Here is a 43,741-nt window from a genome sequence, read left to right as displayed (position 1 = left end):
CGACCGCGACGTGAACGCGGCCAAGAACGTGCTCGCCGCCGGGCTGGCGGAGAGCTGAAACGCCTGTGGAGCTGGTGTAAGACCTCAAGGGCGCAAGCCCGGCGGGCGACTGGCGGTGAAGCAGGAAGACCAACCGGCGACGGTTGGAATCCCCCGGCTTCAGCCGTGGGGAGGAAGTCAACACTTACCTCCGTGGATCGCGCGCTGGTAGTTCTCGACGGCCGCCGCCGCCCTCGTCAGGTCGCAGGGGGCGCTCCACAGCAGCGTGTGGGCGCGCGCGAACGACTCGGACACCGTCGGGTCCTCCGCCAGGCCCTTGCGGGCGGCCATCGCCTCGCAGGCGCCGAGGCGCCCGCGCAGCTCGTCGCGCCTGCCGATCAGGCCGTAGAGCGCCTTGGCCGTGGTCCGCGCCTGCTCGGCGGCCTTACGGGCGTCGTCTTCGAGGCGGGCGAGGCGCTTGGCCCGCACCACCCAGGGGTCGGCGGAGACGTCGAGCGCGTCGAGCTCGCCGGCCAGCGCCGCGACCCGGCTGCGCGGCCGGGCCTGCGGCGGCAGGGCGATCTTGACCACGACCGCGCCGTGGGCCAGCCGGGCCTCGCTCTCGGCCGCCCGTACCAGGTCGAGGGCGGCCACCAGGTTCTCGCGCCGCGCGGCGAACTCCCGTTTCACGGTGATCGCCAGGTCGAGCTCCGCGCGGGAGGAGGCGAGCAGGCGCGTCAGCCGGTCGAGGTGCGGCTCGACGGTGGTGCCGAGCGGGTCCTCCAGCGCCGCGGTCCTCAACCGCGCCAGCTCGCTCTCCTCGCCGGCCAGTCCGGCGGTCTCGCCCAGCTCGTTCTCGAGGTCGTGGATCGTGCGCAGGTCGGCGTCGGCGGCGTCGAGTCGCGGCAGCACGCAGTTCCACACGGCGTCGATGTCGTTGAGCGCGGAGGTGACCTCGCGGAAGGCGGCGTCCATCCGGGTCACGGCCTCGTCGAGGGTCAGCCGCAGGTCCGCCTGGCGGATCAGTGAACGCTGCTCGACCGGCCTGGCGGCGGCCCGCAGCACGACGGAGGAGCCGGCGAGCAGCTCGGTGAGCGCCGCGAGCTGCTCGGCGCCGGGCCGGGCGCGCGACGCCCTGATCTGCTCGGCGCGGCGCAGCACGGCGCGGTAGGCGTCGTTGAGCCGCCACAGGGTGACCAGGGACTCCTGCGTCGCCGCCCATCGCCGTTCGGTGGTCCCGCGTAAGGAGGCGCCTTTGAGTACCTGGTAGGTGGTGTGAGATTCGAGGTCGAGCAGGTCACCGGAGATCCGGTCGCGTTCGTCCGCGCGGGCACGCAGCGCGTATTCCGCGGCTTCCCTGCTCATGGGCGGTCCCAGGCTCATCACGCTCCCCGTGAAGCGGGCCCCCGATGCCCCGGTGCTCCTTACCGACTCAACGCGAAGGTTGTGCCGGTTGGTTCCGGGGTGGGGGGAACCCCTGACTTGTCCCTGATTCAACCCTGTGTCACCTGCAAACGACTTAAATGATCTCGTACCGTTTCGAACATGGGACGTATTCTTCTGATCATCGCAGCGGTCGTCGCCGCGCTCGTGCTCCTCGGCCCCCTCGTGGGCTTCGCCCTCACGCTGCTCAAGTGGGGCCTGATCATCGGCGGCGTGGCGCTGGGCGTCATGTTCCTCGCGAAGTGGGCGAAGAGGGCCTGACGAGCTGCGGGTTCCCGCGCAGTAGCTTCCCGCGGCATCCGCAGGCATAGTTGGGTGATGGAGGCGCGGCCGGCGGTCGACGACGCCGCGCTCGGGCGCGAGGCGCTGGCCGTGCTCGAGGCGAACTGGACAGGCACGGGCACCGTGCCCGCGCCGGGCCTCTACCCGCACCAATGGAGCTGGGACTCCGCGTTCGTCGTCATCGGGCTGGCCAGGCACCGGCCCGACCGGGCCCGCGAAGAGCTGCTCAGCCTGCTGCGCGGGCAGTGGGCGACCGGGATGGTGCCGCACATCGTCTTCCACACGCGGGAGGCGTACTTCCCAGGACCCTCCGTATGGCGCTCCCAGGAGCACGACGCCGCGCCGCGCGTGCTCACCTCGGGGCTCACCTCGCCGCCACTGCAGGGACTCGCCCTGTGGTGGCTCTACCGGCACACCGGCGACGTCGCTTTCGTCAGGAAGGCGTTCCCCGCGCTGGTGGCCCAGCACGCCTACCTCGCCTCGGCCCGCGACCTGGGCGGGGCCGGGCTGGCCGCGATCGTGCATCCGTGGGAGTCGGGCATGGACGACAGCCCCGCCTGGGACGACGCGCTCGCCGCGCTCCCCGTGATCAGGTACGGCTACCGCAACGTCGACATGGAGGAGCGCCACCCCGACAGCGCCCACGACCGCTACGTCTGGCTGGCCATGCGCTACCGCGACGGCGGATACGGCGCCGGCTACCTGCGCGACGAGCATCCGTTCGCGATCGAGGACCCGATGTTCAACGGGATCTGGCTGGCCTCCTGCCAGGCGCTGGCGGAGCTGGCGCCGCTGGTTCGCGCCGATCCCGCGCCCCACGTCGAGCAGGCCGAGCGCATCCGGCTGGCCATGATCGAGCGCCTCTGGGACGGCTGCTTCTACGCCAGGGACCTGCGTACCGACCGGCTGATCAAGGTGTGCACGGTGGGCGGGTTCGGGCCGCTGCTCGACCCGTGGCTGCCCGGCGACCACGTGCGCGCCACCGTCGAGGTGCTGGAGTCGGCCAGGTTCATGGGGGCCACCGGCTACCCGGTGCCGAGCTGCGAGATCCGCGCCGCCCAGTTCGACCGCACCCGCTACTGGCGCGGCCCCTCCTGGGTGAACACCAACTGGCTGCTGCGCAGGGCCGCCGCCGTGCACTCGCTCGGCCCGCTCGCCCGGCAGCTCACCCACGGCACCCTGCGCCTGGTGCGGCAGGCCGGCTTCCGCGAGTGCTTCGACCCCTTCGACGGCAGCGGGCGCGGGTGCCGGGACTTCTCCTGGAGTGCGGCGCTCACCCTGGATCTGCTCGCCGATACCGTTGAGGAATGAGCATTCTCCGCCGGTTGCCCGCCGACGTGCGCAGGTCCCTGACGATGGAGCGGGGAGAGCGGGTGCTGACGTTCACCCCCACCGAGGACGGCCACGTGGTGGCCACCAACCTCGCCCTGCACCTGGCCGACGGCACGCGCCTGCCGTACGAGGAGATCGACAGGGCGTCGTGGGACGACGAAGGGGTGCGGGTGCTCACCACCGACGGCAGGTGGCACGCCGGGCGGATCGCCGAGCCGCGCATGCTGCCCGAGACGCTGCGCGAGCGCGTCAACGCGACGATCGTGGTCAACAAGCACGTCAACCTGCCGGGCAGGGGCGGCGTGCGGCTGGTGGCGCGGCGCCGGCCGGGAGGTGAGGTGCTGGGCTGGACCTTCGTCTTCGACGACGGCCTCGACCCCGAGGACCCCGGCCTGCGCGCGCAGGCCGAGCAGGCCCTGGAGGGGATGCGGCGCAGCATGGGCGTGTGAGCCGCGGGCCCCACGCCCACGCGCCGCTCAGTAGGGGATGCCGGTCTCCTTCGCGTTCCTGCCCTCGACGCCGTCGTCCGGCCAGCCGGTGCCCGTGTCGGGCTTGTGGTCGTTGTGCAGGAACGGGATCCGCTGCTGCAGCGTGTCACCCATCCTCGTCCTGGCCATCCCGGCGAACTTCGACGCCTGCGCGCCGACCACCCCGGCCGCCTCCTGGAACCTGGGGTTGTCCGCGACGCGCTGCGCCGTCCGCTTGATCTGCTCGTACCGCTCGCGTCCTGCCCGGCTGCCCAGCACGTAGCCGACCGCCAGTCCAACAGCGAATGTCATCCGATAACGCATTTCACACCTCCGCTGCCTCCGGGCCTACCCTGCTTATGATGCGACACGCACTCCCAGAGTGCGCTAATCTATTCATGCGCACGGCGGAGGGGCCCGAAAGCCCCGATGACATGCGCCGACGCCCGATCCCGCGTAGCTCAACGGCAGAGCAGCCGGCTGTTAACCGGCAGGTTATAGGTTCGAGTCCTATCGCGGGAGCTTCGGTGCCCAGGCCCCCTTCCTTGATCAAGGACTGGGGGCCTGAGTCGTTCCGGGAGCCGGTGAGGGAGCCACTGCCCAGGGTCAGGGCCAGGGTCATCGGCGGCCGGCATCTCCTCAGGGCGATCTCAAGGTCGTGAGCTCGTCGCCCTGAGGTGGCTGTGGGCGGTCGTGCTACAAGCTGTCAGGGGTCCCGTCGGGATGCCAGGCCTGGCTCGAGATCATCTTGCCGTGATCGTAGATCTGATCCTCGGCGAGCTGCCCGTTCGGGTGCCACCGCAGACGTGAGCCGTGCCGGCGGCCGTGGTCGTGCCGCCACTCCGACTCGATGCCGCCGTCGGGGTAGAAGGCTCGCGCAGTGCCATGCGGTATTCCCTGGTCGAACGTCAGCTCGGTCATGACCGTGCCGTCGGCATAGAACTCACACGCGGTGCCGCTGTAGAGCGTGCCTTGATAGCGGACCCGCTGGTCCAGGTCATATTCCAGATCGTTCATCGCGATGCGCATGTTGTTCCCGACCATCAGATCGCCCAGGGTGGCGTGAACTCGGCCAGCGGGGTATCACCCAGGGAGGGATATCTGGTGAAATAGCCGACAGAGTTCGGCGTGTCGTACAGGAAGTGCGTGCAGTTGGCGCAGCACGGTATTCGTTGCCGGGCGACAATTCCTTGATAATGGTTGGACAGCAACCGATTGTCAAAATAGAAGTCGCGCAACGTCTCGGGCGTCACCGTCTCGCCGTTGCGCGTGCGATCCCAGAGGGCCTTGCTGGTCGCGGTGACCTCGGAATGTGTGCCCGGCTCGCTCCAGTGCGGGAATCCGCCCGCCGGCCAGCCCTCGTCGTGCTTGAAAGGGCCGTTGCCGCGAGCCCAGCGGGCGAACTTCTCGTAGCGCTCGCGGAGGAGAGGGTGCAGGTCATCGGGCACGTGCCGCAACATGTCGTTCAGGCCTTCATACAACTTTCCGGTGCGCCGATCCATGAGCAGCGTGTATACCGGACCGGCCTTGGCGCTGGAGTAGGCGAGGTCGCTCGCCTCCTCGCGACGAGCCAGATATTCCGCGGATCTGCTCGACGTCATGTCCTGCACGAACGTCCGTGTCGGTTTGCCGTTCACGGCGACGATGAGTCCTTCGTCATCGCGTACGAAACGCAGGTCTGCGGGCCTGGGCAGCGGCATGTCCCGCTCGAGTGGCCCGGACGGCTGCAGGCGGAGGACGGCCTGACGTTCTCGAGCGGATACAGCCGCCGCACGTCCGGCTCCGGCTCGAACCACCCCGGTGTTCGTGCCACCGGTCGCCCGGCTCGTTCTCGCCGCTATTCTGGCGACGAGCTTGCGGTATATGTCTCCGAATTTGGCCAGGACGCCGCGGAACTGTTGGTACAGGCGGAGGGCTCTGGCTCTAACCCAGGCACGGACCTGGGGGAAGGCCAGGGCGAGCGCGGCGGCCGCGGCCGCGTATGCCGCGATCCTGCTCTTCCCGTGCTGGACGAACTGCGCGGCGCTTTTGTGCATGCCGGCGGCGAGGCTGAAGTGGTCGGCGAGGCTGCCGGCCTGGAGGAGGGTGCCGCCGGGGCCGCTGATGTGCTGGTCCACGGCGTTCGCGGCGGGGCCCTGGTTGAGGGCGGCGCGGCGGGAGGCCGAAGCGCCGTCGCCGGCGAGCCGGGTGTGGTGGTCGGCGAAGGCCTGCAGGGTGTCGGCCTGCAGGTAGGCCGCGGAGGGATCGGGGATGGAAGGGAGGCCCAGGATGCCGAAGTCGGCGGCGATCGCGGGGTCGCCGGTGACGGTGGTCACATCCGCCTCTGGACGGCGGCGCTGTTGAGCTGCTCGACGGCGACATTCCGGTCGGCCATGACGACCTGCCCGTCGCCGGCGACGCGCAGGCCGTCGCCGGTTGCGATGTGGTGGTGCAGCAGGTGTTCGGCCAGCTGGTTGAACGGGCCGTCGATCTCCTCGAAGGGCAGGCCGCTGCCGGCCTCCAGGCTGCCGCGCAGTGCGGCCGTCAGCTGCTCGTGCTGATCGGCCAGTGCCTGGAAATCCCGTCCGGAGGCGCGTCGTCCGTCGGCGTCGATGACCAAGCCGTCAGGGTCGGGTGCGGTCACGTCCGCTCCAGTCGCCGCAGCATGGGCGCGAGCGGCAGAGCCGGTCGACCACGGCGCTGGCCTGCCCCGCCGCTGCTCCGAGCTCGCAGGTCGTCTGGGGCACTGCGGGGAGTCACCCATCACCTCCCAAATCAGGAAGACACTGTACTACCAGAAAGATCCAGTCTCCGAAGCGCTGGAAACCAGGCGCTCCGCCGGGTTGCGGCGATCCGCCGACGACCGGGACGGGTCCGGGACCCACCGATCCCGGCATCGCGAGCGTCGCGTGGCGGAAGCTGTGCTGCTGTTTCACGCTTTGTAGCGGGATCATCACGTATTTTCAGGTTGGCCGGACAAAGCAGGGCTCGGCGGGGAAAGATGGTGCATCCGGTCCGGTGGATCGGAGCCGCGGACATCATGCCGGGGCGCGGAGAGGGCGCCCGCCACCAGGACGTGCCGCCGACCCGGAATCGGCGGGGCGATCCGACGACGGAGGAACGGGTTGCCGCGTGCCCACCTGGATCAAGTCCTTGCGCCCCTTCGACACGCCGGCCGTGCAGGCCATGAACGCCGTGCTCGCGCGAACCGCCGACCTGCGCGAGGCGGAGCGTTTCCTCAGGCTCTTCCACGCCGAGAACCCCGCCGCGGGAGGACTCACCGCGCGGCTGCGGGACGTCACCAGGGAGGTGGGCCGCACCGGGACCTACACGCACACGTTCGAGGAGCTCGAGTTCGGCGCCCGGGTGGCCTGGCGCAACAGCAACCGGTGCATCGGCCGGCTCTACTGGCGGTCCTTGCGGGTACGCGACCGCAGGCAGGTGACCACGGCCGAGGGGGTGGCCCTCGAATGCGTCGCCCACCTGCGCGAGGCGACCGGCGACGGCAGGATCAGGCCCACGATCACCGTCCTGCCCCCCGACACTCCGGCCATGCGCGGGCCGCGCGTGCTCAACGACCAGCTCATCCGGTACGCCGGCTACCGCACGCCCGGGGGCGTCGTCGGCGACCCGCGCAACGCCGGCCTGACCGAGCGGGCCCGGGCCATGGGGTGGCGCGGCGGCTCCGGCCGGTTCGACGTGCTCCCGCTGATCGTCCAGCCGGGCCTGGGCGAGGCGCTGCTGTGCAACCTGCCCGGGGACGCCGTCCTGGAGGTGCCGCTGACGCACCCCGAATATCCATGGTTCGCCGACCTCGGCCTGCGCTGGCACGCCGTTCCGGCTATTTCGGATATGTGCCTGGAGATCGGCGGAATCTGCTACCCGTGCGCCCCCTTCAACGGCTGGTACATGGGCACCGAGATCGGCGCCCGCAACCTGGCCGACGAGGACAGGTACGACCTGCTCGGGGTGACCGCCGAGCGGCTCGGCCTGGACACCTCCACCGAACGCTCACTGTGGCGCGACCACGCGCTGGTGGAGCTGAACGTGGCGGTGCTGCACTCGTTCGAGCGGGCCGGAGTCACGATGACCGACCACCACACGGAGTCGCGCCGCTTCCTGACGCACCTGTCGAAGGAGGAGAAGGCCGGGCGCGCCTGCCCGGCCGACTGGTCGTGGATCGTGCCACCGCTCTCGGGCGGCGCCACCCCCGTCTTCCACCGCTACTACGACACCCGCGTCCTCACCCCGGCCTTCGTGCACCACCGTTAGCCTTGCCACCCAGGGCTAGAACATGGTTCGGTTGGGGTCATGGCGGAACTCGTGCTCTCAACGGTCGACCAGGGCGTGCTCACGCTCACCTTCAACCGTCCCGACACCCTCAACGCGTGGACGGACGCCATGGGGCGGCGCTACTTCGACCTGCTGGCGGAGGCGGAGAAGGACCCCGCGGTCCGGGCCGTCGTGGTCACCGGCGCGGGCAAGGGCTTCTGCTCGGGCGCCGACTTCAAGACGCTCGACGCCGTCCGGACCGGCACCTACGACGAGCGGCCGGACCCCCGGCCCCACACCTTCCCCACGACCATCGGCAAGCCGATCATCGCCGCGGTCAACGGGGCGTGCGCGGGGCTGGGCATGGTCCACGCGCTCGTCTGCGACCTCGTCTTTACGGCCGAGGAGGCCAAGTGGACGACGGCCTTCGCGCGGCGCGGGCTCATCGCCGAGTACGGGCTCTCCTGGGTGCTGCCGCGCCTGGTGGGGCAGCAGCGGGCCATGGACCTCCTGCTGTCGGGCCGGGTGTTCACGGGGCGCGAGGCGTACGAGCTGGGGCTGGTCAACCGGGCGGTGCCGGGGGAGCAGCTGGTGGCGCAGGCACGGGCGTACGCGCTCGAACTGGCGACGCACAGCTCGCCCGCGTCGATGGCGGTGATCAAACGGCAGGTCTGGCACGACTGGGAGACGACGCTGGAGGAGTCCGCGCGGACGGCCACCCGGGAGATGCTCGCCTCCTTCGAGCGGCCGGACTTCGCGGAGGGCGTCGCCAGCTTCCTCGAACGCCGCCCGCCGGACTTCCCGGCCCTCTGACCCCTGCCACCCGGCACGCGCGGGTCAGCGGGCGAACCCCACGGGCAGGTCAGCGGGCGGACCGCACGGGCAGGTCGAAGGGCGGAACGGCACGCGGGGGTCAGTGGGCGCTTCAGAGGCGGTGGGCGCCGCGGGCCGGGGTGGAGGGCAGGAAGCGGGGTGCCTGGAAGCCGCGCTCGGCGTACGCGGCGGCCACCGACTCCTGGACGCGGTCGAGCCGGTCGACCGGCACCAGGGCGATGGCCGAGCCGCCGAAGCCCCCGCCCGTCATGCGCGCTCCCCTGGCCCCGCCCTTGACCGCCGCCTCCACGGCGAGGTCCAGTTCGGGCGACGACACCTCGTACTGATCCCGGAGGGAGAGGTGCGAGGCGTTGAGCAGCGCGCCGATCTCCGTGACCGCGCCCGCGCGCAGCAGCCCGATGAGGGCCTCCACGCGGTGGTTCTCCGTGATGACGTGCATGGTGCGCTTGCGCTCGTCGCCCTTGAGGAGATCGAGCGCCGCGGGCAGGTCGGTGACGTCGCGCAGCGCGGGGACGCCGAGCTTGCGCGCCGCCGACTCGCACTCGGCGCGGCGCTTGGCGTACTCGCCGCCCGCGTGCTCGTGGTGCACCTGGGTGTCGATGATGAGCACGGCGAGGCCGTGGGAGTCGAGGTCGAGCGGGATGTTCCGGGAGGCGAGGGAGCGGCAGTCGAGGAACAGCGCGTGCCCTTCCTCGCACAGCGCCGAGGCCGCCTGGTCCATGATGCCGCAGGGCATGCCGACGAAGTCGTTCTCGGCCTTCTGGCCGAGCAGGGCGATCTCCATGGGGGTCATGCCGAGGTCGTGCAGGTCGTTGAGCGCCGAGGCGACGGCCACCTCGAGGGCGGCGCTGGAGCTGAGGCCCGCGCCCCGGGGGACGTCGCCGTCGATCGCGATGTCCGCGCCGGAGACGCGGTCACCGAGCATGGCCAGGACGCCCACGACGTAGCGGGTCCAGCCGGTCGACTCGTCGCGGCTCGCCAGGGTGACGGGGCCGCCGTCGGCCTGGAGGGACAGCAGGCGGATGGTCCCGTCGGCGCGCGGGGTGACCGCCGCGGTGACGCCCCACGGCACCGCGAAGGGGAGGACGAAGCCGTCGTTGTAGTCGGTGTGCTCGCCGATCAGGTTGACCCGGCCGGGCGCGTGCCAGACGGTCTCGGGGGACGCGCCATAGGCGGCACGAAAAGCTTCAACAACGCGCATAACCGAACACTCCTCAACATAGGCCCGACCGTAGACTAGCGCCATGGAGGAACTCCTGGACCAGGGGCTCGGTCAGGTCCGGGTGTTCCTGATGCACGACGACAACAAACCGCGCAAGCTCAAGTACAACCTGGGGCATCCCCGGCTGCTGACGTTCGGCGGCGCCTACTCCAACCACATCAGGGCCGTCGCCGAGGCCGGCCGGCGGCACGGGATCGAGACGATCGGCGTCATCAGGGGCGAGGAGCACCGGCCGCTCAACCCGGCACTGGCGCACGCCGCCGCCTGCGGCATGACGCTCACCTACCTCGACCGGGCCTCCTACCGGCTCAAGCACACCGACGAGGTGCGGGCCCGGCTGCGGGAGCGGTGGGGCGACGACGTGGTGATCCTGCCGGAGGGCGGGAGCAACGCCGCGGCCGTGCGCGGGTGCGCGGAGCTGCCGGGGGAGATCACCGACGACTACGACGTCATCTGCTGCCCGGTCGGCACCGGCGGCACGCTGGCCGGGATCTCGGCGGGGCTGCCCGAGGGGAAGCGGGCGATCGGGTTCGCGGTGCTGAAGGGGGCGGGGTTCCTCGCCGGCGAGGTGGCCAGGTTGCAGCGGGAGGCGTACGGCCGTACCTGGTCGAACTGGGAGATCAACCTGGACTACCACTTCGGCGGATACGCCAAGTCAACACCAGCCCTAGAGCGATTTAGCGCGAAATATCGTGTCGAACGGATCTACGTGGCGAAAATGCTCTACGGCCTTCTCGACCTCGCCCACCAGGGTGCCTTCGACCCCGGCACCCGCGTCGTCGCCGTGGTCACCGGTCAGCCCTCCACCCCCGTGGAGGCGTGCGGCGCCCCGACCGGCTTCGACTCGGGCGAGCCGCGCTGCCGGAGGTAGATCGAGAGCACCACCATCGACAGCACGGCGAGCAGCTCCGACTGCCAGTTCTGCAGGCTCCGGTTCCAGAACTCCGGCGAGGTGACGTACGCGCTCCACGAGACCGGATCGCGCAGGTCGCCCAGCCGTCCGGCGTTGTACGCCGCCTGCCCGGCCACCGACTGGGCCAGCCACGACAGCAGGAAGATGGCGCCCATCACCAGCCCCAGCGAGTTGCTGAACACCCACAACCGCAGCCCTCTGGCCCGCGCCCAGGCGGGCGATCCGGCCTCGGCGTACCGGCCGATCCGCTGCTGCTCGTCGGACTCCGCCCCCTCCTCGCCCGGCTCCTTCGACTCGGGCGAGCCGCGCTGGACGAGCCAGACGGTCACCATGATGAACAGGAAGAACTGAAGGTACTCCGACTGCCAGTTCTCGGCCACGTCGACCGCGAAGGACGACGAGGCCACGTAGTCCAGCAGCGAGACCGGCTCCGCGCCCGCGGCCACCTGCCGGTCGTTGTAGTCGAGCAGCCCCGCCACGGCCTGCCCGCACACCGACAGCACGAACAGGATGAGGAACATCAGGGAGAGGGCGTTGTCCTTGAGCCGCCTCACAGCCGCGACCATCCGATCGCGAAGAACCACGCCAGCCCCAGGACGATGATGAGCGTGGTGAGCGTGAACATCACCCGCATCAGTCCTCCACCTCGCAGTCGTAGGGAAGGTCGGGGACCGGCCGGCAGCCGGCGGCCCTGACCCGCCACCCGTCGCTGAACCGGTGCAGGAAGACCGTGTCGCCGGCCAGGCGCACCTGGGCCTCCTCGCCCCACACGCTGACCGAGGTGGGCCGGCCGCCGGGGCCCAGCTTCGCCTCGCGCAGCGCGTCGGCGCACGTCTGCCCGGGGGCGGGCAGCTTGTCGGCCGTCTTGCGGGCGAGCATGGCGCACGCGGTCTGCTCCTGCCGCCCGGCGATCGCGGCGTGGAAACGTTCCGCGGCACGAACGGGGGAGGCGGTGTCCACGGAGCAGCCGGCGACGGCGAGAACGGCCAGCGCCGGCACGGCGAACAGGATCCTCATGCGCCTCCTGCTACCCGGTCGTACGCCTGGCATGCTGGAGCGGCTGATCGCCGGTCAGCCCAGCTGGTCGAGCACCGGCGACACCAGGGCGTTGAGCTCGCGGGCCAGCACCACCACCGCCCGGTGGGCGCGCTGCTCGACCTCGTCGTGCGGGCCCTCGGGCTCCGGCGGCAGGTCGTCGAGCGGCACCGGCGCCTCGACCAGCAGCGTGGCCCGCAGGAACGGGATCCTGGCGAGATCCTGCTGGGTCGGCTCGACGTACTGGCCGAAGGTCTCCTGCCAGCCCAGCCATCCGCGGTCGCGCCACCAGGCCCGCGACCGGGTCAGCTCCTCCGGCAGCGGCGAGACGACCTTGACGCGCGCGTAGAGGGTGCCGTCCCAGGTGTTGCGGTGGCAGGTCGCCTCGAGGACGCGGCGGTCCCACCGTACGTAGCCGGGGGTCAGCGATGGCGGCGTGGCCAGCCGCCAGGCCGCGCACGCGAACCTGACGGGCGCGATGTCACCCCACTCGAACTCCTCGAGGTTCTTGCGCACGTGTACGGCATAGCGCCCGTCACGGTCCCTGTCGAACTCCTGGTCGATCCAGAACGCCTTGCCCATGGACACCACGCTACGGCGCTGCCCCACTTCTCCGTGCGTCGACTCCGAGATCTCGGAATGGCTGTGACCAAGGGTGGCGCATGTGTAGCTTTTTCACATTATTGGATGACCTTGGAGAGATGATGGCGTCAGAACAGCTCGACGCGGCCATGAACCACTGGGAAGCGGGAGAACTCGACGAGGCCGCCGCGCTGTTCAGGCAGATCGCGGCCACGGGTGACCCGGAGGCGTCCCACCTGCTGGCGGGGCTGCTGCAGGAGCAGGGAGACCTGGACGGCGCCGAGGCGGCGCACCGATCGGTGATCCAGTCGGGTGATCCGGTGTTCGGGCAGCGCTCGGCCATGGCCATGGGCATGATGCTGGTCAACGCCAAGGAGTGGCCGGCGGCCCACCGGGTGCTGACGATCGCCTCCGACGGCGCCGACTTCGAGGTGGCCGCGCTCGCCGAGACGGCCATGGTCCTGGTGTGCACCCAGCTGGGCGACGCGCAGGGCGCCCAGGAGGCGCTCGAACGTGCCCGCAGGTGTGACAGCCCCGCCGTGGCCGAGCTGGCCGCGCGGCTCGAACTGCCGGAGTTCGAGCAGGATCCCGCCTCCGCCCACGACCTGTACGAGGCGGCCGAGAGCGAGGACGACTACCAGGCGCTGCTGACCTGCGGCGACCCCGAGGTCGTGTCGCTGTCGGCGTTCCGGCTCTACCAGCTGTACGCCGAGGCGGAGGAGTTCGGCGCGGCCCGCGAGGTGTGCGAGCACGCCATCGCCGTCGGGCACCCCGACCACCTGGCCATGGCGCACAAGCTGCTCGGAGCCGTCCTGGTGGACCTCGGCGAGTACGCCGACTCCGCGGCCGCCTACCGGGTGGCCGCCGAGGACCCCAGGCCCGACATCCGGTTGCCGTCGCTGATCGAGCTGGCCAAGGTGACCGCGCAGCTCGGCGACGAGGACGAGACCAAGGCGATCTTCCGCAGGGTGATCGCCAGCGGGCAGCGCGAGCACGCCGTCGAGGCCCAGGCGTGCCTGGCCCAGATGCACGCCGAGGCGGGCGAGGTGGCCGAGGCGCTGGCCGCGCTGCGCGCGGTGCTGGAGGCCGGCGAGAGCGAGTGGGCCTCGATCAGCGTCACCCTGCTCGGCATCCTGCTCGAACGGCACCCCGACGCCCACGACGAGATCATGCGGCTGACGGCGTTCGCGGCCGGGCACGCCGACGCCGACGCCGCGTTCAAGGCCGGGCTGCTGCTCGACCACGACGCCATGCAGCAGCCGCTGCCCGATCCCGTCGAGGAGCAGGCGCTCCAGGACACCGACAGCGGGCTCGCCCGGCTGCGGAACGGCGACCTGGCCGAGGCCAGGCGGCTGCTGCGCAGGGCCGCCGACTCGCCGGCGCCGGCGCAGTCGCTGCGGGCCATGGTGGCGCTGGCCGAGCTGGAGCTGGGCGAGGGCGACCGGGAGCAGGCCGACGAGCTGCTGGCGTACGTGGCCGAGAGCGACGACCTGCTCCAGGGCTTCAGCGCGACGTTCCTGCTGCACCTGCTGCGCGTGTCGGGGGCGGAGCCGCATCCCGTGCTCGCGGCGATGCTCGACCACCAGCGGATGGGCAGGGAGGAGGGGCTGGCCCGCTACCGCGCGACCATGGACCACCCGGACCCCGCCGTGGCCGCGATCGGGACCGCCGTGTTCGCCCAGGTGCTGGTCTCCATCGGGTTCGACCTTTCGGACGCGGCCGAGCTGTTCGAGCGGGCGGCGGACTCCGGCGACCCGCTGGCGCTGTCGTACACCGCGCTGATCCGCAAGGACGTGCTGCCGGACACGGACGAGGCGGCCGCGCTGCTGCGCCGGGCCTGGACGGACGGCCATCCCGCGCTGGCGGCCTGGGTGGCGTACGCGCTGGGCGGGCTCGTCGCCGAGGACGACCCGCTCCTGGCGCGGGCCGCGTACGAGCGGGCGACGGAGGCCGAGCACCGGGGCCTGCGCGTGGAGGCCGCAGCCGACCTTGCGGCCCTGTACGAGAAGCAGGGAGACCTGCTGGCCGCCTGCCGCCTGCACGAGCGGCTGATCGCGGAGGGGCAGGGGGAGCGCAGCGCGCTGCCGCTGGGGTACACCAGGGTCAGGCTGGACGATCTCGACGCCGCCCGCGCGGCCTTCGCCCGGGGCTCCGACGAGGTCAGCACGTTCGGGCACGCGCTGCTCGGCCAGGACTTCGAGGCCGCCGCGGCGGCCTTCCCCGAGGGAGACGCGCACGAGATGGCCGGCGCGCTCGCGATGGAGTGCGCGCACGCCTGGCAGCGCACCCGCCAGACCGGCGCCGCCGACCGGACGCTCTCGCTGGTGGTCGCGGCAGGGAACCCGGACCTGCGGCAGCGGGCCGGCTGCTACCTGGGCGCCCTGCGCGACGACTCCGGTGACAAGCGCGGCGCCGTGGACGCGTGGCGGCAGGCGGCCGGCCCAGCGGCGAGCGGCGCGGGCGACCACCTGACCGGCGTGGCGCTGCGCTCCGCGGGACGGGTGCTGATGGAGCTCGGCGAGCACGCCGAGGCCGCCGAGGCGTTCGCCGGCGTGCCGGAGACCGGCGACGAGCGCCTGCGGGTCCCGGTGGCCCTGGGATTCGGCGAGGCGCTGGTGGCCTGCGGCCGCGTGGACGAGGCCGGCGAGCGGCTGGCCGCGGCGCTGGGCGAGAACGCGTCGCTGCACCTCGCCCGGTTCCTGCTCGACCACGGCGACGCCGAGGGCGCGCTCGCGGCCATGACGGCCGCGCCGCCCGAGGTGACCGGGGAGTCGGAGCGGCTGCGCGGCACCCTGCTGGCCAGGACCGGCGACCTGGAGCCGGCGCGGGCGGCGTTCGAGCGGGCGGCGGCCATCGACCCGGCCTCCGAGCCGCGGACCATGCTGGAGGCCGGCCGCTGCCTCATGGCCGCCGGTGACACCGAGTCCGCGCACTTCGCCCTGGAGCGGGCCGCCGCGCAGGAGGACGACGTGTACGCCGCCGCCGTCTCCCGCCACCTCCTCGGCCGGGCCACCCCCGAGGAGCTGCCCTGGGTGCTGGCGGCGGAGGGCGACCGGCAGGGCGCCCTGGCGGCGCTGACGGAGCAGACCGGCTCCGAGCTGACGGCCGGGCTGCTGCTCGCGCTCGACGCCGAGGACCTGCCCGGCGTCCGCGACCTGCTGGCCGGCGCCGGCCCGGCCGACCTTGGGGAGGCCCTGCGGGAGGTCCTGTCCAGGGCGCGGGACATGGACGACGGCGTGGCGGGCCCGTTCCTCGAGCTGGTCACCGAGCTGGGCGAGCCCGCGCTCGCGGCGGAGGCCGGGATCGAGCTCGGCGCCGTGCTCGCGAACGAGGGCCACCACTGCCGGGCCGAGCTGAGCTTCCTGCCCGCCACCGAGCGGGCGGAGACGGCCGAGACGGCCTGGCGCAACATCGCGGTCGTGCGACGCCGCCGCGGCGACCTCGACGGGGCCGTGGAGGCGGCCAGGGCCGCGCTGCCCGCCACCGCCCTGGTCCTGGCCGGCCTGCTGCGCGAGCGCGGCGACGCCGACGGCGTGCGTGCGGCGCTGGCCGAGGGGGCGGCGGCAGGCGACCTCGAATGCCGCCGCCACCTGCTCGTCCATCTGCTGCAGGAGCAGGACCACGACGCCCTGGAGCGGGAGGCCGAGCAGGCCGTGGCCACCGGTGATCCCGAGACCGTCGCCATGGCCTACTGGACGTGGGGCGACGCCCACAAGGCCAGGGGCGACATGGAGGCCGCGGCGCGCACGTACGGCATGGGCATCGACACCGGATTCCCCGGCACCACGCCGAGCATCCGGGTGGACCTGGCCAGGGCGCTGCGCGAGCTGGGCGACACGGAAGGGGCGGCCCGCGAGATCCGGCTGGCCATCGAGTCCGGCGAGCCGGACGCGATGGGCAGGGGCGGCGTGCAGCTCGGCGCCTGGCTGCACGAGGAGGGCGACGAGCTCGGCGCCGCGCGGGCGTTCGAGGCGGCCGCGGGCACCGGCACCGACCTGGCCAGGACCGCGATGGACAACCTCGAAACCCTCGCCTACCAGGCCTGCGGGCGCGGCGATCACCCACTGGCCATGCAGGTGCTCGCGCTCATGGGGGAGAGCGCCGCCGAGGCGGCCCGCGAGCTGGGGGACCTCTGCGAGGACCCGGAGGCCGTACGCGGATATTACGAGCTGGAGGGAGCCGGGCCCTTCACCGAGCTGCGGGTGGCCGAGCGGCTGGCCGATCTCGACCGTACGGACGAGGCCCGCGCGATCTACGAGCGGTTGCACGAGCACGACGACCCCGACGTGCGCTTCGTGGCCGGCGGCAGGCTGCTCGAGCTGCTCGACGAGGAGGGCGACTCCGAGGCCTTCTACGACCTGACCGAGCGCCAGGCGGGCGACGCCGACAGCCCGGCGAGAGGGGTGTTCGCCAGCCTGCTCGGCATGCTCCAGAGCAGCCAGGGCGACACCGAGCAGTCACTGCGCACGCTGCGGGAGGCGGCGGAGGGCGGCGACCCGACCGTGCTCACCGCGTTCGCCCAGGCGCTGGTCGAGGCGGGCGAGGTGGACGAGGGCCGCGAGGTCTACCGCCGGGTGCTCGACGCCGGGGACCCCGACCGGACCGTGCGGGCCATGATCGCGATCGGGCAGACCTACCACGACGAGGACGGGACGCGGGCGCGCGAGTGGTACCGCAGGGCCGTCGAGGCGGGAGACGGGCACAACGGCGCGCTGGCGGCCATGTACCTGGGCGCGCTGGCCAAGAACGAGCGGGACTTCGGCGAGGCGCTCACCTGGTACCAGCGGGTCATCGACGCGGGCGACCCGGAGTCGGGGCTGGCCGCGGCGCACCTCGGCGAGCTCTGCTACTGGCTGGGGGACCGGGACGGGGCGCTGCGGTACTACGAGCAGACCCTGGGCCTGACCGAGCAGCCGGACCTGGTGGCCGAGGCGGCCTGCCGGCTGGGGGAGATCCGGTACGAGCGGGGCGACCTGGAGCAGGCCAGGCGGATGTTGCGGAGGGCGGCGGACACCGGCGACGCGTCGTTCGCCACCGAGGCGGAGGCGCTGCTCGCGAAGATCGGATGACCGCGAGCTTGCGCCTAATTTAATGACCAATTAATCTCATCTAGTCAAACAAACGGGGTGAGATCCATGGTCAAGGCAGGACGGCCGCCACAGGATCCGGCGCGCCAGCGGGAGCGGGCGCACCGGATCCTCGACGCCGCAACCGAGCTGGTCCTGCGGTGGGGCTACGACAAGACCACGATCGACGACGTGGCCAAGCGCGCCGGCGTCGCCAAGGGCACCATCTACCTGCACTGGAAGACCCGCGACGAGCTGTTCACCGCGCTGCTGCGCCGCGAGCGGGTCCTCATGCTGGACGGCGTGCGCCGCAGCGAGCCCGCCACGCTCAGCGCGCTCTACGGCGCGTTCGCCCGCGAGCTGCTGCGCCGGCCCCTGCTCCACGCGCTGCTGGGTGACGACTCCGAGGTGCTCGGCAAACTGACCCGCCAGAAACTGCGCGGCACGAGCACGCCGGAGCTGTTCCCGGCCCAGGACTCCTACCTGGCCGAGCTGATCAAGCGTGGCGCCGTACGCGAGGAACCGGGAGACCACGCCATGGTGGTCGGCGCCATCCTCTACGGGTTCCTCTTCATGCCCGAAGGCATGCAAGGAGGGCCCCGGCCCTCCGACGACCGGGTCGCGGACCTCGTGGCCGACACCATCGAGCGCACCATGAGCACCGGCCGCCCGCTCTCCGACGACGACGCGGAAGCCGTGGCGCGGGCCACGCTCGAATACCTCGGCGCCGTCACCGAGATCGGGGAGACGAAGCTGGCGGCCTCCATGAACGGCTACGACAGCACCGCTGGGAGCGCGCGATGAAGGCCGTGATCCCCCTCGACGACGCCGCCGCCGACCTGGCGACCGCGGGCGGCAAGGGCGCCTCACTGGCGCGGCTGGCCAGGGCGGGGCTGCCCGTCCCCGGCGGGTTCCACGTCACGACCGACGCCTACCGCGCGTTCGTGGCGGAGTTCCGTGACGAGATCCTCAGGGCGTCCTCGGCCGACCCCGCCGTGATCGCGCGGATGTTCGCCGAGCACGACATCCCCCCGGGGATCGCCGACGAGATCCGCCACGCGTACGCGGCGCTCGGCGGCGACGTGCCCGTCGCCGTCCGCTCCTCGGCCACGGCCGAGGACCTGCCCGGCATGTCGTTCGCCGGGCAGCAGGACACCTACCTCAACATCCGGGGCGACGCCCTGCTCGACGCGGTCAAGCGCTGCTGGGCCTCGCTGTGGAACCCGCGGGCCGTCGCCTACCGCGACCAGAACGGCGTCCCCCACGACGACGTGGCGCTGGCCGTGGTGGTGCAGGAACTGGTCGACGCGGACGCGGCCGGCGTCATGTTCACCGCCGACCCGGTCACCGGCGCCCGCGACGAGACCGTGATCAACGCCTCGTGGGGGCTGGGCGAGGCGGTCGTCGGCGGGCAGGTCACCCCCGACACGGTGGTGGTGTCCGGCGGAGCGGTCGTCCAGTCGCGGACCGCCGACAAGACCGTGATGACCGTCCGCACCACCACGGGCACCGAAGAGCGGCCCGTGCCCGCCGACCTGCGCGGCAAGGCCGTGCTCGACGACGCGCGGGCCGTGGAGCTGGCCGGCCTCGGCGCACGGATCCAGGCGCTCTACGGCACGCCGATGGACGTCGAGTGGGCCTCACACGACGGCGCGTTCGCCATCGTGCAGGCCCGCCCGATCACCGGCCTCGCAGCCGAGGTCGAGGAGTGGAACGACAGCCTCAAGGGCGACTACCTGTGGACCGGCGGCAACCTGGGCGAGGCCATTCCCGACGTGATGACGCCGCTGACGTGGTCGTTCGTGCGGCTGTTCATCGCCGAGGCGATGTCCGCCTCGACCCTGCCCGGCTTCGACCTGGTCGGCAACATCGGCGGCCGGTTCTACATGAACCTGAGCGTCGTCCACTCCATCGCCGCGGCCATGGGCATGAAGAGCCGGCTCAGCGCGGTCGAGCAGGTCTTCGGCAAGGTCCCGCCCGGTCTCGACGTGCCGCTGGTGAAGGTATCCCGGTGGGAGATCCTCAAGCGCGTGCTGCCCATGGCCGTGCACATCCGCCGCCGCGTGCGTACGAACCTCAAGGGCATGCGCGCGTTCCTGGCCACCTCCCGGCAGCGCTGCGAGGACCTGCGGGACAGGATCGCCGCCACCGGCTCCGCCGCCGAGCTGGCCGCCCTGTGGGACACGGAGATCCTGGAGCACACGGTCACCGCCTGCAGCATGCTGGAGGCGGCCGGCCGCCAGGGCGGCACGACCCTGGTCTTCACCCGCGACCGCCTGCGCCGGCTGATGGGCGAGATCGACGCGGAAGCCATGCTGACCGGGGTCAACAGCGGTGGCGAGCTGGCCAGCCTGGGCCCGGTGATGGGGCTGACCAGGCTGGCCAGGGGAGAGATCACCAGAGACGAGTTCGCCCGCACGTACGGGCATCGCGGCGCCCACGAGTTCGAGGTGTCGATCCCCCGCCCCGGCGAGGACCCCGCCTGGATCGACGCCCAGCTCGCGGGGCTGAGCGACCTGCGGGACGACACGGAGGCGCTGCTCACCCGGCAGGCCAAGGCCAGGGAGGAGGCGTGGGCGCGCTTCGCCGAGCGTTATCCCCGCAAGGAGGCCAGGATGCGCGCCCGGGTCCAGCGGTGGAGCGCTGTGGTGCGCGACCGCGAGGCGACCCGTTCCGAGAACATCAGGGCCTTCTGGGCGCTGCGGGCCTTCGCCGTACGCGCGGGGGAGCTGACCGGCCACGGCGACGACGTGTTCTTCCTGCACCTGGAGGAACTGCTCGCCCTGCTGCGCGGCGACCCGGCGGCGCTGGAGCGGGTGCCGGTGCGGCGGGCCACCTACGAGCGGTACGCCGCGCTGCCGCCCTACCCGGCGCTGATCGTCGGCCACTTCGACCCGGTGCGCTGGGCCGCCGACCCCGGCCGCCGGGGCGACCTCCACGACGCGCGCGGATCCTCCGTCACCGTGAGCGACACCGTGACCGGCTTCCCCGGCGCGCCCGGCGTGGTCGAGGGCGTCGCCCGCGTGCTCTCGGGTCCCGAGGAGGGCGAGCGGCTCAAGCCGGGCGAGATCCTGGTCACGACGCTGACGAACGTGGGCTGGACGCCGATGTTCCCGCGGGCCGCCGCCGTGGTGACCGACCTGGGGGCGCCGCTGTCGCACGCCTCGATCGTCGCCCGCGAGCTCGGCATCCCGGCCGTGGTCGGCACCGGCAACGCCACCATGCGGCTGCGCGACGGCGACCGCATCAGGGTCGACGGCGAGCGGGGCACGGTCGAGTCGCTGGAGTCACAAGACTCCGCCAATGCGGTCGCGCCCGAGGGTGAGGTGTGATCACGTCGTTCGACATGATCGACCAACCGAACCCAGACGACGAACGCGAGCTGGAAGCGCGCTGCGCCCGCTTCAGGATCGCCAAGCAGGAGCTCGACCGGGCCGTGCGGCGGCACGGCGAGAGTGACGAGGAGGACGAGGCCGACTCCGCGGCGTGAAGGCGTCCTGAGCGTGTCGTGCTCGGGTGGTCAGTCCTCGCGCACGCTCTCGAGGACGTGCGAGCGGCCGCTGATCACGCGGTGGCCGCCCGGGCTGAGCGAGTTGACGAACAGGCGATCGACTCCCGGCAGGGCGGCCAGCCGGAGCATCACGTCGCGAGCGGCGATCCGCCACCGGTGGGACGGGGCCATCCACTGGATGAACCGCCGTCCGAAGCGCTGGACCTCGGCGATGCTCGGCGCCATGCGCTCCTGGTAGCGAATGAGCGCGCCGGGCAGGTCGCCGTCCGCGGTGAGCTCGTCGGCCAGGATCCACGCCCCCGCCATGGCCATCGACGCCCCCTGCCCGGCGAACAGCGACACCGCTTGGCAGGCGTCGCCCACGAGCGCGACCCGCCCCGCGTGCCAGCGCTCCATCTCGACCTGCGTCACCAGGTCGTAGTAGAGCTCGGGCGGGCCGGGACAGCGGGCCAGCACTTCTGGCAGGATCCAGCCGCGCTCGCCGAAACCGCGGCGCAGCGCGGCCACGGGATCCCCTGGCAGCGCCGGATCGGGCTCACGGCGCAGCAGCAGCAGCGACAGCCGGTCGTCGCGCAGCGCGTACGCGCCGGCCATCACACCGGGCTCGGTGAGCATCTGGTAGCGCGTGCCGATCTGCTCGCTGAGCCGCGCGTCACGCAGGGTGAAGGCGGCCACGTGGTGCCCGAGGAAGCGCGGCGCCACGTCGCCGAAGGCGAGCTCGCGCACCCGCGAACGGGCGCCGTCGGCCCCCACGAGCAGGTCGGCCTCGCGTGACGTGCCGTCCGTCAGCCGTATCGACACCCCCTCGGCGTGCTGGTCGAACGACTCGACACCGGCACCGTACGTGATGGGGGCGCGCACCTCATCGGCGATCACCCGTGCGAGGTCGCCGCGGAGCAGGCTCATGATGTCCTCCAGGCCGGAGGGCAACGTCAGGCCGCTGGTCCGGCGCCCGCGGCGGTCGACGTAGCCGACCTCGACGACCGGGTAGCGGACGTCGAGCAGCCGGGGCAGCAGCCCCATCCGCCTGGCCACCTGATAGCCGGGGCCGTAGAAGTCGATCATGTAGCCGCCGTCGCGGAACGCCGCCGCGCGCTCGACGAGCTCCACCTCCCAGCCGGCGCGTTCGAGGTGCCAGGCCAGGGTCAGCCCGGCGATGCCGGCTCCGCAGATGAGTGCCTTCACGATGGTTCCTCCGGAATGCCCAGCATGGACCGCAGCGGCCCCGCCATCGCCGCCACATCGAGGTCGGGGTCGAGCGAGCGGTGGAGGATGACGCCGTCCAGCGCCGCGGCCAGCATCGCGGCCGCGGTCGGGGCGTCGCCCTGATAGCCCGTCTCGGCCAGCCACGCAGCGACGTGGGAGCGGAACGCGGCGATCTGCCCGGCCAGCCTCTCGCGCAGCTCGGGAAGCCGCGTGGACGCCAGGAACATCTCCACGACCAGCAGCGAGGCGGGGTCCGTGCCGCCGTAGCGCGACAGCTCGCCGAGCAGCCAGTCGACTGCCTCGCCGATCCGGGGGCGGGCGCGAAGCTCGTCGGCGAGGGAGTCGAGCAGCCCGCCGGTGAAGGCGAGCCCGGCCGCGACGAGCAGATCCGTCACGGAGGCGAAGTGGTAGTGGACGACGCCGGGAGCCACCCCGGCCCGCTCGGCGACCAGCCGGGTGGTGACGCCGCCCCACCCGACCTCGGGCACGAGCGTGACGGCCGCGTCGAGCAGCCGCTGCCGGGTGGCTCTGCCGCGTTCCGCTGAGGTTGAGGCCATCAACGACCTTTCTGGACGTACGACTTGGGCATTTGCCCAAATCGTACACCCAGGTCGTACGTCCAGGAGGAAATTCGTTTGCGCCGCCGGTCGCGGCTCTGGTGTGCTGACCCCAGCCGAACGATCAGAGGAGCACCACCATGCGAGCACCGGTCATGTCCACCCAGGAAGGAAGATCCATCTCGATGAAGGACATGACGTTCGGTGCGTATCCTCAACCTCGGAATCCTCGCGCATGTAGACGCCGGTAAGACCAGCCTGACCGAGCGGCTGCTGCACGCCGCCGGCGTCATCGACGAGATCGGCCGCGTCGATGACGGAAACACCCAGACCGACTCCCTGGCCCTCGAGCGGCAGCGCGGCATCACGATCAAGTCCGCGGTGGTCTCGTTCGTCGTCGGAGACACCACGGTCAACCTCATCGACACGCCCGGCCACCCCGACTTCATCGCCGAGGTGGAGCGCGTGCTGAGCGTGCTCGACGGCGCGGTCCTGGTCGTCTCGGCCGTGGAGGGCGTGCAGCCGCAGACCCGCGTGCTCATGCGCACGCTGCGCCGGCTCGGCATACCCACGCTGATCTTCATCAACAAGATCGACCGCCGGGGCGCCGACCCCGGCCGCGTGTTCGGCGAGCTCGCCGAGAAGCTCTCCCCGGCCGTCGCCTCCATGGGGTCGGCCGCCGGTCACGGCACGGCCGACGCGTCCTTCACGCCGTTCGGCGACGAGCCGGGCTTCGCGGGCCGCCTGCTCGACGTGCTCGCGGACCAGAGCGAGGCGCTGCTGGCCGCGTACGTGCACGACGAGGGCTCCGTCTCGTACGCCAGGCTCCGCGCCGAGCTCGCCGCCCAGACCGGGCAGGCGCTGGCGCACCCGGTGTTCTCGGGCTCGGCGATCACCGGGGCGGGCGTCGACGCGCTGATCGCCGGCATCGAGGAGCTGCTCCCGGCCGCCGAGGGCGACCCCGAGGGCCCGCTGTCCGGCACGGTCTTCAAGGTCGAACGCGGCCCGGCGGGAGAGAAGATCGCCTACGTGCGCATGTTCTCCGGCACGATCCGCACCCGCGACCGGCTGAGCTTCGCCCGCGAGGGGGAGTTCGGCGCGCCCCGCCAGGGGAAGGTCACCGCGATCAGCGTCTTCGACCGGGGCACGGCGGCGCAGGGTCCTGAGGTGGGCGCGGGCCGCATCGCCCGGTTGTGGGGGCTGGCCGACGTCCGGATCGGCGACACGATCGGCCTGCCGCGCAAGGCCGAGACGCAGGGCCATTTCGCGCCGCCGGCGCTGGAGTCGGTGGTGACGCCGGTCCGGCCCGGCGACCGGGGCGCGCTCCATCTGGCCCTCGCCCAGCTCGCCGAGCAGGACCCGCTGATCGCCCTGCGCCAGGACGACGTGCGCCAGGAGGTGTCGGTCTCCCTCTACGGCGAGGTGCAGAAGGAGGTCATCCAGGCCACGCTGCGCGACGACTACGGCATCGACGTCACCTTCAGGGAGACGACCACGATCTGCGTCGAGCGGCCGATCGGCACGGGAGCCGCGGTCGAGGCGATCGGCAAGGAGCTCAACCCGTTCCTCGCCACCGTCGGGCTGCGCGTCGAGCCGGGCCCGCGCGGCGGCGGGGTCGAGTTCCGGCTGGAGGTGGAGCTGGGATCGCTGCCGTACGCGTTCATGAGGACGATCGAGGAGACCGTGCACGAGACGCTCCGGGAGGGCCTGCGCGGCTGGCAGGTCGTCGACTGCGTGGTCACGCTCACCCATTCCGGCTACCTGGCCAGGCAAAGCCACATGGGAGGAGGTTTCGACAAGAGCATGTCGAGCACCGCGGGAGACTTCCGCCACCTCACGCCGCTGGTCCTGATGAGCGCGCTGGCGCAGGCCGGCACCATGGTGGAGGAGCCGATGCAGAGCTTCCGCATCGACCTGCCCGCCGACACCGCCGGTCAGGTGCTGCCCGTGCTGGCCCGGCTGGGTGCCGTGCCGCGCGCCCAGTTCCCCGGCCTGCTGGCGGGCGACATCCCGGTGGCCGGCGTGCACGCCCTGGAGCAGCAGCTGCCGGGGCTGACGCGGGGCGAGGGCGTGCTGGAGTGCGACTTCGACCGCTACCAGCCCGTACGCGGGCCCGTTCCCGAGCGCCCGCGCACCGACCACAACCCGCTCAACAGGAAGGAGTACCTGCTGCGCGTCGTCCGGCGGGTCTAGCGGCCGTCCCGGTCGGGGTCGGCCGACAGGACGATCGCACCCAGGTAGCCGTCGCCGTCCTCCACGGCGGTCATGAGCATGCCGTCGCGGTAGTCCTCGTCCTTCTCGTTGACCGTGTCGCGCCCCGGGTTGGCGGAGTACGGGGGCCTCGCCAGGACCTCGGCGTTGAGCGCCTCGTCGAACATCAGCTGCGTGCACAGCACGCGCCTGTCGCTGGCGTGGACCATGACGTGGATGTGCACGGTGCGGCCGGGGTACCAGCCCGGCCAGATCGTGGTGAACTGCACGATGCCGTCGGGGTTGGTGACCTGGGCGCCCCGCAGGTAACGCTTGTCGTCCGTGGGCGTCATATCGGTCATGAGCGGCTTGCCGAGGCTGCCGCCCTTCGACTCCTTCTCGGCCCCCGAGTACAACCCGGCGGCGTCGCAGTGCCAGATCTCCACCACGGCGTCGCGCACCGGCCGGCACGTCGCGCTGTCCTGGATCCTGATGCCCAGCCGCAGCCGCACGCCCGGCTTGCCCTCGCGGATGTCGCTGCGGATCTTGCCGGCGTCGAAGTAGAAGGGTCCCTGTGTCGCGCTCGGCGTCAGGCGGCACGTGCCGGCGCCGGCGAGCAGCGAGGAGAGATCCGTGGTGACCGTGCCGGCCCTGGCGCCGGAGGCGGACAGCAGGCCGCCGAGCCCGAGCGAGCTGACACCGGCGATCAGCCGCCGCCGGCTGACGCGCCGGCCTTCATGATCGTGTCGCACTTGAGTTCCTTCTGGGCGTTCCGTCCCCTCACACGAACTTCTCACGGAACGACGGAAATCCTCCGCAGGCGCGGCGGTGACCAGGCGTTCCTGCGAGCGCGGCGACCGAAGCACGACGGCGTCCATGATCTCGCCGACACGGCCGGCGACTCGGGCTGCTCGGCAACCGGCGGCGCTCCGGCTCGACGGCGCCGCAGGCCAGGGCCTCCGGCGGCTGACGTGGCGGCGGGAGCGCGCTCCGGCGGACACTTGCCGGGGCGCGCTCCGGCGTGATGCATTTACGGCGTGACCTCAGCGATCTTGCGTGACCGGGTGACCCGCGACCGGGTGGTGGACGCCGTCCTGGTCCTGGTGGTGCTGGTGGCGGAGCTCGGCCCGATCGCCGCGCACCCCACCTTCTGGCTCGTACTGGTCGGGCTGGGCGCGGCGGCTCTCATGCCGTTCCGGCGGCGGCATCCCATCGCCGTCGCGGTGCTCACCGGCGTGCTCTACGAGGTGGCCTACCTGGCGCCGTGGCCCGACGCGCCCAGCAGCGCCATGCTCATCGCGCTCTACGCCGCGGGCCGCCACACGGGCGTGCTGCCGTCGGCCACGGTCGCCGCGGCCGCCGTGGCCGGCGGCGCGCTGGTCTCCAATGCGAGCTGGGAACACGACCTCTCCGCGGTCCTGGTCGTCGCGCTGTCACCCGCGCTGCCGGTGGCGGCGGGGCAGGTCATGCGGATGCGCGCGGAGCTGACCCGGAGGCGGGAGCAGCAGGCGGCCGAGCGCGCGGTACGCGAGGAGCGCCGCCGCATCGCCCGCGAGCTGCACGACGTGATCGCCCATCACGTCAGCGTGGTGACCCTCTACATGGGCGCGGCCAGGCGGACCATCCCTGCCGATCCCGAGCGCGCCCGGGAGGCCCTGCTCACCGGCGAGGACACCGCCCGCCAGGCGATGACCGAGATGCGCCACCTGCTGGACGTGCTGCGCACCGACGGCGAGCCGATCGAGAGCCAGGCGGGAGTGGGGGTGACCAGGCTGCCGACGCTGGTCGAGGAGTCCGGCAACGCCGCGCTGGAGGTCACCGGCGAGGCGGTCGAGCTGCCCACGACCGTCGACCACGCGCTCTACCGCATCGTCCAGGAGGCGCTCACCAACACCCGCAAACACGCGGCGGGCGCACGGTCGACCGTGCGGCTGGTGTACCGGTCCGGCCACGTCGAGGTCGAGGTCGCCGACGACGGGCGGGCGCGCCAGCACGGCGGGGAGCTGGGACTCGGGCTGGCGGGCATGGCCGAGCGGGTGTCACTCTGCGGCGGGGAGCTGCGCGCCGGTCCCGCGCCCGGGGGAGGATTCGTGGTGCGTGCCCGCATCCCGCTGTTGGAGACGATGTGATCCGAGTACTTGTCGTGGACGATCACGCGGTGGTCCGCGCGGGGCTGCGCCTGCTGCTCGAGACCGGGCCCGGCCTGGTCACCGTGGGCGAGGCGGCCGACGGGCAGGAGGCGATCCACCAGAGCCGCGCCTTGCGGCCCGACGTGGTGCTGATGGACCTGCACCTGCCGGGCATGGACGGCGTGGCGGCCACGGAACGCATCGTCACCGAACTGCCGGGCACGAGGGTGCTCGCGCTGAGCACCTTCGACCTGGAGGAACACGTGGTCGCGGCGCTCCGCGCCGGCGCGTCCGGCTTCCTGCCCAAGGACGTCTCGCCAGAGGAGCTGATCGAAGGCATCAGGATCGTGCACCGGGGCGAGGCGACGGTGGCGCCCCGGCTGCTGCTCGGCCTGATCGGCACGTTCGTCCGGCCCTCACGCCCCCGTGCGGTCCAGGTCCCGGAGCGGCTGTCCGGGCTCAGCGAACGGGAGCGGCAGGTGCTCGAACTGATCGCGCGAGGGCTGTCCAACCAGGAGATAGCCGGCGAGACCGGCCTGGCGGTGTCGACGGTGAAGAACCGGGTGAGCGACCTGTTCGCCAAGCTCGGCGTGCGCGACCGGGCCCAGGCCGTGATCGTCGCCTACGAGGCCGGGCTCGTCACCCCCGGCGACCGCCACCCCTAGCGGCGCGCTTCGAGGCCGGTGACGATCTTCTCGGCCGTCGGCGACTCCACGATGTCCACCAGCCGCCCGTCGCTCAGCAGCAACACCCGGTCGGCCCGGGAGGCCACGGCCGGGTCGTGGGTGACCATGATGACCGTCTGCCCCATGGCGTCCACCACGAAGCGCAGCACCGCCAGGATCTCGCGCCCCGATCCGGTGTCGAGGTTGCCCGTCGGCTCGTCGGCGAAGACGACCTCCGGCCCGGCCACCAGCGCGCGGCAGATGGCCGCCCGCTGCTGCTGGCCGCCCGACAGCTCGTGCGGCCGACGGTGCACGTGGCCGGCGATGCCCATCCGGTCCACCAGCTCGTCCACCCGGCCGGGTGCCGGCGGCCTCCCCGCCAGCCGCAGCGGCAGCTCGATGTTCTCCCTCGCGGTCAGCGCGGGCAGCAGGTTGAACGCCTGGAAGACGAAGCCGATGCGCAGCCCGCGCATGCCGGACAGTTCGGCCTCGCCCAGCGTCGAGAGGTCGGCCCCGCCCACGCTCACCGAGCCCGACGTCGGCCGGGTCAGGCCGGCGGCGCACTGCAGCAGCGTCGTCTTGCCGGAGCCCGACCGCCCCATCACCGCCGTGAAGGAGCCGCGGGCGAAGTCGTGATCGAGGTCGCGGAGCGCGGTGACCGCGGAGGGCCCCGTGCCGTAGACCTTGCCGACCCCACGGAGCCGCACCACCGGCTCGGCGTCGCCGCTCATGTCGAACCCTGCCTCTCTTCGTGATTCATGGTCGCCCGGACGACCAGCAGCGACCCCGCCAGGGCGGCGATGAGCCCGCCCCCGCCGAGCAGCGCCAGCCAGCCGAAGGGGATGAACGACACCGCGGCGGCCGGGCCGCCAGGCTCGCTCGCGGCGTGCACGAACGCCATCCAGGCGCTCGCCGCCAGGGCCAGGAGGATGACGGGCACGATCGTGAGCGCGCTCTCCCAGCAGGCCATCCGCATCGCCTGGCCGCGGCGCATGCCGAGGTGCCGCATCGCGGTGATCTCCCGCCTGCGGTCGATCAGCGCCAGGCACAGGCTGTTGACCGCGGCCACCAGGCTGAACAGCGCGACCAGCACGGCGAGGTAGGGCGTGGTGCGGTTGGCCTCGGCGCTCGCCCGGCTCTTGCGCCACACGTACTCCTGCCTGGTCACGGACTCGACGGCGGTCCGCGGATCCAGGGCCTCGGCGAGGCCGGTCCCGCGGACGTACAGCCGGTCGTACAGCTTCGTCGGCAGGTAGGTGCCGGCGATGGCCGCGGAGGGGAGCAGGACCTGCCCCAGCTCGCCGGTGCCGGCGTAGATCGTGGTCACCGTGTGCAGGGTGTCCTCACGCGTGCCCGGCAGGCGGATGCGCAGGCGCGTGCCGATCCCGGCCTCCTGCCCGGCCGCCAGCGACTCGGTGATGGCCACCTCATGCTCGCCCAGTTCCCCGGGCGGCCGGCCGCGTACGGACAGATCGACGACCTGCGTGATGTCCCCGGTGACCACGGTGGCGGTGACCTGCGGCGCGTCCTCGACCGGTGCCCGCCCCTCCACCGACACGGCGATCGGCATCGCGCCGATCCCGACCACGGCGGACGTGCCGTCGTGGTCGAGGACGCGGCGCCGCAGTTCCTCCGACAGCGCACCGTACCCGGCCGAGGTCTGCAGCACGTGGTCGGCCCGCACCGCCGCGGCGGCCCGTGCGGCCGAGCGCCAGTCGTAGAAGGACTGCGTGCTCATGACAACCCCGGCCAGCGTCGCGCCGAGCGTCAGCGAACCCACCGCGCCGGCGAACCTGCGATGGTTGAAGACCACGTTGGCGGCGGCGAGGTGACCGCTCGCCCGCGACACGCGGGCGACCACGGCCCGCACCGGCCCGCCCAAGACCAGCACGGCCCACGGGGCGAGCATCCCGACCGAGGCCACGGCCACGAACACCGTCGCGAACTGCAGGAACAGCAGGCCGAGGTCGCCGAGTCCGGTCAGGCCCGAGAGCTGGGCGAGGGACAGGACGCCGGCCCCCGCCAGCAGCGTCAGCCCGGTCAGCAGCCGAACCCTGCCGAGCCGGCGGCCCTCCGCCGGCGCCTCCCCCAGCGCGTCGCCCGGGCGGATCCGCAGCGCCCGCCGTACCGCGGCCAGACTCGCCGCCACGGCCATGGCCAGGGTCAGCGCGAACGTCCACACCATGGGCAGCAGGCGGTAGCCGACCTCGAGCGCCACGTTGACCGTGCCGAAATCGCGGAAGCGGTCGGCGGCCAGGGGGGCGAGGAGCATGCCGAGCGGGACGGCCGCCACCGTGGCGACCACGGCCAGCAGCACGCCCTCCGCGAGCAACATCCGCCGGATCTGCCCCGGGCGGGCGCCGACGGCCCGCAGGACCGCGATCTCCGTGCCGCGGCGGCGGACCGACAGCCCCATGGCGGCCGCGATCATGCCCGTCGAGACCAGCGCCGTGGACCACACCAGGAACCACGCGGTGGTGAACCCGTCCGGAACGACGATGTTGTTCTCCTGCCGGCCGCGCTCCGCGCCGACAGCGACCCGCACCGCCCGCGGACCGGCCAGGTCGTACGGTTCCACGGCCCGCGCCACGGCCGCCCGCAGCGTCTCCACGCCCACGCCGGGCCGGGGGTAGACCCCGAGTGCGTCGGCCCCCCTGCCGCGTCCCGCCAGCTCCGCCACGTGGCGGTCGGCGAAGAACAGCGCCGACTGGTGCCGCCAGGCCGAACGGGGTACCGCCACGCCGACCACCACGTGGGTGCGGACCGTGCCTGCCACGGAGACGTCGACCCGGTCCCCGACGTTCACCCGCGCCGTCGCGGCCAGCCGCGCGTCGGCGACCACCTCGCCCGCGCTTCGGGGCGCCCGTCCCTCGCGAAGCAGGAAGGGCGTCAGACGCGCGCTCGACCAGCCATGGCCCCACTGCGCCTCGCGCTGATCCCCGGGCACCTCCACACGGGTGCCGCGCACGAACAGGCCGACCGGGAATGTGAGGTCGGGAACCGTCCGCTCCACCTCCGGCAGCGCGTCCACTGCAGCCACCAGCCCGGGCGAGATCGTCCCTCCCTTCGAGCCGACGACCAGTGGCACTCCCGCGTACCGCTCCACCGGGACCACCTGCCGGTCCGCGGAGTCGACGACGAACCACATGGCGCTGACCGTGGTCGCCGCGACGACCAGCGTTATGAACGTGCCCAGCAGGCCGCCCGGATGCCACCGCAGCGTCCGCCACGCCAGCCACGTCATGTCCCGCCGCCTTCGTCCTGAGCCATGCGTCCAGCGTCCCGCCCGTCAACGAGCGGATCTTCGGTCGCCGGGAGGATCGTCGCGGGGGACCCCAGGCCCTGCCGGGCGGCGCGGAGGGACCGTGGTCCCGGTCCCGGCCGATCGCCGATATGGATCTGTCACTGAACCGGTGTAGTTACTTTCTTACTTTCCGTGACGAGGCGTGAGAGCGTCGGGCAAGCTGCTGGCTCAACTCCCTGCGATAGGCGGCGATCACCATGGCGGGCAGATGGCAGGCGGGCAACCTTCCCGCGGAGCCGACGAGCTTCGTCGGGCGCAGGCAGGAGCTCGACCGGGTGCGCCGGGCCTGCGCGCGCTCGCGGCTGGTGACCCTCACGGGCGCCGGCGGAGTCGGCAAGTCCCGCCTGGCCCTGCGGGCCGCCGCCGAGCTGCGGCCCGGCTTCAGCGGCGGCGCCTGGCTGGTGGAGCTGTCCCCGCTGGACGACGGCACGCTGCTGCCGCACGCCATCGCCGAAGCGCTCAAGCTCGCCGACCACACCAGCCGCCCCATGGCGGAGGTGCTGGCCGAGCACCTGGCCGGGCGCGAGGTGCTGCTCGTCCTCGACACCTGCGAGCACCTCGTCACCGCCTGCGCCGCCACCGTCGAGACGCTGCTCGCCGCCGTGCCGGGGCTGCGCGTGCTGGCCACCGGCCGCCGCCCGTTGCGGATGCCGGGCGAGCTGGTGCTCGTGGTCGACCCGCTGCCGGTCCCCGGCGACGGCGCCGACGCGGGCGGGCCCGTCGGGGGCGACGCGGTGGCCCTGCTGGCCGAGCGCGCCGCCGAGGTCGTGCCCGGCTTCGACCTCGCAGACCACGACCAGGCCGCCGTCATCCGGCTGTGCCGGCGGCTGGAGGGCATTCCGCTGGCGATCGAGCTGGCCGCGGCGCGGCTGCGCGAGCTCCCCGTCGAGGAGCTGGCCGACCGGCTGGACGACCGGTTCGCCGCGCTCGGCGACACCCCTTCCGACGAGGAAGTGGACGATCGGTCCGCCGCGCTCGGCGACGCTCCTTCCGAGCGCGCGTCCGGGCTTCCGGCGCACGCCGACCCGCCCTGGCACCACGACCTGCGGACCGCCGTCGGGTGGAGCCACGAGCTGTGCGAACCGGCCGAGCGCCTGCTGTGGGCCCGCCTGTCGGTCTTCGCGGGCGACTTCGGCGCCGACGCCGCCCGCGTGGTGTGCGCCGACGACCGGCTGCCGGAGTCGCACATCGGCCTGCTGCTCGACGCGCTGTCGGAGGAGTCGATCCTGACCTGGCTGCCCACGGGCGCGGGAGAGCGCTACCGCATGCTCGACACCTTGCGCGAATACGGCGCGGGCCGGCTGCGCGCGCTCGGCGAGGAGGAGCGGTTCAAGCAGCGGCACCGCGCCCACTACCTGTCGCTGGCCGGCCGGGGCGCCGCCGGATGGCTCGGGCCGGGACAGATCTCCTGGTACGACCGGATGATCGGCGAGCACGACAACCTGCGTGCCGCGCTGGACACCTCCCTCGCCGGCGACGACGGCCGCCCGGCGCTGGAGCTGGCCGGGATGCTGGCCTTCTTCTGGTACGGCTGCGGCCACGCCAAGGAAGGCCGCCACTACCTCGCCCAGGCACTGGCCATGGCCGCGCCCTCCGATCGGTCTGCAGCCCGGCCCCCGGCCGCGGACACGCCGCCCGGCCCGGCCAAGCCGCCGGTCCCGGACGGTTCGGCCCACGTCTGGTCGTCGGTCGTGCATGGGCCTCCCGACCCGGTCCTCGTCCAGGCGCTGTGGGCCGACGGCCTGCTGGCGTGCACCCAGGGCGACGCGGACGGCTGCGCGACCAGGGCCGCGCAGTGCGAGGCGGCCGCGAAGGCCGGTGACGCCTACGCGGCCACCTGTGCCAGGGCGCTCAGAGCGGCGGTCGCGGTGATCCGCGGCGACGCGGCCGGGGCGCTGGCCGCGTCGCGCCACGCCCACGAGACGCGGTGGAAGGAAGACGCGTTCACCCTGCCCAACCTGCTGGCGCTGTTGTGCCGCGCGCACGCCCAGACGGTCGACGGGCGGGTCGACGGCGCCATCGCCGTGCTCGACGACGTGCGCCAGCTGTGCGACCAGCGCGGCGAGCGGTCGATGCGCTCACACGTCGACTTCATGCGCGGGCGGGTCGAGCTGACCAGGGGCAGGCTCGGCGCGGCCGTCTCCTACGGCCAGGCGGCCCTGCGCACCAAGCAGCGGCTGCACGACCGCTTCGGCATCGGCATGACCGTCGACCTCCTGGCCTCCGCGGCGGGCGCGGCCGGCCAGGCCGAGCGCGCGGCGCGGCTGCTCGGGCTGGCCCAGCGCATCTGGAGCACCCACGGCCGGGCCCAGGCCAGCGTGCCGGCGTGGGTGGCGACGCGGAAGGCGTGTGAGCGGCGGGCACAGGAGGCGCTCGGCCCCGCCGCCTACCGCCTGGCGTTCGCCACGGGTCACGACAGCGACGTCGACGCGGGCATCGCGTACGCGCTCCAACCGCAGGGCGAGGGCCTGCACAACGGCGGCCCGCCCGCCTGAATGATCAGAGTTCCGACGGCGGCGGGCCGTAGATCTCCGGGATCGCCCGCCTGATCACCGCCACCGTCTGCTCTGGCGTCATCCCCGTGCTGTCGACCCCGAGGTAACGGTAGCCGTCCTGATCGGCGGCGATGGTCGTGTCGCCGGTGTCGACCAGGTCCACCCGGTCACGCCACTCCTGCGTGGTCTGCTTGGCGCGGCTGAGCCTGCGGTGCTGCCGCTCGTCCCGCTCGACCAGCAATTGGACCATGTACACCTCGTCCACCTCGGGGACGAGGTCGCGGAAGCGCAGGTAGTCATCGCGGGTACGGAAGAAGCTGCCCGTGATGACGTTCGCGTAGCCGGCGGCCCAGTAGTTGCGGACGAGGGCCGCGACGTTTACCCGGAGCAGGTGCCAGAACGCCTCGTCGTAGTGGCATGGATTGACCTGTCCCAGGTCTTCGCCGTCGACCCGCGCGCCGTCCGGCGTGTGCGGCAGCAGCGCACGGATGACCGTGGTCTTGCCCGCGCCTTCCTGCCCCGCGACGAGGACCAGGCGACGGGTGGCGGGCTGGTGCGGAGACGAGATCGCATCGGATGTGGACACGATCCACCAGCCTCCCACACGGACGCCGCGCCGACCGCGCCACGCCGCCGGTCAGCGCTGCCGTGCCGGGCGGATGATCAGTTCGTTCACGTCCACCTCAGGCGGCTGGCCGATCGCGTACGCGATGGCGTCGGCGATCGCGGAGGGCGGGATGGAGTCCGCCCGGTAGGTGCGCATCGCCTCCTGGGCGCCGGCCTCGGTGATGGTGTCCGCGAGCTCGGACTCCACGACACCCGGTGAGACGGTGGTGACGCGGATGCTCGGGTCGAGCTCCAGGCGCAGGCCCTCGGTGATGGCCCAGGCGGCGTACTTCGTGGCGCAGTAGACCGCGCCCGTCGGCACCACCTCGTGGGCGCCGATGGAGGCGACGGTGACGAAATGGCCGCCGCCCTGCCGCTGGAAGTGCGGGAGCGCCGCGGCGATGCCGTGCAGCAGGCCGCGTACGTTCACGTCGATCATGCGGTCCCACTCCTCCACCAGCAGGGAGTCGAGCCGGGACAGCGGCATCACGCCCGCGTTGTTCACGATCACGTCGATCCGGCCGTGCCGCTTCGCGGCGGTGTCGGCGAACGCGGCGACGTCCTCGCGGTCGGTCACGTCGAGGCGGTGCACGTCGACCGTGCCGCCGCCCTCCTCGATCCGGGTGGCGAGGTCATCGAGACGGTCCGTGCGGCGGGCGCCGATGACGACGTGGTTCCCGTCGCCTGCCAGCCGCAGCGCGGTGGCCTGGCCGATGCCGCTGCTGGCACCGGTGATCAGGACGATCTTCTCGGTGGCGGTCATGTCGGGCGCTTCCTTTCGCTTCGGGACGCCGGCTCGCTCTGAGACGCCGGCTCATTCCGGGACGCCGGCTCCCTTCGAAACGCCGGCTCATTTCGGTAGGTCGGCTTGCTTCGGGACGCCGGTTCACTCCGGGAAGTCGGCGCTGAGCGTGAGGTCACGCCAGGCGTCGAAGCCGGTCCTCAGGGTGTCCAGCCGGGCCGAGGCGACGTCGTACGCCGCCCTGCCCAGCAACAGGCGGAGCGGCGGCTCGTCGGCTCCGACCGCGGCGATGATCGCCTGGGCCGCCCGTTCAGGGTCGCCGGGCTGGTTGCCGTAGGTCGCCAGCGTGGCGGCGCGGCGCGCCCCCGCCGTCTGCGCGTAGTCGCCGATCCGGACGGGAGACTGGCGCATGGAAGGGCCGGACCAGTTGGTACGGAACGCGCCCGGCTCCACGATCGTGACCTTGATGCCCAGCGGAGCAACCTCCGCGGCCAGCGATTCCGACACGCCCTCCACGGCGAACTTGGTGGCGTGGTAGTAGCCGGTGGCGCCGAAGGCCGCCAGGCCGCCGAGCGAGGAGACGTTCACGACGTGGCCGGCGCGGCGGGCGCGCATGCCGGGGAGCACGGCCTTGGTGACGTCCAGCAGGCCGAAGACGTTCGTGTCGAACAGCGCGCGGACCTCGCGGTCCTCGCCCTCCTCGACGGCGGCCAGGTAGCCGTACCCGGCGTTGTTGACCAGGACGTCGATGCGGCCGAAGGCGGACTCGGCCCGCGCGACGGCCTCCTTGATCCGACCCTGGTCGGTGACGTCGAGCGGCAGGGGCAGCGCCCGGCCGCCGTGGCGGGCGGCCAGGTCCGCGACCTGCCCCGGGTCGCGGGCGGTGACGGCCGCGCGCCCGCCGCCCTCCAGGACGGCGGCGGCCAGCGCCCGGCCGAGACCGGTCGAGCAGCCGGTGATGAACCAGACGGGCATGTCATCGGTGGTCATACGAGGAGTCACTCCAACGAGGTGGTGTTCACGCGTGTTCACGTGTTGACGCGTTCACGTGTTCACGTGGTCGGGTTGGTGGCGTGGTCGCTGGTAGGTGTGGTCGGTCTCGGGCGGTCGTTTTCGGGCATGGCCGACTGGCGCGCCGGCCGTCTCGGCGGGCGCGTGGCCGATGGGGGATCAGTCCTCGGTGACGGGCGGTCGTTCGGCGGCGTTCGCCGGGCGCCGTACTTCTTCCTCGGCCGCCAGGCTGCCCAGCAGGGTCAGCGCCTCCTCGGAAGCGCTGCCCGGGTCGGCCTGGTAGACGACCAGTTGCTGGCCGGGGGCGCCGTTCACGGTCAGAGACTCGTAGTGGAGCGTCAGCTCGCCCACCAGCGGGTGGCGGAACCGTTTGGTCTCGTGGGTCTTCTGGCGGATGTCGTGGCGGGCCCACAGCGTGCGGAAGGCCTCGCTCTTGAGCGACAGCTCGCCCACCACCTCGATCAGCTGCGGGTCGTCGGGGTCGGTGCCGGCCACCGCGCGCAGCCCGGCGACGGTGTTGGCCGCCACCCGGTCCCAGTCGGGATAGAACTGCCGCGCGTCCCCGTCGAGGAACACCAGCCGCACCAGGTCGTCGCTGTGGGCGTGTCCGGAGAACAGGGCCTTGCCCAGGGAGTTGCCTGCCAGCACGGTCAGGCAGTGGCCCAGCACCACCGCCGGCGTGTGCGGCCAGGCCTGCATCATGCGCAGCAGGTGCGGGCTGACCTGTTCGCGCCGGAGAGCCGGCCGCCGCCCGGCGGACGGGCCGGCCAGCCGGTGCAGGTGGGCGGCCGCGTCCTCCTCCAGGGCGAGGGCGCGGGCCAGCGCGTCGACCACCTGCGCGGACGGGTGGCGTTCGCGGCCCTGCTCCAGCCGTACGTAATAGTCGGTGCTCACGCCGGCCAGCTGCGCCACCTCTTCGCGGCGCAGCCCGGCCACCCGGCGGCGCGCGCCGTGCGGCAGGCCCAGATCCTCCGGCCGGAGCAGCTCGCGGCGGGCTCGCAGGAACTGGCCGAGCAGGTTGTCCCTGTTCATACCTTCGAGGCTAGGACAGGAGCCGCCCGAGCAGGAGCTCGGAGGGTGGGTGGGCTACTCCCACGATCCCGCCCCCGAGCGAACGGCGGCGGGATCAGGCCGCGCAGGGCGCTTTGTACGGGATGCCGGGAAGGTATCGGGCCCACTCGGCCTTGGTGATCGTCATCCCGGAGGTCTCGCACACGTTCGCCCGCGCCTGCTCCACGTCCAGCCCCCACAGCTGGGCCGCGACGCCGGAGGTGCCGGCCAGGACCGTCCCCTCGGGGCCGAACTCGACGTCGTTGACCGAGCCCGAGCCCGTGAGCACCGCCCACAACACCGGCCGGGCGCGGTCGGCGATGTTCCACACCCGGATGGTGCCGTCCCGTGAGGCCGTGGCGAGCGTCTTGCCGTTGGCATTGAACGCGGCGCCGGTCACGTCGGCGGAGTGCCCGGGCAGGGTCGACAGCCGTCGCGGCCGCTCCGGCTTGGCGACGTCCCAGAGCCGGGTCGTGCCGTCGGTGGCCGTCGTGGCGAGCGTCTTGCCGTCCGGGCTGAACCGCACGTCGAGCACGCCGCCGGTGTGGGCGGGGACGTTGGCCAGCCGGCGCGGCTCCGCGGGCTCGGACACGTCCCACAGCCGCAGGTAGGAGGAGCGCGAGCTGGTCGCGATGACGCGGCTGTCCGGCCGGAACGCCACCGTGTCGAGCGTCTCGTCGGCCACGCCCGGCGCCGCCACCCGCTTGGGCGCGGCGGGCGTGGACACGTCCCACAGGTAGAGCCTGCCGTCCTTGCCGGCCGTCACGACCTTCTTGCCGTCAGGGCTGTACGCCGCCGACCGCACGCCGTCCGTGTGCCCTTTGAGCGTCGCGACGAGCTTGGGGGCGGCGGTATCGGAGACGTCCCACAGCCGGGCGGTCCTGTCGAGCGAGGCCGTGACCAGGTGTTTGCCGTCAGGGGCGAACGAGGCCGCGACGACGGCGGCGGTGTGCCCCGACAACGTGGACAGCGGCGTGGACACCGCGGGATCGGAGACGTCCCACAGCTTCACGCTCTCGTCGTCGGAGGCGGTGGCGAGAGTGTCGCCGTCCTTCGACATGGCCAGCCCGCCGACGGTGGACGTGTGGCCGGTGAGCCTGGCGCGCGGCGAGACGCGGGCGGCGTTGGCGACGTTCCACAGGCGGGCCGTGCCGTCCACGGCGGAGGTGGCGAGGTTCTGGCCGTTCGGGCTGAACGCCACGCCGGTGACCGCGCCGCCGGAGCCCGCCAGCGAGGCGACGGCCTGCGGCGAGCTCGGGCTGGACAGGTCCCATACGCGGGCGGTGCCGTCGGTGGAGGAGCTGGCCAGGATCTTGCCGTCGGGGCTGAACGCCACGTCACCGACCGTCGAGGCGTGCCCGCTCGCGGTGCCGACGAGCTTGGTGGCGGTGACGTTCCACAGGTGCACCTTGCCGGAGTCGGAGCCGGTGGCGAGGTAGACGCCGTCGGAGGAGAACGCCACGCTCCTGACCGCGCCGTCCTGCGCGGGCAGCACCGCCAGGCTGGTCGGCTTGGCGGGGGTGCGCACGTCGAGCAGCGCGACGCCGCCGGTGGACGACGTCACGGCGATCAGGCTGCCGTCGGGGCTGAAGGCCACCTCGGAGATGTCGGAGCTCTGCTGCAGCACGGCCACCCGCTTGGGCTTGCGCGGGTCGGCGAGATCCCACAGCAGCACGGTCCGGTCGGCGGACGCGGTGGCCATGATGGTGCCCTTGGGACTGAACGCCACGGAGAGCACGCGCTCCTTGTGCCCCTTGAGGGTGGCCATGGTCGCGGGCTTGGCGGTGTTGGAGACGTCCCACAGCCGGGCGGTCTCGTCGGTGGACCCGGTGGCGAGGATCCGCCCGTTCGTGCTGAACGCCACCGCTTCCACGCTGCCCGTGTGGCCCTGCACGACGCCCAGAGCCTTGGGGCGGAGGGGGTCGGCGACGTTCCAGAGCCGGGCCGTGAGGTCGCTGGACGCGGTCGCGGCCACCCGGCCGTCGGGGCGGTAGACCACCCGCTCGACGGGCGCGGTGTGCCCGACGAGCCGCGCGCCGATCGGGCGCGAGAGCGTGCTGAGCAGCGCACCGCGGGCCTCCGCCGTCGGCGAGACCTGGAAGGCGCTGAGCGCGAGCTGCGCCGCGAGCGACGTGTCGGGCATGTGGCCGGCGGTGGCGGCGATCTGGCGCGACAGGGCCTGGTCGCGTTGCGTGGCCGCCGTCGTGGCCTGGCTGCTCGCCTGGCCTCGCTGCACCAGCGCCACCACGGCGCCGCTCACGGCCACGAGCAGGAGCACCGAGAGGGCGGCGATCACCCCGCGGGCGATCTGCACGCGGCGGTTCTGCCGCTGCTCCGACGCGTCGAGGAACTGCCGCTCCGTCCGGGAGATCACGTCCTCGACGGGCGCGCCCGTCGCCGGGCCGGATCGCGCGGCGCCGTCGGGGCCCGCCGGGCTCGGTACGGGGCCGTGGGAGGCGGAGCCGGTGGGACGGCCGCCCACCACCGCGAGCGCGGCCGCTAGCCGGCCCGCGTCGTACAGGTAGGCGGGGTCCTGCTCCTGCTGCTGCCAGAGCTGGGCGTCCTCGGTCAGGCGGCGCTGGACGAGCAGCCCGGCGCGGCCGGCGTCGATCCAGCCCCCGAGCCTGGGCCAGGCCCGGATGAGCGCCTCGTGGGTGATCTCCGCCTCGTCGCTGCCCACGGTGACGAGCCGGGTGCGGACGAACTCGGCCAGCACCTGCCCGGCCACCGACGGGTTGCCCGGCAGCAGCTCGGCGAGAGCGACCCGCCGTTTCGTACCGCCGATCTGGTCGTCCACCTGGACCAGCCGGATCAGCAGGTCGCGCGCCATGGGCTCGAACTCCGCCCCGAGCCCTCGCAGGGTGTCCTCGGCGCTCGCCGCCAGCGCCCCGGTGACGCCGCCGGCCGACCGGTAGCCGGCCATGGTGAGCATGCCGCCGGAGCGCCGCTGCCAGGTGGCCAGCAGGGCGTGGGAGAGCAGCGGCAGCGGGCCGCCCGACCGTTCGAGCGCGTCGGCGTTCGCCTGGAGATCCTCCAGCAGCAGGTCGGTGAGCCCGGGCTCCAGCGAGAGGCCGGAGCGCAGGGCGGGCTGCTCGATCACCGTGCGCAGCTCAGCCCCGGTCATGGGCGAGACGATCTCGGGCCGCTTCATGGCCTCCAGCAGGCCGGGGTAGGCCGCGCAGCGCCCGAAGAAGTCGGCGCGCACGGCGAGCACGACGGCCGCGTTCCTGGACAGCTCGGCGAGCGCCTCGACGAACCGGCGCCGGGCCCGCTCGTCGATGCAGGCGATGAACAGCTCCTCGAACTGGTCGACCACCAGCAGCGTGCGTCCCTTGACGCCGGTGAGCGCCCGCCGCGCCCCGCCCGGATCGGACTCGATGATCGCGCGCAGCCGGTCGGGCGCGCCGCCGCCCAGCGCCGCCACCTCGCGTGCCAGCGCCCCCGTCGGCTCCGAGCCGGGGGTCAGCACGACGCACGACAGGTCGTCACCGAGGTCGCGCCGCATGGCGGGGATCAGCCCGGCCCGCAGCAGCGACGATTTCCCGCAGCCCGAGGCGCCGGTCACGATGAGCGGCCCGCCGGCCTCGAACGCCTGCGAGCCCACGACGACGGGCGGGGGGTCCTCCCGCAGGGCCTGCCGCACCCGCGTGGCCAGCGACCTCGTCGCGCTCTCCCGGCCGAAGAACAGCTCGGCCTGCTCGGCCGTGTAGGGGACCAGGCCGCGGTAGGGGCTGGACAGGTCGCCGGGCGAGGCGATCGGCGGGCCCGTATGGGGACGGCGGGCCGACTGGGCGGGGTTGAGCGCGAGCGGCGGGCGTTCGCCCAGGCCGGCGGCCTGGCGGCGCGGGCGGGGGAACCCGCCTTCCGGGAGCACGCGGGCCAGGTGGTGATGGACGTGGTCGAGGGTTAAGTCGTGCGGCCCCGAGGGGTCGCCTTCGTTCAGCAGCCGCAGCAGCGCCCCGCTGAGCGCCGTGTGCCGGACGCCGGGCAGCGCCCACGAGTTCTCGTCCTTGGCGGACGACGCCAGCACGTGAGCGCCCGGCCAGGGCGCGTCGATCACCTTCTCCATCGCCTTCGCCGGCACGGGCCGGCCGGTGCCGGTGAAGCAGCAGTCGAGGACCACGACGGTGAGCTCGGCCCGCGAGGACGACAGGATGTCGCGCACCGCGGAGTAGGGGAGCGCCTGGTAGCCGGGCACCCCGTCGCCGAGGTCGACGGTGGCCTGCGTCGCCAGGTGCAGCTCGTCGTCGGGCCCGAAAACGGCGTGGCCGATGAAGTGGAACATCAGCACGGACGTGGCCTCGCGCGCCGCCCGCTCGAGCGCCTCGCCCAGGTTGGCCGGGGTCGCCGGGTCCAGCAGCACGTTCAGGCCGGACGTGGCCAGGCCCGCCCGCTCCACCAGGCACTGGGCGACGTCGTTGACGGTCGGCGGCACGGCGGGCACCTGCGGCAGCCGCGACGGCGCGCGGTGCGCGCCCGTGCCCGCGACCAGAACGCGGGCGCCTTCGTCCGACAGCAGCAGGGAAGGACCGCTTCGCCGTGGAGGCCACACCAGCCGGGTCTTCTCGAGCGTCGCAGCATCGTCCTCGGTCATCCGGCGCTCCACGGCATGGGGAGATGGGTCGGGCACGGTTGTCGAGGGCGCCGTGCGCAGCGACATCAGCTCACCGGACGACCCCCCGATCGGCGTTGTACGCAGGGAATCAGGCGGGCTGGCCCGCCTTTCCCGGGTGACAGAGTACGCAGGTCTCCGCCCGTCGTCGAGTCGGTCGTCACCAGTTGCCGGGCAGCCCGGGGGTCGTGGCGGGCAGGGCGTGGCCGGGCGGGTGGATGACGTACGTCACTCCGCCGCTGCTCGAACTGCGGAGCCACACGTTCTCGAAGTTCGCGCGCGGATAGACGCGGCGAACGGTGGAGTTGCTGGAGGAGGCCGGGTCGTTGGCGATCACGTCGCCGTCGGCGGTGAAGCCGACGATCGCCATGAGGTGACCGTTCGTCCCGTATCCGGCTCCGGGCAGCTCGTTCTTCTTGAACGACTGCGAGGTGACGACCGGGATGCCCGCCTTGATCAGGAGTTCCAGCTCGGTCAGCGAGCGCAGCCGGGTGACGAATCCGTCCATCCCGTACCGTCCCGCGTAGGCGGTGTTGAACGGCCAGTTGCCCGCGCCTTCGTACGCGTGGTCGTAGGTGTAGCGGGCGGCGTAGTCGACCTCGGGATCGGGGTCGGAGGGGTCGACCCAGGAGGTGTCCTGGGCGCTGGGCCATTTGTCCCAGTAGCCGAGGATCATGGTGGTCGAGGTCGGGCTGCACCATGCCTCGCCACCGCCGTCCCACTCGGGGTAGTGGCCCTGGTGCACGTTCTGGGAGCGGGGCGGCACGTTCAGCTCGGTGCCCCACGCGCCGCCGCCGGGGCTGACCGGCACCGTCGTGCGCTCGGGCACGTTGGAGGCCATGACGCCCGACGTGCGCACCCGCGGCGTCACCGAGGAGCCGGGCGCGCGGTAGAGGGTCAACCGCAGCTGGTAGGCGGTCATGGCTTTGCCCGCGGCCGCGACCAGGGTGTCCACGGCCACCGACGCGTCACCGTCGCCCTGCCCGGGCACCGACGTGCGGCGGATGTCGCCCTCGGCGTACGCCCACCTGCCCAGCGAATACCACTTCGTGAGGCCCTCGGCGTTCCTGGCGCGGGTCTCGACCTGCATCCATGAGCCCGGCGGGACGTCGGCCGTCCAGGAGGCGATCAGCTCGGTGGCGGGGAACCCGACGGCCCGCTCGGGGCCCGTCCAGCGCGCGTACTCCCAAGTCCTGGTGCCGAGCGCGTCGGTGTAGGAGACGGTGCCCGCGGCCGAGCCGAACGCCAGCCCGTCGCCCGCCGTGGTGCCCTCGGGCGTGCCGGTGGCGAAGTCGGCCCGCTGGAAGACGACGTCCGGGGTGACGTCCGCGGGTTTCGCCGCCGCGCCCGCCGGAGCGGCGGACGTCGTGGCCATGAGCAGGCCTGACAGCAACGACAGGAACACGGGCAGCGTACGCATGGACCCACCTTCTCCGAAGGCGCTCGATCCGGCTGACATTAGGCACAACCGGCCTGTAAAGCATCGGGAAATCTACGTATCGTCCTCCCACGTTCATGACGGGATTTCCCGGTCCGGCCCGCACGAACACGGGTGGGACTGATGGGATGGTGACGATGCGCGAGAGATAAGAGATGGCCCCCGGGAAGTGTGACATGCGGAAATATGTGATCATGGGCGTGCAGGGGAGCGGCAAGGGCACCCAGAGCACCCTGCTCGCCGACGACCTCGATCTGGTGCACATCAGCGTGGGCGACATCTTCCGCTGGCACGTCAAGAACCACACCAAGCTCGGCGCCCAGGTGCGCCGCCTCGTCGCGGCGGGGGAACTGGTGGGGGACGACCTGGTGGAGGACGTCGTCAGCGACCGGCTCCACCTGCACGACTGGAACTACGGGTTCATCATCGACGGCTTCCCGCGCAACCGCCGCCAGGCGGAGTTCTTCCTGGAGAGCTACGACCTCGACGGTGTGATCCATCTCGACCTGCCCGACGAGGAGGTACGCCGGCGCGTCCTCGCCCGGCGGCTGTGCTCGCGCTGCGGCATGGACTACAACCTGATCGCGCACCGGCCCTCGACCGAGGGTCGCTGCGACGTGTGCGGCGGGGAGCTCGTCACCCGGACGGACGACACCCCCGACGCCCTGGCCAGGCGGCTGCGCGACTACCACACCAAGATCGACCCGGTGATCGAGCTGTTCCGGCGCAAGGAGTACGTCATGACGATCGACGCCCGCGCCGACAAGACCACGGTCCAGCAGGCCATCCGCACCCGCCTCGGCCTCCCGCCCCACACCC

General features: G+C 72.7%; 35 protein-coding genes and 1 tRNA gene. 16 read left to right on the top strand and 20 right to left on the bottom strand.

What is annotated here, in order from left to right; all coding sequences use genetic code 11:
- Positions 1–177 precede the first annotated feature (177 nt).
- Positions 178–1,344 (bottom strand): hypothetical protein, encoded by a 1,167-nt coding sequence (locus E1292_RS24700; protein ID WP_132597592.1) that lies wholly within the window; start codon positions 1,342–1,344, stop codon positions 178–180.
- Positions 1,345–1,524: 180 nt separating this feature from the next.
- Between E1292_RS24700 and E1292_RS51335 the strand changes: the two genes are divergently transcribed.
- From E1292_RS51335 to E1292_RS24690, 3 genes are read left to right on the top strand one after another with little or no spacing between them, the layout of a single operon-like run.
- Positions 1,525–1,683, top strand: a complete 159-nt coding sequence (locus tag E1292_RS51335) for a hypothetical protein (RefSeq protein WP_165974723.1) — start codon at positions 1,525–1,527, stop codon at positions 1,681–1,683.
- Positions 1,684–1,740: 57 nt separating this feature from the next.
- Positions 1,741–3,015: an amylo-alpha-1,6-glucosidase gene (locus E1292_RS24695; protein WP_165974722.1), complete on the top strand. Its 1,275-nt coding sequence runs from the start codon at positions 1,741–1,743 to the stop codon at positions 3,013–3,015.
- Entirely contained in the window at positions 3,012–3,485 is a 474-nt protein-coding gene (locus tag E1292_RS24690) for a hypothetical protein (RefSeq protein WP_132597590.1), read from the top strand. The genes E1292_RS24695 and E1292_RS24690 overlap by 4 nt, the downstream gene beginning before the upstream one ends.
- Positions 3,486–3,512: 27 nt before the next feature.
- Here the strand turns inward: E1292_RS24690 and E1292_RS24685 are convergent, their stop codons facing one another.
- Positions 3,513–3,827: a YtxH domain-containing protein gene (locus E1292_RS24685; RefSeq protein WP_132597589.1), complete on the bottom strand. Its 315-nt coding sequence runs from the start codon at positions 3,825–3,827 to the stop codon at positions 3,513–3,515.
- A gap of 126 nt (positions 3,828–3,953) precedes the next feature.
- On the opposite strand from E1292_RS24685, the gene E1292_RS24680 reads away from it, so the two are divergent.
- Positions 3,954–4,025: transfer RNA gene (locus E1292_RS24680), tRNA-Asn, on the top strand.
- 174 nt (positions 4,026–4,199) lie between these two features.
- On the opposite strand, the gene E1292_RS24675 is transcribed toward E1292_RS24680, so the two are convergent.
- Genes E1292_RS24675 through E1292_RS24665 form a run of 3 tightly spaced genes read right to left on the bottom strand, consistent with a single transcriptional unit; the run spans position 4,200 to position 6,126 of the window.
- Complete coding sequence (locus tag E1292_RS24675; RefSeq protein ID WP_165974721.1) at positions 4,200–4,532, bottom strand: toxin-antitoxin system YwqK family antitoxin; 333 nt, start codon at positions 4,530–4,532, stop codon at positions 4,200–4,202.
- Positions 4,533–4,546: 14 nt separating this feature from the next.
- Positions 4,547–5,818, bottom strand: coding sequence for a YwqJ-related putative deaminase (locus E1292_RS24670; protein WP_132597587.1), 1,272 nt, complete (start codon positions 5,816–5,818; stop codon positions 4,547–4,549).
- On the bottom strand, positions 5,815–6,126 hold the full coding sequence (locus tag E1292_RS24665) for a hypothetical protein (protein ID WP_132597586.1): 312 nt from the start codon (positions 6,124–6,126) through the stop codon (positions 5,815–5,817). The genes E1292_RS24670 and E1292_RS24665 overlap by 4 nt, the downstream gene beginning before the upstream one ends.
- Before the next feature lie 488 nt (positions 6,127–6,614).
- Between E1292_RS24665 and E1292_RS24660 the strand changes: the two genes are divergently transcribed.
- A complete protein-coding gene (locus E1292_RS24660) occupies positions 6,615–7,754 on the top strand; it encodes a nitric oxide synthase oxygenase (RefSeq protein WP_246090303.1) in 1,140 nt (379 codons plus the stop codon).
- Between the two features lie 39 nt (positions 7,755–7,793).
- Positions 7,794–8,567 carry an enoyl-CoA hydratase-related protein gene (locus E1292_RS24655; protein WP_132597585.1) on the top strand — a complete coding sequence of 258 codons (774 nt, stop codon included), beginning with the start codon at positions 7,794–7,796 and terminating at the stop codon, positions 8,565–8,567.
- A 112-nt stretch (positions 8,568–8,679) separates the two neighbouring features.
- Here E1292_RS24655 and galK read toward each other — a convergent pair whose 3' ends face one another.
- Positions 8,680–9,789: a galactokinase gene (gene galK / locus E1292_RS24650; protein ID WP_132597584.1), complete on the bottom strand. Its 1,110-nt coding sequence runs from the start codon at positions 9,787–9,789 to the stop codon at positions 8,680–8,682.
- Positions 9,790–9,832: 43 nt separating this feature from the next.
- Between galK and E1292_RS24645 the strand changes: the two genes are divergently transcribed.
- A complete protein-coding gene (locus tag E1292_RS24645) occupies positions 9,833–10,681 on the top strand; it encodes a 1-aminocyclopropane-1-carboxylate deaminase/D-cysteine desulfhydrase (RefSeq protein WP_132597583.1) in 849 nt (282 codons plus the stop codon).
- Here E1292_RS24645 and E1292_RS24640 read toward each other — a convergent pair.
- From E1292_RS24640 to E1292_RS24630, 3 genes are all read right to left on the bottom strand, one after another.
- A complete protein-coding gene (locus E1292_RS24640) occupies positions 10,606–11,277 on the bottom strand; it encodes a DUF6766 family protein (RefSeq protein WP_220447047.1) in 672 nt (223 codons plus the stop codon). The genes E1292_RS24645 and E1292_RS24640 overlap by 76 nt on opposite strands.
- Before the next feature lie 79 nt (positions 11,278–11,356).
- Positions 11,357–11,740 carry a hypothetical protein gene (locus E1292_RS24635; RefSeq protein WP_132597581.1) on the bottom strand — a complete coding sequence of 128 codons (384 nt, stop codon included), beginning with the start codon at positions 11,738–11,740 and terminating at the stop codon, positions 11,357–11,359.
- A gap of 54 nt (positions 11,741–11,794) precedes the next feature.
- Positions 11,795–12,340 carry a hypothetical protein gene (locus tag E1292_RS24630; protein ID WP_246083021.1) on the bottom strand — a complete coding sequence of 182 codons (546 nt, stop codon included), beginning with the start codon at positions 12,338–12,340 and terminating at the stop codon, positions 11,795–11,797.
- Between the two features lie 119 nt (positions 12,341–12,459).
- Here E1292_RS24630 and E1292_RS24625 point away from each other — a divergent pair, with 119 nt between their 5' ends.
- The 4 genes from E1292_RS24625 (at position 12,460) to E1292_RS51325 (ending at position 20,896) form a co-directional block, all read left to right on the top strand.
- Entirely contained in the window at positions 12,460–17,409 is a 4,950-nt protein-coding gene (locus E1292_RS24625; RefSeq protein WP_165974720.1) for a tetratricopeptide repeat protein, read from the top strand.
- A gap of 66 nt (positions 17,410–17,475) precedes the next feature.
- A complete protein-coding gene (locus E1292_RS52295) occupies positions 17,476–18,210 on the top strand; it encodes a TetR/AcrR family transcriptional regulator (protein WP_132597579.1) in 735 nt (244 codons plus the stop codon).
- Positions 18,207–20,738 (top strand): PEP/pyruvate-binding domain-containing protein, encoded by a 2,532-nt coding sequence (locus E1292_RS24615; RefSeq protein WP_132597578.1) that lies wholly within the window; start codon positions 18,207–18,209, stop codon positions 20,736–20,738. Before E1292_RS52295 ends, E1292_RS24615 begins: the two co-directional genes overlap by 4 nt.
- Positions 20,735–20,896 carry a hypothetical protein gene (locus E1292_RS51325; RefSeq protein WP_165974719.1) on the top strand — a complete coding sequence of 54 codons (162 nt, stop codon included), beginning with the start codon at positions 20,735–20,737 and terminating at the stop codon, positions 20,894–20,896. The genes E1292_RS24615 and E1292_RS51325 overlap by 4 nt, the downstream gene beginning before the upstream one ends.
- A gap of 30 nt (positions 20,897–20,926) precedes the next feature.
- Here E1292_RS51325 and E1292_RS24610 read toward each other — a convergent pair whose 3' ends face one another.
- Together E1292_RS24610 and E1292_RS24605 are read right to left on the bottom strand one after the other, a co-directional pair.
- Positions 20,927–22,102: an FAD-dependent oxidoreductase gene (locus tag E1292_RS24610; RefSeq protein ID WP_165974718.1), complete on the bottom strand. Its 1,176-nt coding sequence runs from the start codon at positions 22,100–22,102 to the stop codon at positions 20,927–20,929.
- Complete coding sequence (locus E1292_RS24605; RefSeq protein ID WP_132597576.1) at positions 22,099–22,680, bottom strand: TetR/AcrR family transcriptional regulator; 582 nt, start codon at positions 22,678–22,680, stop codon at positions 22,099–22,101. The genes E1292_RS24610 and E1292_RS24605 overlap by 4 nt, the downstream gene beginning before the upstream one ends.
- Before the next feature lie 204 nt (positions 22,681–22,884).
- Here E1292_RS24605 and E1292_RS24600 point away from each other — a divergent pair, with 204 nt between their 5' ends.
- Positions 22,885–24,873: an elongation factor G gene (locus tag E1292_RS24600; protein ID WP_132597575.1), complete on the top strand. Its 1,989-nt coding sequence runs from the start codon at positions 22,885–22,887 to the stop codon at positions 24,871–24,873.
- Here E1292_RS24600 and E1292_RS24595 read toward each other — a convergent pair.
- Positions 24,870–25,622 carry an intradiol ring-cleavage dioxygenase gene (locus E1292_RS24595; protein ID WP_165974717.1) on the bottom strand — a complete coding sequence of 251 codons (753 nt, stop codon included), beginning with the start codon at positions 25,620–25,622 and terminating at the stop codon, positions 24,870–24,872. The genes E1292_RS24600 and E1292_RS24595 overlap by 4 nt on opposite strands.
- A gap of 285 nt (positions 25,623–25,907) precedes the next feature.
- Here E1292_RS24595 and E1292_RS24590 point away from each other — a divergent pair, with 285 nt between their 5' ends.
- Complete coding sequence (locus E1292_RS24590; RefSeq protein WP_132597573.1) at positions 25,908–26,999, top strand: sensor histidine kinase; 1,092 nt, start codon at positions 25,908–25,910, stop codon at positions 26,997–26,999.
- Positions 26,996–27,664, top strand: a complete 669-nt coding sequence (locus tag E1292_RS24585; RefSeq protein WP_132597572.1) for a response regulator — start codon at positions 26,996–26,998, stop codon at positions 27,662–27,664. The genes E1292_RS24590 and E1292_RS24585 overlap by 4 nt, the downstream gene beginning before the upstream one ends.
- Here E1292_RS24585 and E1292_RS24580 read toward each other — a convergent pair.
- Together E1292_RS24580 and E1292_RS24575 are read right to left on the bottom strand one after the other, a co-directional pair.
- Entirely contained in the window at positions 27,661–28,395 is a 735-nt protein-coding gene (locus E1292_RS24580; protein ID WP_132597571.1) for an ABC transporter ATP-binding protein, read from the bottom strand. The genes E1292_RS24585 and E1292_RS24580 overlap by 4 nt on opposite strands.
- Positions 28,392–30,908 (bottom strand): ABC transporter permease, encoded by a 2,517-nt coding sequence (locus E1292_RS24575; RefSeq protein ID WP_132597570.1) that lies wholly within the window; start codon positions 30,906–30,908, stop codon positions 28,392–28,394. Before E1292_RS24575 ends, E1292_RS24580 begins: the two co-directional genes overlap by 4 nt.
- 257 nt (positions 30,909–31,165) lie before the next feature.
- Between E1292_RS24575 and E1292_RS24570 the strand changes: the two genes are divergently transcribed.
- Positions 31,166–33,463, top strand: coding sequence for an ATP-binding protein (locus E1292_RS24570; protein ID WP_132597569.1), 2,298 nt, complete (start codon positions 31,166–31,168; stop codon positions 33,461–33,463).
- A gap of 4 nt (positions 33,464–33,467) precedes the next feature.
- On the opposite strand, the gene E1292_RS24565 is transcribed toward E1292_RS24570, so the two are convergent.
- The 6 genes from E1292_RS24565 to E1292_RS24540 all read right to left on the bottom strand — a co-directional run bounded on the left by E1292_RS24565 (position 33,468) and on the right by E1292_RS24540 (position 42,904).
- Positions 33,468–34,049: a zeta toxin family protein gene (locus E1292_RS24565; protein WP_165974716.1), complete on the bottom strand. Its 582-nt coding sequence runs from the start codon at positions 34,047–34,049 to the stop codon at positions 33,468–33,470.
- Positions 34,050–34,100: 51 nt separating this feature from the next.
- Positions 34,101–34,832, bottom strand: a complete 732-nt coding sequence (locus E1292_RS24560; protein WP_132597567.1) for an SDR family oxidoreductase — start codon at positions 34,830–34,832, stop codon at positions 34,101–34,103.
- Between the two features lie 123 nt (positions 34,833–34,955).
- Entirely contained in the window at positions 34,956–35,801 is an 846-nt protein-coding gene (locus E1292_RS24555; protein ID WP_132597566.1) for an oxidoreductase, read from the bottom strand.
- A gap of 180 nt (positions 35,802–35,981) precedes the next feature.
- On the bottom strand, positions 35,982–36,854 hold the full coding sequence (locus E1292_RS24550; protein WP_132597565.1) for a helix-turn-helix domain-containing protein: 873 nt from the start codon (positions 36,852–36,854) through the stop codon (positions 35,982–35,984).
- A gap of 94 nt (positions 36,855–36,948) precedes the next feature.
- The gene (locus tag E1292_RS24545; RefSeq protein ID WP_165974715.1) at positions 36,949–41,466 is read right to left on the bottom strand and encodes a caspase, EACC1-associated type; all 4,518 of its coding nucleotides are present in this window, start codon (positions 41,464–41,466) and stop codon (positions 36,949–36,951) included.
- Between the two features lie 178 nt (positions 41,467–41,644).
- Positions 41,645–42,904, bottom strand: coding sequence for a C39 family peptidase (locus tag E1292_RS24540; protein WP_132597563.1), 1,260 nt, complete (start codon positions 42,902–42,904; stop codon positions 41,645–41,647).
- A gap of 194 nt (positions 42,905–43,098) precedes the next feature.
- Here E1292_RS24540 and E1292_RS24535 point away from each other — a divergent pair.
- Positions 43,099–43,741 (top strand): adenylate kinase family protein (locus E1292_RS24535; protein WP_132597562.1); only part of this gene is annotated, 643 nt, incomplete at its 3' end.

The organism is Nonomuraea deserti, from assembly GCF_004348685.1.
Taxonomy (GTDB): Bacteria; Actinomycetota; Actinomycetes; order Streptosporangiales; family Streptosporangiaceae; genus Nonomuraea; species Nonomuraea deserti.
Note: the sequence above shows the minus strand (reverse complement) of the source record. Positions and strands in the feature narration are given on the sequence as shown.

Coding starts and splice junctions, on each gene's coding strand:
- E1292_RS24700 (WP_132597592.1), bottom strand. CDS start 1,344: ATGAGCAGGGAAGCCGCGGAATACGCGCTGCGTGCCCGCGCGGACGAA.
- E1292_RS51335 (WP_165974723.1), top strand. CDS start 1,525: ATGGGACGTATTCTTCTGATCATCGCAGCGGTCGTCGCCGCGCTCGTG.
- E1292_RS24695 (WP_165974722.1), top strand. CDS start 1,741: ATGGAGGCGCGGCCGGCGGTCGACGACGCCGCGCTCGGGCGCGAGGCG.
- E1292_RS24690 (WP_132597590.1), top strand. CDS start 3,012: ATGAGCATTCTCCGCCGGTTGCCCGCCGACGTGCGCAGGTCCCTGACG.
- E1292_RS24685 (WP_132597589.1), bottom strand. CDS start 3,827: ATGCGTTATCGGATGACATTCGCTGTTGGACTGGCGGTCGGCTACGTG.
- E1292_RS24675 (WP_165974721.1), bottom strand. CDS start 4,532: ATGCGCATCGCGATGAACGATCTGGAATATGACCTGGACCAGCGGGTC.
- E1292_RS24655 (WP_132597585.1), top strand. CDS start 7,794: ATGGCGGAACTCGTGCTCTCAACGGTCGACCAGGGCGTGCTCACGCTC.
- galK (WP_132597584.1), bottom strand. CDS start 9,789: ATGCGCGTTGTTGAAGCTTTTCGTGCCGCCTATGGCGCGTCCCCCGAG.
- E1292_RS24645 (WP_132597583.1), top strand. CDS start 9,833: ATGGAGGAACTCCTGGACCAGGGGCTCGGTCAGGTCCGGGTGTTCCTG.
- E1292_RS24635 (WP_132597581.1), bottom strand. CDS start 11,740: ATGAGGATCCTGTTCGCCGTGCCGGCGCTGGCCGTTCTCGCCGTCGCC.
- E1292_RS24630 (WP_246083021.1), bottom strand. CDS start 12,340: ATGGGCAAGGCGTTCTGGATCGACCAGGAGTTCGACAGGGACCGTGAC.
- E1292_RS24625 (WP_165974720.1), top strand. CDS start 12,460: ATGATGGCGTCAGAACAGCTCGACGCGGCCATGAACCACTGGGAAGCG.
- E1292_RS52295 (WP_132597579.1), top strand. CDS start 17,476: ATGGTCAAGGCAGGACGGCCGCCACAGGATCCGGCGCGCCAGCGGGAG.
- E1292_RS24615 (WP_132597578.1), top strand. CDS start 18,207: ATGAAGGCCGTGATCCCCCTCGACGACGCCGCCGCCGACCTGGCGACC.
- E1292_RS24605 (WP_132597576.1), bottom strand. CDS start 22,680: ATGGCCTCAACCTCAGCGGAACGCGGCAGAGCCACCCGGCAGCGGCTG.
- E1292_RS24580 (WP_132597571.1), bottom strand. CDS start 28,395: ATGAGCGGCGACGCCGAGCCGGTGGTGCGGCTCCGTGGGGTCGGCAAG.
- E1292_RS24575 (WP_132597570.1), bottom strand. CDS start 30,908: ATGACGTGGCTGGCGTGGCGGACGCTGCGGTGGCATCCGGGCGGCCTG.
- E1292_RS24570 (WP_132597569.1), top strand. CDS start 31,166: ATGGCGGGCAGATGGCAGGCGGGCAACCTTCCCGCGGAGCCGACGAGC.
- E1292_RS24560 (WP_132597567.1), bottom strand. CDS start 34,832: ATGACCGCCACCGAGAAGATCGTCCTGATCACCGGTGCCAGCAGCGGC.
- E1292_RS24555 (WP_132597566.1), bottom strand. CDS start 35,801: ATGACCACCGATGACATGCCCGTCTGGTTCATCACCGGCTGCTCGACC.
- E1292_RS24550 (WP_132597565.1), bottom strand. CDS start 36,854: ATGAACAGGGACAACCTGCTCGGCCAGTTCCTGCGAGCCCGCCGCGAG.
- E1292_RS24545 (WP_165974715.1), bottom strand. CDS start 41,466: ATGACCGAGGACGATGCTGCGACGCTCGAGAAGACCCGGCTGGTGTGG.
- E1292_RS24540 (WP_132597563.1), bottom strand. CDS start 42,904: ATGCGTACGCTGCCCGTGTTCCTGTCGTTGCTGTCAGGCCTGCTCATG.